At 71.3% G+C, this 47,347-nt stretch carries 44 protein-coding genes and 1 pseudogene; 20 read left to right on the forward strand and 25 right to left on the reverse strand.

Going from position 1 to position 47,347, the window contains the following annotated elements; genetic code table 11:
- Positions 1–94 precede the first annotated feature (94 nt).
- Positions 95–733 carry an SMI1/KNR4 family protein gene (locus ABZX30_RS26225; protein WP_355937607.1) on the reverse strand — a complete coding sequence of 213 codons (639 nt, stop codon included), beginning with the start codon at positions 731–733 and terminating at the stop codon, positions 95–97.
- Between the two features lie 420 nt (positions 734–1,153).
- The gene (locus ABZX30_RS26230; RefSeq protein WP_355937609.1) at positions 1,154–1,660 is read right to left on the reverse strand and encodes a cupin domain-containing protein; all 507 of its coding nucleotides are present in this window, start codon (positions 1,658–1,660) and stop codon (positions 1,154–1,156) included.
- Positions 1,661–1,799: 139 nt separating this feature from the next.
- On the opposite strand from ABZX30_RS26230, the gene ABZX30_RS26235 reads away from it, so the two are divergent.
- From ABZX30_RS26235 to ssuE, 11 genes are all read left to right on the forward strand, one after another.
- The gene (locus ABZX30_RS26235) at positions 1,800–2,249 is read left to right on the forward strand and encodes an Rrf2 family transcriptional regulator (protein ID WP_355937611.1); all 450 of its coding nucleotides are present in this window, start codon (positions 1,800–1,802) and stop codon (positions 2,247–2,249) included.
- Complete coding sequence (locus tag ABZX30_RS26240; RefSeq protein ID WP_355937613.1) at positions 2,246–3,196, forward strand: DsbA family protein; 951 nt, start codon at positions 2,246–2,248, stop codon at positions 3,194–3,196. Before ABZX30_RS26235 ends, ABZX30_RS26240 begins: the two co-directional genes overlap by 4 nt.
- Before the next feature lie 483 nt (positions 3,197–3,679).
- Positions 3,680–5,242 carry an ABC transporter substrate-binding protein gene (locus tag ABZX30_RS26245; protein ID WP_355937615.1) on the forward strand — a complete coding sequence of 521 codons (1,563 nt, stop codon included), beginning with the start codon at positions 3,680–3,682 and terminating at the stop codon, positions 5,240–5,242.
- A gap of 46 nt (positions 5,243–5,288) precedes the next feature.
- The gene (locus ABZX30_RS26250) at positions 5,289–6,320 is read left to right on the forward strand and encodes an ABC transporter permease (RefSeq protein ID WP_355937616.1); all 1,032 of its coding nucleotides are present in this window, start codon (positions 5,289–5,291) and stop codon (positions 6,318–6,320) included.
- 2 nt (positions 6,321–6,322) lie between these two features.
- Entirely contained in the window at positions 6,323–7,234 is a 912-nt protein-coding gene (locus ABZX30_RS26255) for an ABC transporter permease (protein WP_355937618.1), read from the forward strand.
- The gene (locus ABZX30_RS26260; protein WP_355937620.1) at positions 7,234–8,139 is read left to right on the forward strand and encodes an ABC transporter ATP-binding protein; all 906 of its coding nucleotides are present in this window, start codon (positions 7,234–7,236) and stop codon (positions 8,137–8,139) included. The genes ABZX30_RS26255 and ABZX30_RS26260 overlap by 1 nt, the downstream gene beginning before the upstream one ends.
- Positions 8,136–8,984 (forward strand): ABC transporter ATP-binding protein, encoded by an 849-nt coding sequence (locus ABZX30_RS26265; RefSeq protein ID WP_355937622.1) that lies wholly within the window; start codon positions 8,136–8,138, stop codon positions 8,982–8,984. Before ABZX30_RS26260 ends, ABZX30_RS26265 begins: the two co-directional genes overlap by 4 nt.
- A gap of 47 nt (positions 8,985–9,031) precedes the next feature.
- The gene (locus ABZX30_RS26270; RefSeq protein ID WP_355937624.1) at positions 9,032–10,372 is read left to right on the forward strand and encodes an LLM class flavin-dependent oxidoreductase; all 1,341 of its coding nucleotides are present in this window, start codon (positions 9,032–9,034) and stop codon (positions 10,370–10,372) included.
- A 10-nt stretch (positions 10,373–10,382) separates the two neighbouring features.
- Entirely contained in the window at positions 10,383–10,970 is a 588-nt protein-coding gene (locus tag ABZX30_RS26275) for a hypothetical protein (RefSeq protein WP_355937625.1), read from the forward strand.
- Between the two features lies 1 nt (position 10,971).
- Positions 10,972–11,727 carry an alpha/beta hydrolase gene (locus tag ABZX30_RS26280; RefSeq protein ID WP_355937627.1) on the forward strand — a complete coding sequence of 252 codons (756 nt, stop codon included), beginning with the start codon at positions 10,972–10,974 and terminating at the stop codon, positions 11,725–11,727.
- A 56-nt stretch (positions 11,728–11,783) separates the two neighbouring features.
- On the forward strand, positions 11,784–12,341 hold the full coding sequence (gene ssuE / locus ABZX30_RS26285) for an NADPH-dependent FMN reductase (protein ID WP_355937629.1): 558 nt from the start codon (positions 11,784–11,786) through the stop codon (positions 12,339–12,341).
- A 70-nt stretch (positions 12,342–12,411) separates the two neighbouring features.
- Here ssuE and ABZX30_RS26290 read toward each other — a convergent pair whose 3' ends face one another.
- The 7 genes from ABZX30_RS26290 to ABZX30_RS26320 are packed head-to-tail and all read right to left on the reverse strand — an operon-like array spanning position 12,412 to position 18,913.
- The gene (locus tag ABZX30_RS26290; protein ID WP_355937631.1) at positions 12,412–12,891 is read right to left on the reverse strand and encodes an LLM class flavin-dependent oxidoreductase; all 480 of its coding nucleotides are present in this window, start codon (positions 12,889–12,891) and stop codon (positions 12,412–12,414) included.
- A 17-nt stretch (positions 12,892–12,908) separates the two neighbouring features.
- On the reverse strand, positions 12,909–13,910 hold the full coding sequence (locus ABZX30_RS26295) for an LLM class F420-dependent oxidoreductase (RefSeq protein WP_355937633.1): 1,002 nt from the start codon (positions 13,908–13,910) through the stop codon (positions 12,909–12,911).
- Between the two features lie 41 nt (positions 13,911–13,951).
- Entirely contained in the window at positions 13,952–15,553 is a 1,602-nt protein-coding gene (locus tag ABZX30_RS26300) for an ABC transporter substrate-binding protein (RefSeq protein WP_355937635.1), read from the reverse strand.
- Positions 15,554–15,568: 15 nt separating this feature from the next.
- Complete coding sequence (locus ABZX30_RS26305; RefSeq protein WP_355937637.1) at positions 15,569–16,348, reverse strand: ATP-binding cassette domain-containing protein; 780 nt, start codon at positions 16,346–16,348, stop codon at positions 15,569–15,571.
- Positions 16,345–17,127, reverse strand: a complete 783-nt coding sequence (locus ABZX30_RS26310) for an ABC transporter ATP-binding protein (RefSeq protein WP_355937639.1) — start codon at positions 17,125–17,127, stop codon at positions 16,345–16,347. The genes ABZX30_RS26305 and ABZX30_RS26310 overlap by 4 nt, the downstream gene beginning before the upstream one ends.
- Positions 17,124–17,966 carry an ABC transporter permease gene (locus ABZX30_RS26315; RefSeq protein ID WP_355937641.1) on the reverse strand — a complete coding sequence of 281 codons (843 nt, stop codon included), beginning with the start codon at positions 17,964–17,966 and terminating at the stop codon, positions 17,124–17,126. The genes ABZX30_RS26310 and ABZX30_RS26315 overlap by 4 nt, the downstream gene beginning before the upstream one ends.
- Positions 17,963–18,913: an ABC transporter permease gene (locus ABZX30_RS26320; RefSeq protein ID WP_355937643.1), complete on the reverse strand. Its 951-nt coding sequence runs from the start codon at positions 18,911–18,913 to the stop codon at positions 17,963–17,965. The genes ABZX30_RS26315 and ABZX30_RS26320 overlap by 4 nt, the downstream gene beginning before the upstream one ends.
- A 427-nt stretch (positions 18,914–19,340) precedes the next feature.
- On the opposite strand from ABZX30_RS26320, the gene ABZX30_RS26325 reads away from it, so the two are divergent.
- The 7 genes from ABZX30_RS26325 to ABZX30_RS26355 all read left to right on the forward strand — a co-directional run bounded on the left by ABZX30_RS26325 (position 19,341) and on the right by ABZX30_RS26355 (position 26,830).
- Positions 19,341–20,264 carry a response regulator transcription factor gene (locus ABZX30_RS26325; protein WP_355937645.1) on the forward strand — a complete coding sequence of 308 codons (924 nt, stop codon included), beginning with the start codon at positions 19,341–19,343 and terminating at the stop codon, positions 20,262–20,264.
- Between the two features lie 246 nt (positions 20,265–20,510).
- The gene (locus ABZX30_RS26330; protein WP_355937647.1) at positions 20,511–21,245 is read left to right on the forward strand and encodes a hypothetical protein; all 735 of its coding nucleotides are present in this window, start codon (positions 20,511–20,513) and stop codon (positions 21,243–21,245) included.
- Positions 21,245–23,071, forward strand: coding sequence for an asparagine synthase (glutamine-hydrolyzing) (gene asnB / locus ABZX30_RS26335; RefSeq protein WP_355937649.1), 1,827 nt, complete (start codon positions 21,245–21,247; stop codon positions 23,069–23,071). The genes ABZX30_RS26330 and asnB overlap by 1 nt, the downstream gene beginning before the upstream one ends.
- Complete coding sequence (locus tag ABZX30_RS26340; protein ID WP_355937651.1) at positions 23,068–23,592, forward strand: flavin reductase family protein; 525 nt, start codon at positions 23,068–23,070, stop codon at positions 23,590–23,592. Before asnB ends, ABZX30_RS26340 begins: the two co-directional genes overlap by 4 nt.
- Positions 23,589–25,109 carry a 4-hydroxyphenylacetate 3-hydroxylase N-terminal domain-containing protein gene (locus ABZX30_RS26345; RefSeq protein WP_355937653.1) on the forward strand — a complete coding sequence of 507 codons (1,521 nt, stop codon included), beginning with the start codon at positions 23,589–23,591 and terminating at the stop codon, positions 25,107–25,109. Before ABZX30_RS26340 ends, ABZX30_RS26345 begins: the two co-directional genes overlap by 4 nt.
- Positions 25,106–25,939, forward strand: a complete 834-nt coding sequence (locus ABZX30_RS26350) for a class I SAM-dependent methyltransferase (RefSeq protein ID WP_355937655.1) — start codon at positions 25,106–25,108, stop codon at positions 25,937–25,939. The genes ABZX30_RS26345 and ABZX30_RS26350 overlap by 4 nt, the downstream gene beginning before the upstream one ends.
- A 36-nt stretch (positions 25,940–25,975) precedes the next feature.
- Positions 25,976–26,830 carry a helix-turn-helix transcriptional regulator gene (locus ABZX30_RS26355; RefSeq protein WP_355937657.1) on the forward strand — a complete coding sequence of 285 codons (855 nt, stop codon included), beginning with the start codon at positions 25,976–25,978 and terminating at the stop codon, positions 26,828–26,830.
- On the opposite strand, the gene ABZX30_RS26360 is transcribed toward ABZX30_RS26355, so the two are convergent.
- Positions 26,790–28,022, reverse strand: a complete 1,233-nt coding sequence (locus tag ABZX30_RS26360; RefSeq protein WP_355937659.1) for an MFS transporter — start codon at positions 28,020–28,022, stop codon at positions 26,790–26,792. The genes ABZX30_RS26355 and ABZX30_RS26360 overlap by 41 nt on opposite strands.
- Positions 28,023–28,376: 354 nt before the next feature.
- Here ABZX30_RS26360 and ABZX30_RS26365 point away from each other — a divergent pair, with 354 nt between their 5' ends.
- Together ABZX30_RS26365 and ABZX30_RS26370 are read left to right on the forward strand one after the other, a co-directional pair.
- Positions 28,377–29,657: an MFS transporter gene (locus ABZX30_RS26365; RefSeq protein ID WP_355937661.1), complete on the forward strand. Its 1,281-nt coding sequence runs from the start codon at positions 28,377–28,379 to the stop codon at positions 29,655–29,657.
- Between the two features lie 22 nt (positions 29,658–29,679).
- A complete protein-coding gene (locus ABZX30_RS26370; RefSeq protein ID WP_355937663.1) occupies positions 29,680–30,495 on the forward strand; it encodes an ATP-binding cassette domain-containing protein in 816 nt (271 codons plus the stop codon).
- Between the two features lie 13 nt (positions 30,496–30,508).
- On the opposite strand, the gene ABZX30_RS26375 is transcribed toward ABZX30_RS26370, so the two are convergent.
- The 15 genes and pseudogenes from ABZX30_RS26375 to ABZX30_RS26445 all read right to left on the reverse strand — a co-directional run.
- Complete coding sequence (locus tag ABZX30_RS26375; RefSeq protein WP_355937665.1) at positions 30,509–31,435, reverse strand: LysR family transcriptional regulator; 927 nt, start codon at positions 31,433–31,435, stop codon at positions 30,509–30,511.
- Between the two features lie 43 nt (positions 31,436–31,478).
- Positions 31,479–32,495: a TIGR03842 family LLM class F420-dependent oxidoreductase gene (locus ABZX30_RS26380; protein ID WP_355937667.1), complete on the reverse strand. Its 1,017-nt coding sequence runs from the start codon at positions 32,493–32,495 to the stop codon at positions 31,479–31,481.
- 86 nt (positions 32,496–32,581) lie between these two features.
- A complete protein-coding gene (gene hydA / locus ABZX30_RS26385) occupies positions 32,582–33,985 on the reverse strand; it encodes a dihydropyrimidinase (RefSeq protein WP_355937669.1) in 1,404 nt (467 codons plus the stop codon).
- A gap of 2 nt (positions 33,986–33,987) precedes the next feature.
- Positions 33,988–34,833 carry a nitrilase-related carbon-nitrogen hydrolase gene (locus ABZX30_RS26390; RefSeq protein WP_355937671.1) on the reverse strand — a complete coding sequence of 282 codons (846 nt, stop codon included), beginning with the start codon at positions 34,831–34,833 and terminating at the stop codon, positions 33,988–33,990.
- 90 nt (positions 34,834–34,923) lie between these two features.
- A complete protein-coding gene (locus tag ABZX30_RS26395; protein ID WP_355937673.1) occupies positions 34,924–36,306 on the reverse strand; it encodes a solute carrier family 23 protein in 1,383 nt (460 codons plus the stop codon).
- A gap of 126 nt (positions 36,307–36,432) precedes the next feature.
- On the reverse strand, positions 36,433–37,662 hold the full coding sequence (locus ABZX30_RS26400; RefSeq protein WP_355937675.1) for an FAD/NAD(P)-binding oxidoreductase: 1,230 nt from the start codon (positions 37,660–37,662) through the stop codon (positions 36,433–36,435).
- 3 nt (positions 37,663–37,665) lie between these two features.
- Complete coding sequence (locus ABZX30_RS26405) at positions 37,666–37,863, reverse strand: ferredoxin (RefSeq protein ID WP_355937676.1); 198 nt, start codon at positions 37,861–37,863, stop codon at positions 37,666–37,668.
- A 43-nt stretch (positions 37,864–37,906) separates the two neighbouring features.
- Positions 37,907–38,596: an MOSC domain-containing protein gene (locus tag ABZX30_RS26410; protein WP_355937678.1), complete on the reverse strand. Its 690-nt coding sequence runs from the start codon at positions 38,594–38,596 to the stop codon at positions 37,907–37,909.
- Between the two features lie 113 nt (positions 38,597–38,709).
- The gene (npdG, locus tag ABZX30_RS26415; RefSeq protein ID WP_355937680.1) at positions 38,710–39,399 is read right to left on the reverse strand and encodes an NADPH-dependent F420 reductase; all 690 of its coding nucleotides are present in this window, start codon (positions 39,397–39,399) and stop codon (positions 38,710–38,712) included.
- Positions 39,400–39,424: 25 nt separating this feature from the next.
- Complete coding sequence (locus ABZX30_RS26420; protein ID WP_355937681.1) at positions 39,425–40,702, reverse strand: thymidine phosphorylase; 1,278 nt, start codon at positions 40,700–40,702, stop codon at positions 39,425–39,427.
- A 75-nt stretch (positions 40,703–40,777) separates the two neighbouring features.
- Positions 40,778–42,064 carry an ABC transporter permease gene (locus tag ABZX30_RS26425; protein WP_355937683.1) on the reverse strand — a complete coding sequence of 429 codons (1,287 nt, stop codon included), beginning with the start codon at positions 42,062–42,064 and terminating at the stop codon, positions 40,778–40,780.
- Positions 42,061–43,359, reverse strand: a complete 1,299-nt coding sequence (locus ABZX30_RS26430) for an ABC transporter permease (protein WP_355937685.1) — start codon at positions 43,357–43,359, stop codon at positions 42,061–42,063. Before ABZX30_RS26430 ends, ABZX30_RS26425 begins: the two co-directional genes overlap by 4 nt.
- Positions 43,356–44,870: an ABC transporter ATP-binding protein gene (locus ABZX30_RS26435; protein WP_355937686.1), complete on the reverse strand. Its 1,515-nt coding sequence runs from the start codon at positions 44,868–44,870 to the stop codon at positions 43,356–43,358. The genes ABZX30_RS26430 and ABZX30_RS26435 overlap by 4 nt, the downstream gene beginning before the upstream one ends.
- Positions 44,871–44,958: 88 nt before the next feature.
- Complete coding sequence (locus ABZX30_RS26440) at positions 44,959–46,044, reverse strand: BMP family ABC transporter substrate-binding protein (protein ID WP_355937688.1); 1,086 nt, start codon at positions 46,042–46,044, stop codon at positions 44,959–44,961.
- A 540-nt stretch (positions 46,045–46,584) separates the two neighbouring features.
- Positions 46,585–46,812, reverse strand: a pseudogene (locus ABZX30_RS26445) (WhiB family transcriptional regulator); the annotation flags it as partial.
- Positions 46,813–47,347 lie beyond the last annotated feature (535 nt).

The raw sequence follows: 47,347 nt of genomic DNA on the forward strand, positions 1-47,347 counted from the left end.
GCCCCTCTGATCGGGGGTTCTCCCCCCGCTCCCCCCCCCCCCCCGGGGCGGCGGGGCGCCCCCCCGCGCCCCCCCCCCCCCCCGCCGCCCTGCCCTACTCCCAGAGGACGAAGGCACGGTCATCACTGCCGGAGAGCCGCGGTCTCACCGGGTCGGCATAGCCGGGCAGCCGAATGTCCGTACCCTCGGTCAGGGCCACGAGAAGATCTCGAAACATGTGCGACAGGCTGTCCCATACTTTCACCGGACCCTCGGTGTCCCCGGCTTGCAGACCGTAGAGCACGTTCCCGAACCGGTCTCCCTCACGGTGGTCGACGATGAGCTTGCCTCCGGTGAGGTCGGTGGCGATCGGAACCCATCGAACATGGAACGCGTACCCGTACACCCCGTCATAGATGTCCCGGAACTCCGGTTCCTCCGACTCGTTTTCGTCGACCCATTCGGCGATCGCCTCCTCCAGGGCTCGTTGACCGGCACGCATTCCCGCGGCGGTGTGCAAGATGAAGCCCTCGGGGAGAATGACGCCGGGGCCGTTGTGCCCCTTCGTGGCGGTGACCCCGTCGTGCCGTTCCAACCACGCCACCAGATCGGGATGCAGGAGGAACCGGCGCTCGGCGACGGCATCGATGTCCTCCCGCGTCGCCGGCGGGTTCAGAGCGGCGTGGTCGGCGGGCGCGTTGGCCTCCAGCCACGCGTCGAGTCGGTCGAGGACAACGCTCAGGTCGTCAGTCATGTGGCAACTCTACGAGTGACAGGCGCGGATCGTCGGCCGCTGTCGGGGGCCACATCGCGCCTGCGCGGCGTCCTCTCCCCCCAACGCCACCTCCCTGACATGGTGGTCACCACAGCTTGCACGGTGTCACTGCCCTGAGGCGCCGACCGAACGCCGCCCTCGTCGGTACGTCCTCGGTCTCCCGCGCCACCACCCACCGGACCCTGATGTGTCTCGCCGACCACGGTCTCGTCCAGCGCGCCGGAGGGGCCTGGACCCTCGCGCCACGTGCGGTCGAGGAATGTCATGCCACCCCGGCAGCCGGCCGTGGTCCGCTTCCGTCCTGGGACGGCGTCCTGTCAACTGAGCAGCCGCCCAGCTCAGTTCACCATCGTCGCCTACACGACGGAACGGGTGGCGGAGCGAGCCGCGAGCCGGTCCTCAGGTCTCCACTGCCCCCAGCGCATACAGCCCCGGAAGGTTCACCACGATCGCCTCCTGTGTGCTGCGTGCGATCACCACCACGGCCTCCTCGGCCGGGTCCGGGTTCTCCTCGCGGTGCGGCACGAACGGGGGGACGAAGATGTAGTCCCCTGGGGAGGTGCGCAGGCGTACCTCCTCCGGCTCCGGGCCCGCGTCGTCGAGGAAGACGAACTCGGGGTGTCCGCTCACCACGTAGATGGCGGTCTCGGACTCGCCGTGGTGGTGGTCGGAGGAGGAGGTGGAGGGGGCTACGTGGGTCTGGCCCATCCACAGTTTCTCGGAGCCGACCGTCTTGCCGCTCACCGCGGCGAATCTGCGCATGCCGCCGCTCTGCGCCGTGTCGCCGTCGAGGGCGCCGGCGCGGATGTGGTGCAGGCGGGTGCGCAGGGGGGCTGCCGGCTGTCCTGCGGCGTCGTGGAGATGGGGGTGGAAACCTTCGCCGGGGGTTGTCAACGGCTCGCTCATGGTGGGGGACGCTAGAGCCGTCCCGAAAAGGATGTCAAGAGGTATCCATTGCCCTTCACCTGCGGCAATGTTTCCGCAATGTATGAGGGGAACCGATGGAGGTCCTCGTGGCGGGGCCTGCGTCGGGCATGATGTGCGCATGCATATCTCCGCGAAGGCGGACTACGCCACGCGGGCTCTGCTGGAGCTCGCCTGCGAACCTGCCCGTCCGCTCACGTGCGAGGCGATCGCCTCCTCGCAGCAGATCCCGTTCCGGTTCCTGAAGTCCGTGGTGGGCGAGCTGCGCAGAGCCGGTCTGGTGCGCAGCCAGCGCGGCTGCGAGGGCGGGTACTGGCTCGGCCGGCCCGCCGACGAGATCACGCTCCTGGACGTCTCCCGCGCTGTGGACGGTGAGTTGATCACCCTGCGCGGTGAACCCCTGGCCGGACTCGACTATCCCGAACCCGCTTCCGGCCTGCCCGGGATGTGGCGTCGTATCGAGGCCGAAGCCGCCGCCGTCCTGGGCGGTACGACCATCGCCACCCTGTTGCCCGCCACGACCGACGCGCGGGCGCCGAGCAAGCAGCTGAGCCGCCGGGGAGCCGCATGACGGCCGATGGGCACCGCCTCGCCGCCGAGGCCGCGGAAGTCGCCGAAGTCCTCGAAGTCGTCGAGTTCACCGATCCGCTGTGTCCCTGGGCCTGGGGTTCGGAACCGGTGTTCCGCCGGCTTCGCGCTGCGCTCGCGGGGCGGGTCCGTTGGCGCCGGGCGTACTGCATCCTCTTCGACCACGACGACGACCCCGCGCCCGACCCCGCCGCGGAAACCGCCTGGTACGCGCGCTACGTCGAGGACGTCAGCGCCCACACCCATGCCCCGCGGGCCGTTCGCCTGCGGCGCCTGGCCGCGAGTTCGTGGCCGGCCTCGCTGGTCGCCAAGGCAGCCGAGGCGCAGGGCGCCGAGGTGGCGGACCGGGTGCTGCGGCGGCTGCGGGAGAGCGTGTTCGTGCTCGGGGATCCTGCGGACACCCCCGCGTCGGCACTGTCCGCGGCGTCGGGTGTACCCGGCCTGGATGCCGGCCGGCTCGCGACCGACGCGGCGTCGGCGGACGTGCTGGAACGGGTGCGCGCCGACCGGGCCGAGGCGCGGCGCCCGGTCGACGAGGTGCTGTCGGTGCACGGCCACCCGTCGCCTCATCCCGGCGCCGCCAAGGAGACCTCCGACGGTCAACGCCGGTACACGCTGCCGACGTTGCTGGTGCGCGGCGCCGCCGGACACCGTGCGGTGCCGGGCTGGCGGCCGTACGAGGAGTACGTCTCGGCCGTGTCCGAACTCGGCCCGGGGCTGCTGCGCGCGCCCGCGGCGCTCGACCCGGCGGAGGCGCTCGCGCGCTATCGGACCCTGACCGAACCGGAGCGCGCCCTGCTGACCGGCGGCGGCTCGTGGCCGCCGGCCGGTGCCGTCCGTGTCGACACCGGCAACGGCCCGCTGTGGCTGCACCCGGAGGAGGCCGCGGTGCACCCCGCGGTCGGCCGCGGCGCTCCCTCCGTGCCCTGACAGGCCTCTGACCAGCGGTCAGACCGTCCCGCCCAATGAGACACCAATTGGTGTCCATTGACAGCCGCCGACGATCACCTCCAGGATGTGGAACATGCTCACGACGCACCCCGGTGTGGTGTGCCGCTACGTGGACCTGCGGCGCACCTGTAGCGCTCTCTGTCGCTGATACGCCGTTCCCGGACCACAGGCGCCTGACTCCGCTCCCGTAGGTACCGGCGCCCCACCGCCTCGCCGGTCGGCACCCGTCCGTTCGCGCCGCGCCCTTCGCGCTTCGTCGCCCCCTCCCTGCCTCGTATCCCGGTCTTCCCCGCGATCCGCCCGCGCCTCCCGTCCTGGACGTGCCGTCCCCTCGTGCGCCTCGAAGCCGCACCGGCATGTCCGTCACCCCGGTACGCGTGGTGCCCGGTCCCCGGGTGCACCTCCCTCGCTCCCTCTCCGCTGCCCCGGCGCGGCCGGGAGCCCTCGAAGAAAGAAGCAAAGATGTCCGGACGACTCACGCCACGCAGAAACCGGGCGGCCTTCCGGCCTTCCCGACTGCGTGCCGCCGCCCTGGGGACCGCCCTCGCCACCGTGCTCGTCCCCGCGCTCAGTGCCTGCGGCGGGGAGACCTCCACAGCCGGCGGGACCGCCACGCTGAAGTGGGCCTCCTCGTACTTCCCCACCCACTGGGACCCGGTGGTCAGCGGCAGTGGCGCCCAGTTCCGTGAACTCGCCCTGGTGTACGCCTCGTTGACCCGCACGGACGCGACCGGCAAGGCCGTGCCCGACCTGGCCAAGAGCTGGGAGTACAACGCCAAGGGCGACCAGATCACCTTCCATCTGCGGCCCGACCTGAAGTTCAGCGACGGTGAGCCGGTCGACGCGGCAGCGGTGAAGGCCGCCATCGAACGGGCCCAGAAGCAGAAGAACTCCGCACTCTTCGGTGACCTCACCTCGATCAAGTCGGTGGACGCCGACGGACTGGACGCGGTCCTCCATCTCACCCAGGTCGACCACCAGATCCCCCAGCTCCTCGGCGAGCGCGTCCTGCAGATCGCCAGTCCCAAGGCGGCCAAGTCACCCACCGAGCTGGACCAGAACCCGGTCGGCGCCGGCCCGTTCATCGTCACCCGGCTCGTGCCGGGCACCAAGGTCCTCCTGAAGAAGAACCCGGACTACTGGGACGCCAAGAACATCCACATCGACAACGTCGAGCTGACCTCGGCCCCGGACGCGGCCACGGTCGTCTCCGGGCTCCAGACCGGTGTCTACAACTTCGCCGACATCGAGCCCAGCCAGGCCGAGGCCGCCAAGAAGGCGGGGCTCGACGTCTTCGTCCAGCCAGGCTTCAACGCCAACAACATCAGCCTCAACGTCAACAAGGCGCCGTTCGACAACGACAAGGTCGTCGACGCCGTCCGCTACGCGATCAACCGCCAGGAGTTCGTCGACAAACTCACCTTCGGCTACGGCGCGGTGACCAACCAGCCGTTCCCCAAGGGCTATGTGGCCTATGACCCGCAGTCCGCGAACGACTACGCCTACGACCCGGCGAAGTCCAAGCAGCTGCTCTCCAATGCCGGTTACAAGGCGGGGCAGATCAAGCTGAACCTCGTCATCCCAGCGGAGGACCCCCAGGCGGAGATCGTCCAGTCGCAGTTGGCGAAGGTCGGCATCACCGTCACCATCAAGATCGACAAGAACTGGGCGACCCCGTTCTTCGCCAAGGACCTGACGTTCTCGCTGTACGGGACGACCGGACGTGACTCGGCCGCGCAGACCCTGACCGCGCACTTCGGTCCGAACGGCCCGCTCAACCTCAGCTCGCCGTACGAGCCGGCCGGCTTCGAGGCCGCCATCGCGAAGGTGCGGGAGACCCCGCTGGACTCGCCCGACTACGCGAAGGTCCTCCGGGCGGCGACCCGGGCCGGACTGCAGAGCAAGGCGCTGGTCTTCACCTACTCCTCGCCCAACCTCATCGCCAAGAGCAAGTCCGTCTCCGCCCTGCCCAAGAACCCGGCCCACATCGACTGGACCGGCGTGACCATCTCCGGCAACAACTGACACTCCGTCGAATCACAGGCAGTCCATTACAGAGAGGGGGCAGGCCATGACGACGACGGAGGCACCGGTCACACCGGCCGACGTACGTCACCGGGGTGCCACGACCGGGGTGCGGCACACGCTGGGCCGCGTCCTGGTCACCCTCGCCCGGTCGATCGCGATCTTCGTGCCCGTGTTCCTGGTCGCGACGTTCGTGACGTTCGCGTTGCGGTCGCTGAGCGGGCTCAGCCCGGCGCGGATCCAGCTGGGCGAGGAGGCGACTCCCGACGCGGTGGCGAGAGTCGAAGCGCAGTGGGGCCTCAACCGGCCCTTCCTCGTCCAGTACGTGGACTGGCTGGGCGGCGTCCTGCACGGACAACTCGGCACCAGCTGGACCAACGGTGCCGACATCTCGACGCTCATCGGCCTCGGCCTGGACGTGAGCTTGTCGGTGGCGTTCCTCGCACTGGTCATCGGAGTGGTCGCGGGCTTCGTGCTCGGCACGGTGGCCGCGCTGCGCCGCACCACGTGGATCGACCGCGCGATCACGGGCTTCGTCACGGTGATCTCGGTGATGCCCGCCTTCGTCGTCGGCATCGTGCTGGTCGCGGTGTTCGCGGTCGGGCTCCATGTGTTCCCGTCCGCCGGATACATCCCGGCGGCGCAGGGCTTCGGTCCCTGGCTCGCCCACATCACCCTGCCCGCGGTCGCGTTGAGCTTCGACGTCGTCGCGGACGTCGCCCGCCAGTTGCGCAGCAGCCTGGTCGCCGCCTATCGCGAGAACTACGTGACCGGCGCGGTCGTCCGGGGGCTCGGCCCACGCCGGATCTTCTTCGGGCATGTGCTGCGCAACGGGCTCGGCCCGGCGCTCGCCACGCTCGGCCTGAAGTTCCCCACGCTGGTCGGCGCCTCCGTCGTCACCGAGTGGATCTTCGGGCTCCAGGGCTTCGGCCGGTTCGCCAACGACTCAGCCCAGGCCGGTGACGTACCCGCCGTCCAGGGGGTCCTGGTGGTGTCGATCGTCCTGGTCGTCGTCTTCAACCTGATCGTCAACCTGGTGCTGGCGCGTGTGACGCCGGCGTCCCAGCGGGGGGTGTGACCATGGTGCGCCGCGTGCTCTCCCTCACGTCAGGCCGGATCGCCCTGGTGATCCTGACCGTGATCGCCCTGCTCGCCGTCCTCGGGCCGGTCATCGCGCCCCACGATCCGCTGGCCGCCGGCCCCGACACCCTCGCCGACGCCTCCGGTTCCCACTGGCTGGGAACGGACTACCTCGGCCGCGATGTCCTCAGCCGGCTCCTCGACGGCTCCCGGGTCAGCGTCCTCGGCTCCCTCGAAGTCGCCCTCACCGCACTGGGCGTCGGCGCGGTCCCCGGCATCCTGTCGGTGTACCTCGGCCGGGCCTTCGAATGGATCACCCTCCGGCTGACCGACACGCTCGTCGCGCTGCCCTTCCTGCTGTTCGCGGTCGCCGTGGTCGCGCTGCTCGGCAACGGCATCACCCAGGCGATGCTGGTCACGGGTGTGCTGGTGTCCCCCTTGTTCTACCGGGTGGCACGAGCCGCCACGCTGGCCGTGGCCCGCTCGCCGTACGTGGAGGCGGCGCTCATCTCCGGCGCCTCCATCGGGTGGGTCGTCCGCCGGCACGTCTGGGTCAAGGTGCTGCCGCCGGTCGCGGTCGCGCTCGCCCAGACCATCGGCGTCGGCTTCGTCATCGTCTCGTCCCTGACCTTCCTGGGCATCGGCGTCCAGCCGCCCGCGCCCACCTGGGGCGGGCTGCTCGACTCGGACCTCGGCTACCTCTCGCAGAAGCCGTGGGCGCCGCTGGCCCCCGCCCTGCTCATCATGGTCACCGTCTGGGCCTGCAACCTCCTCGCCGACGCCATCCGCGACGTCTCCGGCGAGGCGGGGCGCGCCCTCGTCAACAACCGCAGGGCGCGGACCCGGCGCCGCGCGGGCACCGACGCCGGCTCCGCTGCCGATCCCGCTCATGTGCACGCCGGAGGTGCGTGATGGCCACCCTCTCCACGAAAGTCCTGACCTGCCCCGCGAAGCCAGGTACGGCGCAACCCGCCGGCCCCTCGCGCGATCCCTCCGCGCCCGTCCTGTCCGTACGCGACGTACGCATCAGCGACCAGGCCGCCGGCCAGGAGATCGTCCACGGCGTCAGCTTCACGCTCGAGCCCGGCACGTCCGTCGGCGTCGTCGGCGAGTCCGGCAGCGGCAAGACCCTCACCTGCCGGGCCGCGCTGGGCATCCTGCCCACGCACTTCGAGGTCACCGGCGGCTCGATCGAGATCGACGGTCAGGACATCTCCGCACTGTCGTCGGCGCAGTGGACGGCCCTGCGCGGGACCACCATCAGCGCGGTCTTCCAGGACCCGGCGTCCTACCTCAACCCCTCGATCCGCGTGGGCGCGCAGATCACCGAGGTCCTGCGGGTCAAGAAGGGACTCAAGCGGCGCGAGGCACGCCGACAGGCCATCGAGCTGCTCCACGCGGTGCGGCTGCGCGACCCCGAGCTGGTCTACGGCCAGTACGCCTTCGAACTCTCCGGCGGCATGCTCCAGCGGGTCCTCATCGCGGCCGCGATCGCCGCCGGCCCGCGCGTCCTCATCGCGGACGAGGCCACGACCGCGCTCGACGTCACCGTCCAGGCCGAGATCCTCGACCTGCTGGCCGACCTGCGCGAGCGCACCGGGCTGGCTCTCGTCCTGGTCTCCCACGACCTGGCCGTCGTCGCCCAGCTCTGCGACGAGGTCCTCGTCCTGCGGCAGGGCGAGGTCGTCGAGCAAGGCCCGACCCACGAGGTGCTCCATCGCCCGCGGCACGAGTACACGCGGCTGCTGATCGCCGAGCACGAACAGTACGGCCTGGACAAGTTCCTCGGCGCAGAGGCCGTAGAGGAGGACACGTGAGCACCCGCACGGCACAGCAGGCCACCGGTCCCGTCCTCGAGGTGTCCGGCCTCGAAGTGCACTACGGAGCGCGTCGACGCCGACGTCGTGCCCTGCACGGTGTCTCGCTGAGCATCGCACCGGGCGAGACGGTGGGGATCATCGGTGAGACCGGTTCGGGAAAGTCGACGCTCGCGCGGGCCGCGCTCGGGCTGGTGCGTGCGTCGGGCGGGTCGATCGTGATCGACGGCGAGGAGGTCGCCGCGTACGGGCACCGCCAGTGGCGCGCGCTGCGGCGCCGGGGAGTCATCCAGTACGTCTTCCAGGACCCGCTGCGCAGTCTCGACCCGGACATCACCATCGAGGCGTCCCTGGCCGAACCGCTTTTGATCCAGGGCGTGTCCCGGCAGGAGGCCGCGACGCGGGTGCGCACCTTCCTGGACCGGGTGCGGCTGTCCGAGGATCTGCTCGACCGGCTGCCCGGCGAGCTGTCCGGCGGCCAGCGCCAACGGGTCTCGGTGGCACGGGCGTTGGTGACCGAGCCGCGTCTCGTCATTCTCGACGAGCCGGTCAGCGCCCTCGACTCGGCCAACCGCGTCCAGATCCTGCAGATCCTCAAGGAACTGCGAACCGACGGGGTCGCCCTCGTCTTCATCTCCCACGACCTCGGTTCCGTCGCCGGGGTCGCCGACCGGATCGCCGTGCTCTACCAGGGCGAGCTGGTCGAGACCGGCGCCGCCGCCGACGTCATCAACCAGCCGCAGCACGTCTACACGCGCCTGCTCGTACGGTCCGCGCCGACCCTGCACGGCGCGGCCGCCGGCCGGGCCGAACGGGAGGCCCTGCGCGCCCTCCTGCACGCCTGACGCTCCCGCGACCTTCCTCGACCTCCCTCGACAGAACAGGAACAGCTATGTCCCGTACGCTCCACCTCGCCCTCCACCCCTACGGCGTGGGCGGTCCCGGCCAGCACGGCCTGTGGAAGGACCCACGGATCGCGAAGAACGCCAGCATCGACATCAACTACTACATCCGCTTGGCGCAGGCGGCCGAACACGCCCTCTTCGACGCCCTGTTCATCGTCGACAGCCAGTTCATCAACGCCACCTACCCGGCGCACTACCTCAACCGGCTGGAGCCGCTGACCCTGTTGTCGGCCGTCGCCACCCACACCAAGCACCTCGGACTGGTGGGCACGGCGAGTTCGACGTACAACTCGCCTTTCAACCTGGCCCGCCGGTTCGCCTCGCTCGACCACATCAGCGGCGGGCGGGCCGGCTGGAACGTCGTCACCAGCTTCGACACCGGCACCGCACGGAACTTCGGGCTCGACGAACACCTCGACTACGCCACCCGCTACGGCCGCGCCCTGGAGTTCGTACAGGTCGCCCGGGGGCTGTGGGACTCCTACGAGGACGACGCCTTCCCGGCCGACGTCGAGCGGGGTGTGTTCCTCGACCCGACCAAGCTCCACGAACTCGGCCACGCGGGCGAGCACTTCAAGGTCGCGGGCCCGCTCAACCTCTCCCGCTCCCCGCAGGGCCAACCGGTCATCTTCCAGGCCGGCGTGTCCGAGGAGGGCCGTGATCTCGCCGCGCAGGTCGCCGAGGGCATCTTCGCGCCCGGGGGCAGCCTGGAGCAGGCGCGGGACTACTACGCCGACATCAAGAAGCGCACCGCCGCCCACGGCCGCGACCCCGACCACGTCAAGATCCTCATCCACGGCGGCCCGGTCGTCGCCGCGACCGACGAGGCGGCCCGCCGTCGCGAACGGGAGATCTTCGAGGAGGACGACGACTTCGACCGCAACCTGGCCCTGCTGGGCCGCTCCTTCGGGGCGTACGACTTCAGCGTGCACGATCTGGACGCGCCCTTCCCCGATGTCGCCCACCTCGCCGAGAAGGGCGGGCGCACCGGTGCGGCGCAGCTCATCGAGCGGGCCAGGACGGAGAACCTGACCTTGCGGCAAGTGGCGCAGTCCGTGAACCAGTTCCGCCGGTCGCCGTTCGTCGGGGACCCGCGGACCGTGGCCGACACGATCCAGCAGTGGTTCGACGCCGGCGCCTTCGACGGCATCAACCTCGCCTTCCGCACCGAGGACGAACTCGACTACTTCGTCGACGGCGTCGTCCCGATCCTCCAGAAGCGCGGCCTGTTCCGCACCGAGTACGCGGCCGACACCCTGCGCGGCAACCTCGGCCTGCCGATCCCGGCCAACCGGCACACCCGCGAGCGCCGGCTCCTGAACGGCTGAAGGCCGCGCCATGACCGAACTGCCGGCGACGGGGGGCCGCGACGTCCACACGGTCCGCCTCCCCGCCGCAACTCCCCCGGCGACGGTGGACGTCCTCGTCGTCGGCGCGGGCCCGGTGGGCCTCGGGGCGGCCGTCGAGCTGACCCCGCGCGGCGTCCGGATCGCGGGTCGGGTGACGGCGGCACGCACACCGGCTCCGGTCACCACCGCGGTCCGACAGCGACATCACCCGCGCATCGGCTCGTCCCGGTTCGTGTTCCCGGCCAAGGACCGGCGCACCGCGCTCGCGGCGATCGGCGACGCCGTCCACCGGGCCGCGCTGCGCGTGGCGGAGCACGGAGCGTTCCCCAGGGACCTGGACGCGAACAAGGCGTTGCGCCGCTCCCACTCCCTCTACGGCCATCCCGAGGAGATCGTCGCGGCGCTCGGGCAGGAGAAGGTGCTGCCCGTCGCGACGGACCTGATCACCCCGTTCAACCCCGCCGTCCCCGACCACGACGCCGCGATCCGTGCCCTTGAGCTCATCACGACCGAGGTGGCACCCGCGTCGGGCTGGAAGCCCGCGCAGGCGGCCGAACCCGCATCCGCAGGAGTGTGACATGCCCCAGTACAGCGACTACTTCGGCCCCGAGGGCCTCCTCGTCCGCGGCACGATCGTCGTCGTGCCCGGCCGTGGCGAGACCCGGGCGACCTACGCCCGCTTCGGCAGGCGGCTCGCCGCCGACGCCTACCGGGTCCGCGTGATCGACTCCCCCGACCTCGCCACCGAGGACCTGACCGCTCTCGCCGCCCGCCTCGCCGAGGCCGCCGGGAGCACCACGGCCGAGGACGGTGTCGCAGGGCCCCTCGTCCTGGTCGGAGCCGACTCGGGCGCCGCCGCGATCGCCGCGCTGCTCGACCGGGAAGCGGCCCGTCAGCCCGATGCCGTGATCCTCGCGGGACTCCCCGGCCGTGCCCCCGCGACCACCCCCAATGCCGGCACCTGGGACGAGGAACTCGACGTCCGCACCTCCTGCCCCACCCACCGGGGCGCCCTCACCCAGGACCCCGAGGTGCGGCGCGGCTCTCTCGACGACGCGATCCCGGACGACGTGCTCGCCGCCGCCTACGACAGCGAAGCCGGTCTCCCGACCCTGTTCCTGGTCGGCGACGCCGATCCCCTCGCGGACCAGGAGGCGCTCGCCCGTACCGCCAAGGCCCGTGTACGGGCTCGTCTTTCGGTCGTCCACGGAGCCCACCACGACGTCCTCAACGACCTCCAGCACCGCTCGGTGGCCGCCGAGGTCATCGCCTTCCTGGAGACCCTGCGCAACGACCTGCGGCCCCTCGTCACGGTGCGGTCGAGTGCCTGGTGAGCGTCCCGCCGCCCACGTATCACGCCATCTGAACCCCGACCCCGGAAGGTCCCGTCATGGCCTCGATCCTGTCCGTCTCCGGAAGCCCCTCCCCCACCTCACGCACCGCCCGACTCCTGCGTCACCTCGACGACCGGCTGCGCCTCCAGGGCCACGACGTCACGCCGCTGGAAGTGCGCACCCTGCCCGCGCAGGCGCTGCTCGGCGCCGACTTCGGGCATCCGGCGATCGTCGCCGCGCAGGCCCTGTTCGAGCAGGCGGACGGGGTGGTGATCGGCACGCCGGTCTACAAGGCCGCCTACTCCGGCCTGTTGAAGTCGCTCCTCGACCTGCTCCCGCAGTACGCGCTGACCGGCAAGACGGTCCTGCCACTGGCCACCGGCGGCAGCACGGCCCATGTCCTGGCCCTCGACTACGCGTTGCGGCCGGTGCTGAGTTCCATGGGACCGTCGCACATCGTGCCGGGCTGGTTCACCCTCGACACAGATCTCACGGTCGGCGACGACGGCTCCCTGGCCGTGGCACCCGCCGCCGCCACGGCGCTGGAACAGGTCACCGACCACTTCTCCACCGTCTTGGGAGGTCGTACGGCGGTGCTCGCATCCGCGGGGTGACCCGCGCCGGGCTCCGGCCTACCAACCACGGCGCCCATGAGTCCGGCCCGTCCGCAACAGGGTCACCACCTCACGTCGCAGGCGACGGTCTTCCTCCGTCTCCACCGCTGTGTCCAGTTGCACGATGTCGATGCCGGCCGTGCGCAGCCAGTCGATGCGGTCCGCCACCGTGGGGGGCGTCGGCGTCGCTGGAGCCGACGATCATGTGCGCGGCGGCCCGGCCGCCCGACAGCCGGTCAAGGGTGGCGAGGGACCGGGCCGCCGCGGTGGGCGCGGTGACGCCGATCCGGTGGGCCACGGCGATCCGCAGCCGGCTGGTGGCCGCGAGGGCCCAGGTCGCGACGATCCGCGGGTCCGGCCAGGAACTCGACTGGGTCACCAGTGCGCTGTCGAGTCCGTCCTCCTCGTTCTCCCGGGCGCTGCGGGCGACGTGGCCGGGGTCCGCGTCCCGCGCGCGGGGGTCGGGGGCGAAGCGCAGCGCCTGCCGTTCCCGTGGCGTGTCGCCGGGCACCGGGGCGGCGCGGACGCCGCCGCGCAGGTCGAGTTCCATGCCGGAACCTCCACAGGTCAGCCGCCGGTGGGTCCCAGGCGGGCCAGGGTGTCGATCAGCCTGCCCCGGCTGACGAACACCTCGGGGGGCAGGGAGACGTAGAGCTGGAGCGTGGTCACACCGGGGCGGTGGTAGCGCAGGATGCGTTCGCGGCACTCCTCGGGCGAACCGCTGATGAACAGTCCGTCCACGACCTCGTCCGGCAGCGCCTTCTGGGCCGCCTCGATGTCTCCCGCGGCCCAGCGCTCGTGCGATTCACGCAGCAGTTCGCCGTGGCCGAGCCACTCGTGGAACTTGCGGTACGGCTCCCGGTTGAGGATCCAGGCGAGGAAGGGCCGGGTGGCGCGGTGGGCGTAGTCGGTGTCCTCGGTGGGACAGACGAAGACCTTGACGACGAGTTCCTTGCCGGGCGGTTGCGGGCCCACCGCGTCGAGGATCTTCGGTACGTCCTCGGGGAAGAGCAGGTTGGTGATGGCGCCGTCCCCTTCGGTGAAGCCGAGCCGCAGCATGCCGGGCCGCAGTGCGCCGAGGATGACCTTGACCGGGGCGGCCGGCGGATGCGGCAGCCGGTAGCCGGTGATCGAGAAGGTGTCGAAGTCGCCCGCGATGTGCTCGCCGCGCAGTGCCCGCGTCACGAAGCGCAGCACGTCACGCGTCCGCTTGAAGGGTTCGTCGAAGGGGATGCCGTTGATGTCGGTGACGTGCGCGGGCACCGACGCACCGAGCCCCAACAGCAGTCTTCCAGGTGCCAGTTGGGCCAGTGTGGCGGCGGTCTGGGCGAGGACGGCCGGTCCGCGGGTGTGCACGGGGACGATACCGGTGGCGATCCGCAGCGTGTCCGACCAGGCGGCGGTGACGGCGAGCGGGGTGAAGGCGTCGGTGCCGCCGCCCTCCGCGCTCCACACGTCGGTGTAGCCGAGGTCGGGCAGCCGCTCCACGAGGAAGCGGTGCCGGTCGATGGTCAGGCCCGGCAGGGGCAGGGTGATGCCCCACTTGGGCGGTTGCCGGTCGTCGCTCATACGGACGGCCCTCCTTTCGTACGTCGTCGGGGGCAGGTCGGTCACTTGCCGACCCACACGGTGGTGAGGTCCAGGAACCAGGACTGCGGTTGGACGAGACCGTGGACCGTGGGGGCGAGGGCGCGCGGGTTGCGGTCGTTGACCACGAACAGCCAGGGCGCGTCCTGGGTGACCCGGGTGAGTGCCTGCCGGTAGTCGCTCTGCCGGGTGGCCTTGTCGGGCGAGGCCGCGGCCGCCGCGAGGAGCTTGTCGACACTCGGGTTGCTGTAGTGGCCGGTCCAGAAGGGGCTGTTGCCGCCGATGAACAGCGGCAGCAACGCCTCGGACTGGAAGAGGGTGGTGGACTGGGCGATGGCGTCCGATCCCAGGGCGACCTCGCCCTTGGCCTCGGCGCCGATCAGCGTCGTCCAGTCGGAGGTGCGGATGGTCACCTTGATGCCGACGGCGGCCAGATCGCGTTGCAGCGCCTCGGTGATCGGCACGGGCAGCAGATTGCCCGAGCCGCCGGTCGGCACGGTGACGGAGGTGCTGAAGCCGTTCGGGTAGCCGGCCTCGGCCAGCAGCTTTCTGGCCTTGGCGGGATCGTAGGAGTAGGTGTTCCCCTTGGGGTCGTAGGCGAAGGTGGCGCGCGGGGCGGCCTGGTAGGCGGGGTCCGCGGTGCCGTGCAGGAGGTCGTCGGCGATGGCCTTGCGGTTGATGGCGTAGTTGGCGGCCCGGCGTACCCCGACGTTCTTCCAGGGGCCCTTGGTGGTGTCGAGGATCCAGTACCAGAGGTGGTCGTAGCTGTTGGTGACGATCTGCGCGCCGTCGGCCTTGAGGCTCGCGAGGTCGTCCGGGTTGGGGTACTCGATCCAGTTGACGGAGCCTGACCGCAGGGCGGCGGTGCGGGCCGCGGGGTCGGGGAGCGCCTTGACGACCAGTCGGTCGAGCTTGGGCGCGCCGCGCCAGTAGTGCTTGTTGGCGACGAGTTCGATCTGTTCGCCGGGGGTCTGGGACTTGAAGCTGAACGGCCCGGTCCCGACGGGGTGTCGGGAGAAGTCCGCCGACCCCGACTTGCGTACGGCGGTGGGGCTGGCGATCAGGACGTGGGCGAGGTCCTCGGGGAAGTGCCCGTTGGGGGACTTCGTCACCAACTGGAGGTGGTCGGCGTCGAGTTTGCGGTAGCGGGTGATGTCTCCGGCGTACTCGCCCGCGGCGGCTCCCAGGGCGGCGGTGTGGTAGGCGTTCTTCTTGTCGAGGTAGCGGTCGAGGTTGAAGATCACCGAGTCGGCGTCGAAGCGGGTGCCGTCCTGGAAGGTGACGCCCTTGCGCAGGGTGAAGGTCCACGTCCTGTGGTCGGCGGCGACCTTCCAGGAGGTGGCGAGGGCCCCCGTGATCTCGGACGGGGCGTCGGCCCTGGACAGGTCGTAGCGGGTGAGGCCCTCGTACAGCTGGAAGGAGACCAGTCGCTTGCCCTCGAAGCCGGCGCCGCCGATGACGGTGTCGGGGTTGGGGAGCTTGCCGGTCGTGCCGATGACGAGGGCGCCGCCGCGCCCGGCGGACCGGCCGGCGGCCTGCCCGGCGGAGGACGAGCCGCAGCCCGCGACGGCGAGCAGGAGAAGGGCGGCCGGGAGAGCGGTGCTGATGCGGGGGCGGTGCTTCATGGGGTTCCCGTCGGTTCAGTGGAGCAGTGAGGTTTCGCCGGTGGCCGCCGCCAGCAGGGCCCTGGTGTAGGGGTGTCGGGGTGCCGTCCAGACGGTGTCGGCGCGGCCTTCCTCGACGATCCGGCCGTGCCGCAGCACGGTCACCCGGTGGGCAAGGCGCCGTACGACGGCCAGGTCGTGCGAGATGAAGAGGTAGGCCAGGCCCAGGCGGTCCTGGAGGTCGGTGAGCAGGTCGAGGACCTGGGCCTGCGCCTCGGGGTCGAGGGCGGAGGTCGGCTCGTCGCAGACGACGAGCCGGGGCCGGGTGGCGAGCGCGCGGGCGACGGCGACGCGTTGCAGCTGGCCTCCCGACAGTTCGCCGGGGTGGCGGCGGGCGAGCAGGGGGTCGAGGCCGACCTGCCGGAACAACTCCGCCACCAGGGTCGAGCGTTCGCGGCGCGGCGTGCCCTGAGCGCGCAGGGCGAAGTTCACGGCCTCCCCGGCCCGCAGGCTCGGATTGAGCGAACCCCGGGGGTGCTGGGGCACGAACTGGAGGTGGGCCCGGATCGCCCGTCCGGCCCGGCCGTGCAGCCGTGCCGGGTCGTGCCCGGCGAAGCGGACCGTCCCTTCTGTGGGTGCGACCAGGCCGAGGGCGAGCCGGGCGAGGGTGGACTTGCCGGAGCCGGACTCGCCCACCAGAGCCAGGGTTTCACCGGCGGCGACGCTCAGGGTGACGTCCTCCACGGCGACCGGGCCGCGCGGGTAGCACTTGGTGACGTGGGCGACGGTGAGCAGCACGTCCTGGGAGTCGGTCACGGGCGGTCTCCGAGCGGGGCGGCGAACGGTTCACCGGCGGGGAGGGCGGCGCGGGTGAGCACCTTGTCGGCCGGGCCTGTCTCGACGATCCGGCCCTCGCGCATGACGGCCACCCGGCCGCCGATCCGGCGCGCCACGCCCAGGTCGTGGGTGATGAGCAGCAGGGCGAGGCCGTGCTGGGTGCGGAGGTTGTCGAACAGGTCGAGGATCCGGCCCCGGACGAGGGCGTCGAGGGCGGTGGTGGGTTCGTCGGCGATCAGCAGTTCGGGGCCGCAGGAGACGGCCAGGGCGATCGCCGCGCGCTGTCTCAGCCCGCCGGACAGTTCGTGGGGGTACGCGCGGGCCACCTGCTCCGGGTCCGTGATGCCTGCGGTGGTCAGCAGTCCGGGGACGGCGGAGCGGGCCGTGCGCCGGCTGTCGGCGACGCGGTGGCGCAGCAGGACCTCGGTGATCTGCGGGCCGATCCGGCGCAGCGGGTCGAGGGCACCGGTGGGGTCCTGCGGGACGTAGCCGATACGGCGTCCGCGGATGCGGGACAGGGCGGCCTCGCCCAGGGTCCGCAGGTCGGTGCCGCCGAGCCGGATCCGGCCGGTGACGTGCGCCTCACGGCCGGGCAGGCCCAGGACCGTCCGGGCGACCGTGGTCTTGCCGCTGCCGGACTGCCCCAGGAGCACCAGGGCGGCGCCCTCCTCCAGGGTGAGCGAGACGTCGTCCACCGCCTGGACCGGGCCGTCGCGGCGGTCGTGGCGCACCGACAGGTTCTCCACGCAGAGGGTCATCGCGCCCCCTGCGGGAGTCGGGCCGCGCGGTCGCCGACGCGGTGGCGCAGGGCGTCGCCGAGGGTGTTGAAGACGACCGACACGACGAGGATGGTGAGCGCGGGCAGGATCGCGACGAAGGGATGCGTGAACAGGCTGGGGCGCAACTCGTCGAGCATGGCGCCCCATTCGGCGGCCGGCGGAGCGACGCCGAGGCCGAGGAAGGACAGTCCGGCGGCGTACACGACGCAGAGGCCGACGAGTGAGGACGCGTAGACGAGGACGACCGGGGCGACGACCGGGGCCACCTGGCGCAGCGCGATCGCCGTACGCCCGGCGCCGCTGACCCGTGCGGCCTCCAGGTACTCGGCGGTGCGGATGCGCTGCACCTCCGTGAAGACCACTCGGGCCACAGCCGGGGTGAGGACGACGGACAGGGCGAGGACGGTCGCGGTCAGGCCGGGTCGCAGGAGCGTGGCCACGGCGATGGCCAGCAGGACGCCGGGGAAGGCGTACAGCACGTCGAGGGCGCGCAGCAGGGACTGTTCGGTGATCTTGCCGCCGAGTCCGGCGGTGATGCCGACGGCGGTGCCGGCCGTCGTGGCGACCGCCACCGGCAGCAGGCCGCCGATGAGCGAGGGCCTGGTGCCGAGGATCAGTCGGCTGAGCAGGTCGCGGCCCTGGGAGTCGGTGCCGAGCGGATGCCCCGGGCTGCCGGGATCCAGCAGCCGGTGCTGGAGCGACCCGGCGGTCGCCGTGCAGGGGGCGAGCAGCGGTCCGGCCAGGGCGAGCAGGAGCAGCAGCGCGGCACAGCCGGCCGGGATCAGCAGGCCCGGGTCGCGGTACGGGGCGCGGCTCATGCCGTGCTCCGCACGCGCGGGTCGACGAGCGCGTGGGCCGCGTCGACGAAGATGTTGACGCCGACGAAGGCCACGGCGACGACCAGTACTCCCCCTTGGACCAGGGGCAGGTCGCGTGCGGTCAGCGCGTCGTACAGGAGCCGCCCGATTCCGGGCCAGGCGAACAGGGTCTCCACGAAGACCACCCCCTCCAGCAGATAGGCGAGTTGCAGGCCGCCGATGGTGAGCAGCGCGGGTGAGGCGTTGTGCGCGCAGTGGCGCAGGACGGCCGTCCGGCTCAGGCCCCGGGCCCGCAGCCCGTCGGCGAGGTCGGAGGCGAGCGCGGCGCCGAGCGCGGTCCGGAACACCCGGGCGGTGAGGCCGAGCGGCACGAGAGCGGCCGCGGTGGCGGGCAGCACGAGATGGCGCAGCAGGTCGGGTGTGCCGCCGGCGCCGAACACGTCGTGCGTGCCACCGGCCGGGAACCACCGCAGCCGCACCGCGAAGACCGCCAGGAGCAGCAGGGCCACCGAGTACTGCGGGGCGGACACGGCCAGGGTGCTCAGCGCTCCCGACAGCCTGCCGCCCGCGCCGCCGGGTCGTACGGCGCCGAGCGCGCCCAGCAGCACGCCGCCGGTGACAACCAGCAGGAACGCGGCGCCCGCCAGGATCAGGGTCTGGCCGAGCGCGGGCAACAGCAGCTCCCCGACCGGGCGTTGGGCGGAGATCGAGGTGCCCAGGTCGCCGTGTGCGGCGTGCCAGAGCCAGCCGGCGTAGCGCGCGGGCAGCGGCCGCCCGGTGCCGAGGCGTGCGGCGAGTTCCCGGCGGGCCGCGGCCGGGGCGCCGGGGCCCAGCAGGGCGGCGACCGGGTCGCCGGGGATCAGGGCGACGGTGGCGTAGACGACGGCGCTCACGCCGAGCAGCGTCGGCACGGCGAGCAGCAGCCGGCGCAGCAGGAACCGGGTCATCCCGGGGCAGGGTGGGACGGGGGTCCTGACATGGGGGTGATCCCTTCCTCGGCGGGCGAGTCGGTGCGTGGGCGAGTCGGTGCGTGGGCGAGTCGGTGCGTGAGGAAGGGTGCGGGGCGGGCCGGGGCGGCAACCAGCCAGGCGTTCATGCTGATACCGGAGGTCATAGGATCGCCGGGACCCGGCAGACCGACCTTGACCCGGCACAAAATGGCCAATTACCCTTCCTGTATGGCCCCTTGGCGAACCGACTTCACGCTGGTCGGTATCGGCGGCTCGTGGCACCGCAGGTGCTTCGACGAGACCTGTCCCCGCGCACCACGCTGACCGCCCGGCCTGTTCGCCGTCCCGGCAGCGTCCTCCTCCGTCATCCCGCCGGGCCCGGTCCAGGGCACGGCGCCGCCGTACCCGAGGGGACCGCGACACGATGCGACGCACCGTCGAAGCACCGATCGAGCCGCTGGAGCCGATCACGGCGCCGGGCCTTGCACCGGCCGTCCGCAGGGGCCCTGGCACGCTGCGCAGGCCGTCCGGCACAGCCGCTCTGCACGCCGAGATAGACAACCCACTGGATCTGATCGCCGGTCACCAGCTGCTGGCCGAGACCGACCACCGGCGCGCGCAGGCGCCGACGCGCGGCAGGGCCGCCTGCGAGTGCGGCCATCCCGTGTGCGGGGCGTCGTCGAGCGGACCCGCCGCCGGCACGAGAGTGTTCCTCGTCGAACGGCATCCGGTGGCCCGCGCGGGGCTGCGCAGCGTGCTGTCGACGGTGCCCGGTCTGACGGTCGTGGGCACCACGGGGGACCAGGAGCACGCCCTGGGCAGCGTGCGGCGGGTACGGCCGGACGTGATCCTCCTCGGACAGGGGGACTCCCTGGAGGACGATCTGGCCGCGGTGGTGCGGATGCGCGGCGCCGACGGCGCCCCGGACGCGCGGGTCCTGCTGCTGCGCCGGGCCGAGACCACGGCCGAGGCCAACCGGATGCTCCTGGCCGGTGCGAGCGGATGCTTCCCACTGGAGCTGGCGGAGGACCGGATCATCGGCGCGGTGACGCTGGCCGCGGCGGGCGGCTCGGTGTTCCTGCCGGCACCGCCCGCCGCCCGGCTGCCGGTGGCGAGCGCGGCCGGACACGCCGCCGAGCCGCTCCCGCAGCACTGCGGGCTCACCGACCGCGAACGCGATGTCCTCGCGAAGCTCGCCCAGGGGCTGAGCAACGCGGAGATCGGCCGCGAACTGGCCCTGGCCGAGGCCACGGTGAAGAAACACCTCACGCAGGCCATGCGCAAGACCGGCCAACCGGACCGGCTGCGGGCGGCGTTGTACGCGCACCGGCACGGCTTGGCGGGTTGAACTCCGTACGGCAGCGGTCCCCGCAGCGGCAATCCGCACGGCGGTAATCGGGGCGGGCACTCCATCGGGTGCCCGCCCCGTGGTGTGCCGTGCGCCTGGCGGGGAGCGACGTTCGGAGCAGTGCGGGTGAGCCGATGGTCGCCCGCGCCGCATCCCTTCGGGGCTTCTGAGTGATCATGCCGACGCATAGCGTTGCCGACGACCTGAACCCCGAGGCCAGCACCCCCTCTGCCGAAGGAGATCCTGATGAGCGATGCGCCCGACGCAGGCATCGCCCCCGCGGTCGCCGACGTACTGCACGATCCGTACGCCGGCGCACGCCCCGAACCCGACCCGCCCCACCCTCCGTACCGGGGCATGTCCGACGCCGACCGGTCCGCGCTCTGGCAACAGCGTCTCCACGAGACCGAGGCGGGACTGACCCGGCTGCTCGCGGCCCGCGGCGACCAGGTCCACCTCACCGACTGGTTCGCGCTCCAGGCCGAGATCTTCGCCGACCTGCCCGACCCCGGCACCGCCCTGCCGTCCGCCTGGCAACGGGTGTTCTTCCGCGGCCAGGCCCTGATGGAGCGGTTCCTGGTGGCCCGTTACGGCGAGGAGGTGCTGGCCGACTGGGCCCGTGCCAACGCCGAGATATACCGGCAGGTCGAACCCGACCACGGCCGCGGCGCCGCCGACCCGATCCACCGGATCGCCCGGCAGGCCGAACTGTACGGCTCCGCCTACGAGTTCGACGAGGAGACACCGCCCACCGCCGCACGGGCCGCGCTGACGATCACCCACTGCTCGATCTGGGACTACCGCGAGCAGGCGCGGCGCACCGGCGTCCGCCTCACCCTCGCCTCCCCCTGCACCTACTGCACCGAAGCCCTCTCCGCCAACATCCGTGCGAAGGGCTTCCGGCCTTCGCACCAGTTGCGCAGCGGCCCCACCGGCCACGGCTGCCACTGGGAGGCCACCGACGAACGACAGGAGCCGTGATGTGCGGCGTCTCCGGCTGGATCGACTGGGAGACCGATCTGCGCACCCGGGAGCGGACGGTACGTGCCATGGCCGAGACCCTGGCCTGCCGCGGCCCCGACGCCGGCGGCGTCTGGCTGTCCCGGCACGCCGCCCTCGGCCACCGCAGGCTCTCGGTGATCGACCTCGAGGGCGGCGGCCAGCCGCTGCCCGACCAGGACACCGACACCGTGCTCAGCTACAACGGCGAGCTGTACAACTACCGGGAACTGCGCCGTGAGTTGCGGTCCCTGGGCCACTCCTTCCGCACGCGCTCCGACACCGAGGTCGTCCTGCGGGCCCACCTCCAGTGGGGGGATGCCGCGCCCCGGCGCTTCAACGGCATCTTCGCCTACGCGTTGTGGGACGGCCGGCGCCAGAGGCTTCTCCTGGTCCGGGACCACCTGGGCGTCAAGCCGCTGTACTGGCACGCCCGCCGCGCCGGAGTGCTGTTCGGCTCCGAACCCAAGGCCGTCCTCGCCAACCCGCTGTTCCGGCCCGAGCTGGACGCCGAGGGCGTCGCGGAGCTCTTCGCGCTGCCGGCCGCCCCGACCGCCGGGCACGGCATCTTCCGCGGACTGCGCGAGCTGCGCCCCGGCCACCTGCTGACCGTCAGCCGCGGCGCGACGCGGGAACTGCGCTACTGGCAGCTGACCTCGGCACCCCACACCGACGACGCGGCCACCACCCGTGCACGGGTCCGCGACCTGCTCGCCGACACCGTCGAACGCCAGATGCTCAGCGATGTCCCGCTGTGCACCCTGCTGTCCGGCGGCGTCGACTCCAGCGCGATCACCGCGCTCGCCGCCGCGGCCCGCGAGCGCACCGGGCACTCCAAGGTGACCAGCTTCTCGGTGGACTTCCCCGGCAGCGCCGAGCGCGCCCCGGACGCCTGGCGCACCGGCGCCGACGCGCCGTTCGTCCAGGCGGCCGTGGAGCACATCGGCACCCTGCACACCTCGGTCGTGGTCCCCGACGACGACCTGCTGGACGCCCGGGACGCCGTACTGCGTGCCCGCGACCGGCCCGGCTGGGGGGAGATGGACGCCTCGCTGCACCTGCTGTTCCGCGAGGTGCGGCGGCGCTCCACGGTCGCCCTCTCCGGGGAGGCGGCCGACGAGATCTTCGGCGGATACCCCTACTTCCACGATCCCGCGGCGCGGGCCGCCGACACCTTCCCCTGGCTGCACGGGCGCGGCACGCCTGCCGAGCTGCTGCGGCCCGACGTGCGCGCACAGGTGCGCCCGCACGAGTACACGGCCGAGCAGTACCGGCGCTCGCTGGCCGAAGTGCCGTCGCTGCCCGGGGAGCCGGCCGCCGACCGGCGGATCCGGGAGATCTTCCACCTGGCCCTGACCCGCTGGCTGCCCCCGCTCCTGGAGCGCGCCGACCGGGTCAGCATGTCGGTGGGCCTGGAGTTGCGGGTGCCTTTCTGCGACCACCGGCTCGTGGAGTACCTGTGGAACGTCCCCTGGGCGCTCAAGGCGCCGGGCAAACGCCCCAAGGGGCTGCTGCGCGACGCCGTACGGGATCTGCTGCCGCCGCAGGTCACCGACCGCCCCAAGAGCGGCTACCCCTCCACGCCCGCCGTGCGCTACACCGAGGTGCTCACGGCCCGCGCGCACGAACTGCTCGCCGACCCGAACGCCCCCGTCTTCGACCTGGTGGACCGGGCCGCCGTCCGCGCCGCCCTCGCCGAGGGTCGGCCGCTGCCCAGCCCGCGCACCGCGCCCAACCCCGTCGGCGGGCTCGATCACCTGGTCCAGGTGGACGAATGGCTGCGGGCCTACCGCGTGAGCCTGCGATGAGCGCACCGGCCCTCGACGCCTTCCGCGAGGCCGCCCGGCTCTGGACGACCGGGGTGGCGGTGCTCACCGCGCGGCACGGCGAGGAGGTGTTCGCGAAGACGGTGTCCTCGCTGTGCCCGCTCTCCCTGGACCCGCTGCTGCTCAGCGTCGCCGTGGACCGGCGCAGTCCGCTCGCGGACGCGGTGCGCGCCGACGCGCGGTTCGCCGTCGGGGTGCTCGGCGCCCGCCAGGAGGCCCTGGCCCGGCGGTTCGCCACGCCCGGCGCGGGACGCGCACTGGGCCTGTTCACCGGGGCGCCCATGCGGACCGCGGCGACCGGGACGCCCGTTCTGGAGGAGTGCCTCGCCTGGTTCGACTGCCGACTGCACGCCGTCCTGCCGGGCGGCGACCACGCCCTGCTGGTCGGGCGGGTCGTCGCCGCCGGCGACAGCGGACCGGGTGAACCCCTCCTGTACCACGACCGCGCGTTCCGTTCCCTCGCCCCTCTGCCCGTACCCACCCCCACAGGAGTCAGCGCATGACCCTGCCCGACGCCACCGCCACCGCCCGGGGCCTGCTCACCGGCGACCGGTACCGCGAGGAGCTGACCGACGGCCGCGAGCTCTATCTCGACGGCAAGCGCGTCAGCGATCCCGTCACGCATCCCGCCTTCCGGCCCGCCGTGGACGAACTCGCCCGGCTGCTGGACCTCCAGCACGACCCCGCCCATCACGAACTGCTCACCTACAAGGACCCCGACAGCGGTCGCCGGATCGCCCGCGGCTACCAACCGCCGCGCACCATTGAGGAGTTGCGCCTCCAGCGGCGCAGCGCCGAGTTCTGGCACGCCGAGTCGCTGGGCCAGCACGGGCGTTCCCCGGCCTTCATGTCCTCCATCGCGCTCGGCGTGTACGACTTCCGTCACCAACTCGAGCGCGCACACGCCGGGTTCGGCGCCAACGCGGAAAGCTGGTACCGGCACTGCGCGGACAACGACCTGGTCCTCTCGCACGCCCTGGGCGATCCGCAGATCGACCGCTCGACCGACCCGGTCGACGATCCCGACCTGGCGCTGCGGGTCCTCGCCGAGAACGACGACGGCATCGTCGTGCGCGGAGCCAAACAGCTGACGACCCTCGCGCCGCTCGCGCACGAGGTACTGGTGTACCTGTCGGCGTCCTTCACCCAGCGGCGCGGCGAGCAGTTCGTGGTGTGGTTCGCGCTGCCGCTCAACACGCCGGGCCTGATCACCCTGTGCCGCGAGCCGCTCGGCGACGCTCCGTGGGGGCACGCGCATCCGCTCGGCGCCCGCTTCGACGAGCAGGACGCCATGCTGTTCTTCGACGACGTGACCGTGCCGTGGGACCGCGTCTTCCTGCTGCGCAACGGCGCGTTGGCGCGCACCGGGCTGGCCCGGATCAACGCCTGGAGCGCGTACATCGGGCACGTGCGCTACCGGGAGCGGCTGCGCACGCTGCTGGCCACCGCCACCCTGGTGGCCGAGAGCATCGGCGTCGACCAGTTCCGCAACATCCAGGAGGACCTGGGCCGCCTGGCCGGGTACGCGGAGCTGACCGAGCTGTTCCTCGACGCCGCCGAGGCCCGCGCCCAGGTCACCGACAGCGGGCTGCTCGCCCCCGGCGACACCGCCGCCGGCCGCGTCTGGTCGGCCGAGGTGGCGGGCAGCGCGGTGGAGATCCTGCGCACGATCGGCGCCTCGGGCCTGCTGATGCAGCCCACCGCGGGCGACCTCGCCAACCCCCGGCTGCGCCCGCACCTCGACCGGTACATGCGCGGCCGGGGCATCGACGCCGAGCGCAAGTCCCGGCTGTTCAGGCTCGCCTGGGAACTCACCGGGGACGGCTTCGGCCAGCGCCAGCACCTGTACGAGTACGTCCACCGGGGCGACCTCGCCCGCAACCGGATCAACCTGTTCAGGCGCTACGACCAGAGCGGCACCCGGGAGCGGCTGCTGCGCCTGCTCGAACCGACCGGCGCCACCGCATCCGAACCCGGCTCCGACTCCGACTCCGACTCCGCCCGGGAGGCCCGTCCATGACCGCGTCCGCCGCCGAGATCCAGGCCCGCACGCTGGCCGGCTACGCCGATGCCAGCAGGCTGCGCCAGGTGCACGACCGCGACTGGGTCCTCGACCAGGTCACCGGCGAACCCCGCGTGCTGCTCGACCTGGGCAGCGGTATCGGCCAGCTGCTCGGGGCCGCCCTCGACCGCTTCCCCTCGCTGGAGCAGGCCGTGGGTCTTGAACGCTCCCCGCACCGGATAGCCGAGGCCGCCGGGCGGCTGCGCGGGTACGGGCCGCGGGTCGCCCTGCACGAGTCCGACCTCACCGCACCGGAACCGCTCCCCCACCGCCCGGACGTCGTCACCATGACGTCGGTCCTGCACTGGCTGTACCCGCACGAGCAACGGGTCCTGAAGTGGACCCACGACCACCTCGCGCCGGACGGGGTCTTCCTGCTGACGACCTACCACCCGACGCGCGACGCGCACGGTCTGGGCGGTGAGGACGACATCGTACGCACCGTCCTCGCATCCCGGCACGCCGATGTTCCGGGCCTGTTCACGGCCGCCGGGATCCTGCCGATCGCGACCCGCACCCGGACGTTCGACGAGCTGGAGCCGCTGCTGGAGCGGTACTTCCGGATCGAGGCGGTCCGCGACCGGGACGCGGTGGTGACCGTGGAGAGCGCCGCACAGTACGAGCACTTCCACGCGGCGACGTTCGGCGACTACTACAGCCGGCTCGTGGAGTCCGCGGAACGCGCCGGGTTCTTCCGGGCGGTCGGCGAGGCGGCGTGGCGGCGGCAGGCGGAGACCGGACATGTCAGTCACATGACGGTACGGCTGTGGCGGCTCGCGCCCGCGTAACCTGAGACGACCCGCACGGCCGAGGAGCCACCCACCATGTCATCTCCCGTTCCCAGCCCGGAACTCGGCGCCTTCCTCCGGGCTCACCGCGAACTGCTCAAGCCCGCCGACGTCGGACTCGGCTCGACCGCGCGCCGACGGACTCCCGGGTTGCGCCGCGAGGAGGTCGCGTCGCTGTCGGGGGTGGGCCTGGCCTGGTACACCTGGCTGGAGCAGGGCCGGGTGACCGCCTCGCGCCAGGTCCTCGGCGCGGTCGCGCGGGCGCTCAGGCTGGACGCGTCCGGGGTGCGGCACGCGATGCGGCTCGCCGGGTACCACGAGCCGGTGGCGGCGGCCGACGAGGAACGGGACCGGCTGGCCACGGCCGTACAGCCGGTCCTCGACTCCTGGCCGGCGAGTCCGGCCGTGCTGCTGGACCGGTACTTCGATCTGCTCGGCTGGAACGCCGCCTGGAGCGCGCTGTGGGGTTCGCCGGAGACCGTGCCGGCGGACCGGCGCAACCTGATGTGGCTGATGGTGGCGGACGCCCGGCTGCGGTCCGTCCTCACCGACTGGGAACCCCTGGCCATGAACGTCTTCCAGCACTTCCGGGCCCAGGCCGGAGTGGCGCTGGCCGACGCCCGCACCAGTGAGGTGTACCGCCGGCTGGAGGAGGACGCGCCGGAGCTCCGCCACTGGTGGGGGTGCCACTCGGTGGCGGAGCTCACCGCGCGCAAGGTGACCGTGGAGCCCGCGGGTACCGGCAGGATCGAGCTCACGCTGTCGTCGTTCCACCCGGTGGACGACCCGTCCACGCTGGTCCTGCTGTTCACCCCGGCCACGGAGACGGACCGGTCCCTGATGACCGGGCTCAGCCGGCGTCCGCTGCGCTCCGTCGCGGCTTCGCGCTGACCAGCAGGGCGCCGAGGGCCGACAGCAGGGCCAGGCCGGTACCGATGACGAGCGCGCCGGCCGTCACGTCCGCGAAGGCGCCGACGGCCCAGGCGCCCAGGCCCGTACCGGCGTACATCGTCGAGGTGAGCCAGGCGCTGGACGTGGCGCGCAGGGCGGGTGCCACGGTGCCGGCCAGGGTCTGCTGATCGGTGACGAAGGCGCCGCTGGCCACGAACCACAGCGCCACGCCGATCACCGCCACCACCAGCCCCGGGCCCGCGACGGCGAGCCCGATGCCGGCCGCGAGCAGCACACCCCACACCGGCAGCGGGGGCACGGGGGCCGCGCCGGCCGCGCGCGCCCGGTCACCGAGCCGCCCGCCGAGCATCGACCCCACCACGCTGCCCGCCCCCACGACGACGCCGATCAGGCCGAGTTCGAAGACGGTGAGGCCGAACCGGTCGACGAGTACGGCTCCGAGGAAGGTGTAGGCGCCCAGGTTGGCCGCGTTGAAGACCGTGTTGACCAGCAGGGCGTTGCGCAGGAACGGATCAGCCCAGCCGGAGAGCACGGCCCTGACGGCCCCGACGGTGGCGGGCTGCGGTGCGGTGGGCCGGATCTGGCGCAGCAGCAGCGGTACGGCCGCCGCCGTGCCGATCGCCAGGGCCAGGAACGCCGAGCGCCAGCCCGCGACCCCCGCGAGCAGTCCGCCCAGTGGCACGCCGACGACCTGACCGCACGAGAACAGGGCCATGCCGAGGCCCAGGGCCCGGCCTCGCACCCGGTCGGGCGCGGTCTCGGCGATGTGTGCCCAGATCGCCGGACCGGCCGCGGCGGCCGCCAGCCCGGCGACCGCGCGGGACAGCACGAGCAGCACGATGCCGGTGGACAGCGCGGCACCCACGTTGGAGACCACGAACAGCACGGACCCGGCGAGCAGTGCCCGGCGGCGCCCGAACCGGTCGCTCAGCACGCCGAGGAAGGGCGCGCAGACCGCGTACACCAGCACGTACGCGGTGACGCTGGACGCCGCGGCCGCCTCGCTGACGTCGATGTCCTTGGAGATCGTCGGCAGCAGCGGGGAGACCAGGAACGTCTCGGTGCCGAAGAGGAACAGCAGCACGAACACGCCCGCGTAGCGCAGCCGGTCGAATCGGTCGGGGCCGGCGGTGTGCACCGCGTCGGACGACGTGTCGGAGAGACTGCTCAAGCGGACCACAACCGTTCGGTCGGCGAGGAGAGGTGACCGGGTCATCGTCGGCCCGCGCCCTGCGGTCAGCCAGACAGGGGATGCTGCTGTGACCACAGGTCACAGGCTGAGCGCGAGGTCCCCTCGGTGGTGCCCCGGCGCCGCCGACGAGCCCGTGACCTCTGACGTCGACGACGGCGTGCCACGGGCGGATTCGCCGGCGCTTCTCCTGTCCTGTACCCTGCAAATGTCAGACATTTACAGGACGTGGTGTACGGCAGGCGGAGGAGCCCGCATGCGGCGTCACCCGGGCCGTCGGGCGAGCCGTCCGTGCGGCGGACCCAGCCGATACACCAGTGACCGGAGACCAGCCAAGTGAGTACGCGCCTTCCTCAGCCCCCCGCCCCGCCGGGCACGGCCCGCGACGGGTCCGCGGCCTTTCCGGCGGCGGGGCGGTCCCTGGCCGGTGCCCTGGGCATCCTGCTCGTCGCGAGCAGTCTGAGGCCGGCCATCACCTCCGTGGGGCCCGTCCTCGACGCCGTCGGCAGGGACAACGGCCTCGACAACACGACGCTGGGGCTGCTGGGAACACTGCCGCTGCTCGCCTTCGCGGTCGTGTCGCCCCTGGTGCACGGCGTCAGCCGCCGGCTGGGCGCCGAGCGCGTGGTGCTGCTGGCGCTGGCGGGCCTGCTCGCCGGCCTGGTGGTCCGCTCGCTTCCGGGTGCCGGATGGCTGTGGCTGGGCACGGTGGCGGTGGGCACGGCGATCGCCGTGTGCAACGTTCTGGTGCCCTCCATCGTCAAACGCGACCACGCGAGCCGGGTCGCGGTGATGACCGGCACCTACTCTGCCGTGATGAGCGGATGCGCCGCACTCGCCTCGGGCCTCGCCGTTCCGCTGGCCGCCGTTCTGCCCGGGGGATGGCGTACGTCGCTCGCGGTGTGGGCGCTGCCGACGCTGGTGGCGGCACTGGTCTGGAGACGGGAACGCTCCTGCGCCGCGCCGGCCGCGCAGCCGCGGCTCCGCGGCGCCTCGCAACTCCGCGGCGCCTCGCAACTCCGCGACGCCCGCGAGACCGCCGTTTCGCCGTCGGTCTGGCGCTCGGCCGTGGCCTGGCAGGTGAGCGTGTTCATGGGCTGCCAGGCCACCACCTTCTACCTGCTGATCACCTGGCTGCCGTCGATGGAGACCGATCACGGTGTCGGCTCCGGTGCCGCCGGCTGGCACCTGTTCCTCCTCCAGGCGGCGGGCATCGCCGCCGGCCTCGCCGTCCCGAGGGTGATGGGCCGGGGCGCGGACCAGCGGCCGGCCGGCGTGGTGATCACGCTGCCCCTGCTGGTGGCGGTGACCGGGATGATGCTGGCGCCCGGCCTGGCCGTGCTCTGGGTGGTCCTGGCCGGTGTGAGCGGCGGCGGCGCGATGGTGGTCGCGCTGTCCCTGATCGGGCTCCGCACCCGCACCCCGGCGCAGACGGCCCAGCTGTCCGGGATGGCACAGTGTGTCGGTTATCTGATGGCCGCTGTGGGCCCTGTGGCGGCGGGTCTGCTGCGCGACGCGGCCGGGAGCTGGACCCCGGTCTACGCCATCATGGCCGCCATCGCGCTGGCACAGACCGTCGTCGCGCTGTACGCAGGCCGGCAGCGCTACACCCACTGAGCAGTCGGAAGGAAACGGACCCGTGAACGTGCAGGACCTCGGCACCACGCAGGTACTGGCCCTCAGTGAGGTGTCGTTCGTACGGGAGGGACGGACCATCCTGTCGGACATCTCCTTCACCGCACGACGGCGCGAGCACTGGGCGGTCATCGGCCCGAACGGGGCGGGCAAGACCTGCCTGATGAACATGTGCGCGGCCGTCACCCACCCGAGTTCGGGGAGCGTCGAGGTCCTGGGCCACCGGCTGGGGCGGGTCGATCTGCGCGAACTGCGGCGGCTGGTGGGGTTCGTGCAGCCGCGCCATCCGCTGCGGTCACGGCTCACCGTCCGATCGGTCGTGCTGACCGGTGTCACCGGGACGATCGAGATCGTCCCGCGGTGGGAGCCGCCGGCCGAGGACGCGGAACGCGCCGAGGACCTGGTGCGCCTTCTCGGCATCGGGCATGTCATCGACGACCCCTGGACCACCCTGTCGCAGGGCGAGCGCGGGCGCACCCTCATCGCCCGGGCCCTGATGGCCCGGCCGCCCCTGCTCCTGCTCGACGAACCCTCCACAGGCCTGGACATGGCCGCCCGTGAGCAGCTCCTGGAGCGGCTCGCGGGGCTGTCCGACCAGATCCCGGGCCTGACGACGGTCACCATCACCCACCACCTCGAAGAGCTTCCGACCACCACCACGCACGCGATCCTGCTGCGGCGCGGCCGCATCGTGGCCGCGGGGCCCGTGCGGGAAGTCCTGTCGACCGGGTCGGTCAGCGAGACGTTCGAACACCCTGTCGAGGTCCACGCCGTCAACGGCCGGTGGATGGCTCAGGCCCGCGGTGCGGCACGAACCTGACTCCCCGGCAGCGTCAGTCCCGCGCGCCCTGCGCCCTGCGCACGGCTGTCACGTCCCGGGCGACCGTCCAGAACGCCTCGACGAGAGGCGACGTGTCCGCCCGGCGGCGGGCCAGCCACAAGCTGTACCGCAGTCCTGGATCACCCGTGGTGGGGCGCGCGGTGAGACCGGACAGAGCGTCCGGGTGAAGCAGGTCGACCTCCCAGGGGACAGCGGGGAACACGGTGTCCCCTGAGCGCCGCACCTCTTCGAGGACGGCGGGCAGAGTGGTTTCCCGCACTCCTTCGACCAGGGCTCCCGCCGCGGACAGGGGCGGCGCCATGGTTTCGAACATCCAGGCGTTCAGTCCGTGCGGGTACAGCAGTACGCGGACGTCCGCGAGGTCACCGGGTCTGATCACGGGCAGTGCCGCGAGCGGATGGCCTTCCGGTACCACCAGCCGTGCCGGGCTGTCCTGCACACAGAACATCTCCAGGTCCGGATCGGCCGCCCCCAGCATGGCGAACGTGACGTCGAGTTCGCCCTTCTTGAGACGCTGGAACAGCTGGGGGCTCCAGGCGTTCTCGAAGCGGATCTCCACACCGGGCAGCTGCTCCGCCACGGCCCGCATGATCCCTTTACGGCCCTCGCTGAGGACCGCGTAGGTCGGGGACCCCGCCCGGAGGAAGCCCCGGTGGCCTCTGGCCAGGGAACGTGCCTCCCCTCTCAGCCGCCCGACCTCGCCGAGGACCGAGCGCACCTGGGGAAGAAGCACCGCGCCGGCTTCCGTCAGGCGCGTTCCGCGCGAGGTGCGTTCGAACAGCACGAGACCCAGCTCGCGTTCCAGCCGGGAGATCTGCTGGCTGAGCGCGGACTGGGTGATGTGCTCCCGCTCAGCGGCGCGGGCGAAGTTGCCCGTGTCGCTGAGCGCCAGGAAGTACTTGAGCTGCCGTAGTTCCACTAGGTCGTCCTCCGGTCGGCCCGGCCGGCCGGCGCACTGCGGGTCACGTGTTGACGGCGGGGATGACGTCGGTGCCGTAGGCGTCGATGGTGGCGTCCACGGCGTCGTGCATGTTGTAGAGGGCGAACTGGTCGACGCCCAGCTCGCGCAGCTGCCGGAGCTTGGCGATGTGCCGGTCCGCCGGTCCGATCAGGCAGAACCGGTCGACGATCTCGTCGGGAACGAACGTGGTGTCGGGGTTCCCGGAACGGCCGTGGTGGGCGTAGTCGTAGCTCTGCCGCTCCTTGATGTACGCCGTCAGCTCCTCGGGAACCAGGTCGGAGTGCTCTCCGTACTTGGCCACGAGGTCGGCGACGTGGTTGCCGACCATGCCGCCGAACCAGCGGCACTGTTCCCGGGCGTGTGCCAGGGCCTCGGGCGAGTCGTCCTCGGTGACGTAGGCGGGAGCCGCCACACAGATCGTGACGTCGGCCGGGTCACGTCCTGCCGCGACCGCCGCGTCCTTGACGGCCTTGACCATCCACTCGGTGAGATAGGGGTCGGCCAGCTGCAGGATGAAGCCGTCCGCCTGCCGGCCGGTCATCTCCAGCGCCTTGGGCCCGTACGCGCCCATCCACACCGGGAGCGATCCGTCCGTGATCCAGGGGATCCGTAGGGACGTGCCGTCGACTTCGGCCTCGCGGCCTTCCGCGAGGTCCTTGATGACCCGCATGGCTTCCCCGATACGGGCCAGCGTGGCGGGCTTGCGGCCGGCCACCCGCATCGCGGAGTCGCCGCGGCCGATGCCGCACACCGTGCGGTTGCCGTACATCGAGTTGAGGGTGGCGAAGAGGGAGGCGGTGACCTCCCAGGTGCGGGTGGAGGGGTTCGTGACCATGGTGCCGACCGTGAGGCGTTCGGTCTGGGCCAGGATCTGGCTGTAGATGACGAACGGCTCCTGCCACAGCACCACGGAGTCGAAGGTCCAGCCGTGGGTGAAACCGCTGCGCTCGGCGCGCTTCATGCGCTCGACGAGCCGCTGGGCCGGCGGGTCGGTCTGAAGTACGAGACCGAAGTCCATGGGAATTCTCCTGAGGTGATCGGGGCGCCTGCCGAAGTGGGGCGGGCCGCCGGGGAGGTCGCGTCCCGCCCCACGGCCGGCAGGCGTCAGGTGAGGTACTGACAGGTGGAGCGCGGGGTGTAGACGCCGTGACCGGCGCGTCCGGTGTACTCCCGCTCGGTGATGACGAGTTCGCCGCGCGAGAGGACGGTCTCGACCCGGCCGGTGAGCCGTCTGCCCTCGTACGCCGAGTAGTCGGCGTTCATGTGATGGGTGGCCGCGGAGATCGTCTGTTCGGCGTGCGGGTCGTAGATGACCACGTCGGCGTCGGCGCCCGGGGCGATGGTGCCCTTCTTCGGGTACATGCCGAACATCCGGGCCGGGGTGGCACAGGCGATCTCGATCCAGCGGCGGCGCGAGATGTGCCCGTCGACGACGCCCTGGTGCAGCAGGTCCATCCGGTTCTCGACGCCCGGCATCCCGTTGGGGATCTTCGAGAAGTCCCCGCGGCCCAGCTCCTTCTGGCCGACGAAGCAGAAGGGGCAGTGGTCGGTGGAGACGACCTGGAGGTCGTTGGTCCGCAGGCCCTGCCAGAGCCTGGCCTGGTGCTCCTTGGGGCGCAACGGCGTGCTGCACACGTACTTGGCGCCCTCGAAGCCGGGTTCGGCGAGGTTGTCGGTCGACAGGAACAGGTACTGCGGGCACGTCTCGCCGAAGACGTCGAGTCCCTCGTCCCGGGCGCGCGCCAGTTCGGCGACCGCCTCCATCGCCGAGACGTGCACGACGTAGAGCGGGGCGCCGGCGACCTGCGCGAGCTTGATGGCGCGGTGGGTGGCCTCGGCCTCCAGCAGCGCCTTGCGGACCTCGCCGTGGTAGCGCGGGTCGGTCTCCCCCCGGGCGAGTGCCTGCTCCACCAGCACGTCGATGGCGATGCCGTTCTCGGCGTGCATCATGATCAGGCCGCCGTTGCCGGCGGCGCGCTGCATGGCGCGCAGGATCTGCCCGTCGTCGGAGTAGAAGACGCCGGGGTAGGCCATGAACTGCTTGAAGGAGGTCACGCCCTCGTCGACGAGCAGGTCCATCTCCTTGAGCGTCTCCTGGTGGACGTCGGAGACGATCATGTGGAAGCCGTAGTCGATGGCGCAGTTGCCCTCGGCCTTGGCGTGCCAGGCGTCCAGGCCCTCGCGCAGGCTGCGTCCGGGGCTCTGGATGGCGAAGTCGACGATCGTGGTCGTGCCGCCCCAGGCGGCGGCCCGGGTGCCGGTCTCGAAGGTGTCGGAGGCGAAGGTGCCGCCGAACGGCATCTCCATGTGGGTGTGGGCGTCGACGCCGCCCGGGATGACGTACTTCCCGGTGGCGTCGATGACCTGCCCGGCGGTCCACGCCTCGGCGGCGGGGGTGCCGGAGGCGGCGAGGGCGGCGATGCGGCCGTCCTCGATCAGGACGTCGGCGTGCAGTTCGTCGGCCGCGGTGACGACCAGGCCACCGCGGATGACGGTACGGCTGCTCACGGTCACGCCTCGGCGAGGGAGCCGTAGGCGTCGGGGCGGCGGTCCCGGTAGAACGCCCACTGCTGGCGTACCTGCTCGATCAGGCCGAGGTCGAGGTCGCGTACGACGAGTTCCTCCTTGGTGTCGGAGGCGACCTCGCCGACGTAGTTGCCGAGCGGGTCCACGAAGTAGCTGCTGCCGTAGAAGTCGTTGTCGCCGTACTCCGGTTCCTGGCCGACCCGGTTGATGGCGGCGACGAAGTACTCGTTGGCGACGGCCGCGGCGGGCTGCTCGATGGTCCACAGGTACTTGGACAGGCCGCGGTGGGTGGCGGAGGGGTTGTAGACGATCTCGGCGCCGGCCAGGCCCAGGGCCCGCCAGCCCTCGGGGAAGTGGCGGTCGTAGCAGATGTAGACACCGACCTTGCCGACGGCCGTGTCGAAGACCGGCCAGCCGAGGTTGCCCGGCTTGAAGTAGTACTTCTCCCAGAAGCCCTTGACCTGCGGGATGTGGTGCTTGCGGTACTTGCCGAGGTAGGAGCCGTCCGCGTCGATCACGGCGGCGGTGTTGTAGTAGAAGCCGGCCTGCTCGACCTCGTACACGGGAACGACGATGACCATGCCCAGTTCCTTGGCCAGCGCCTGCATCCGACGGACCGTCGGTCCGTCCGGAACGGGCTCCGCCCAGGCGTAGTGCTCGGGCTCCTGCACCTGGCAGAAGTAGGGGGCGTTGAACACCTCCTGGAACCCGATGATCTTCGCGCCCTGGCGTGCGGCCTCTCGGGCGTGTTCCTCGTGCTTGGCGAGCATGGATTCGGCGTCTCCTGTCCAGCTGGCCTGGACGAGGGCGGCGCGGACGATGCGTGACATGACGCGTCCTTCCTGGGGAGGTGGTGGTGCCGCGGCCCGGCAGAGGGGCAGCGGGGTCCGGTGGTCTGCGGCCGTGCGGGGCGCGGGGGGTCAGGACTGCTGTTCCGCGGCGGCCGTGAGCGGGGGCTCGGGGGCGGTCCGCGCCGGGTTCGCGCCTGCGGTGGCGAGGGCCAGGCGGCGCAGCGCGTGGTAGCCGACGATGCAGGTCAGCGCGCCGAGTGCGATTCCGCCGATGGAGTAGTTGTCCGTGATCTCGAGTGTGACGTCGCCGATGGCGATGATGACGCCGGCGGCGATGGGGACGAGGTTGAGGGGGTTGGAGAAGTCGACCTTGTTCTCCGCCCAGATCTTGGCGCCGAGCAGGCCGATCATGCCGTAGAGGACGACGGTGATGCCGCCGAGCACACCGCCCGGGACGGCGGCCACCAGTGCTCCGAACTTGGGACACAGTCCGAACAGGACGGCGACGAGTGCGGCGACGTAGTAGGCGGCCGTGGAGTAGACGCGGGTGGCGGCCATCACGCCGATGTTCTCGGCGTAGGTGGTGGTCGGTGAGCCGCCGACGGAGCCGGCCAGGATGGTGCCGACCCCGTCGCCGATGATCGCCCGGCCCAGGACCGGGTCGAGGTCGTCGCCGGTCATCTGGGCGACGGCCTTGACGTGGCCGGTGTTCTCGGCGACCAGGGCGATGACGGCGGGGAGGACGAGCAGGGAGAAGGAGAACGAGAAGCTGGGGGCGTGCAGGGTGGGAAGGCCGAACCAGTCCGCGCTCGCGACGGCGTCGAAGTCGACGCGCGGGTGTGTGGTGACCTTGCCGGTGGCGGCGTCCACGGCGGTGATCGGTCCGGCGGTGCGGTCCAGGAGCCAGGACAGCAGGTAGCCGAAGACCAGGCCGAGGAAGATCGCGACGCGCCCCCAGATCCCGGGCAGCAGGACGGCCATCGCGACCACGGCGCACATCGTCGCCAGCGCCACCCACTGGTCCTGCGGCCAGTAGACGGTGGCGGCGACCGGGGCCAGGTTGAAGCCGACGAGCATCACCACGGCTCCGGTCACCACGGGTGGGAACAGGCGGTTGACGATGCCCGCTCCGGCGAAGTGGATGGCCGCTCCGGCGATCACCAGGGCCACGCCGGCCACGACGAAGGCACCGGTCACGGAAGCCGAGTCGCCGCCCGCCGCGTGGATGGCGGCGACGGCGCCGACGAAGGAGGCGCTCGTGCCCAGGTAGCTGGGTACTCTGCCCCGCACGATGAGCAGGAACAGGATGGTGGCGATGCCCGACATCATCACGGCGAGGTTGGGATCGAGTCCCATCACGACCGGGAAGACGAACGTCGCGCCGAACATGGCGACCACGTGCTGGGCGCCGAGTGCGGTGGTGCGGCCCCAGGAAAGCCGTTCCTGGGGGCGTACTGCTTCACCGGGCGCCGGAGCCTGCCCGTTTCCGTAGAGTTTCCATCCGAAAGCCATGCCGGTTCTCCCTCTGGGTGGTGGACCGGCACCGGTGGAATCCGGTGCCGTCTGTGGTTCGTCCCGTGGAATGGAGGCTTGGTATGCGCGGCTCTGGCAGGGGTGGGCGTGCGGGCCCGGCCCCGGTCAGGAAGGTGACCCGACCAGTTCTGCGGCCTCCTGCAAGGAGGCGCGGGCTGCGACGAGGCGTCGGCAGCGGGCTATCTGGCTGGGCTGGTTGAAGGCGAGTGCACCGGTGAGGACACCGCCCCGGGAGTACAGGGCGATCATGCGGTCAGGGTCGCCGGCACTGCGCCGGACGGTCACGTCGTTGTCGGGTGAGATGCGGCCCGTGATCTGGATCTTCACCCCGTACTGGTCGGACCAGACGTAGGGCACCGAGGTCAGTTCCCGGCGGTCGGAGGGTGGCGCGAGAAGGTTGTGCGCGACCGTGTGCGCCTGCTCGGCCGCGTGTGTCCAGTGCTCGACCCGGAGCGACTCGCCCAGCAGCGGGTGCCACCAGCGCGAGACGTCGCCCACCGCGTAGACCGAGCCGGTCGGATCGGCCATGCCGTAGGCGTTGCAGACCACACCGTCGTCGACGGTGAGGGAAGTCCCCTGCAGCCAACCGGTGGTGGGGGTGACGCCGATGCCGATGACCACCAGGTCCGCGGGGATGTGCAGGCCGCTGGTGAGTTCGACTGCCGAGATCTTGGTGTCCGCCTGCAGTGCGGTGACGCCTTCCCCGCAGATCAGCCGCACACCGTGGGCGCGGTGCAGCCGGGCGCACTCTTCTCCGACCTCGGCCCCGACCACCCGGGCCAGCGGGGCGGGCAGGGCTTCGACGACGGTGACGTCCAGGCCGTAGGAACGTGCGGAGGAGGCGACTTCCGAGCCGATGAACCCCGCTCCGACGACGACCACTCGCTTGGAGTGCGCGAACGCCTCGCGGATGGCCAGTGCGTCGTCGATGGTGCGCAGGGTGTGCACACCCTCCAGGTCGGTCCCCGGCAGCTGTCTCGGGCTCGCGCCGGTGGCGATGACGAGTCTGTCGTAGCGCACCGTGCTGCCGTCGTCGAGGAGCACGGCGCGGCGGCCCGGATCGTGCTCGTCGCGCAGGCCCACCGCGGTGCGGCCCAAAAGGGTCTTGACGTTGAGTTCGGCGAGCCCGGCGTGGTCGCGCAGCGTGTTCTGCGCGGCGTCCCAGCGGCCGAGGAGCACCTGCTTGGACAGCGGCGGCCGGTCGTAGGGGGCGTGGGTCTCGGATCCGATGAGGGTCAGCGAGCCGGTGTAGCCGCCCGCGCGCAGACCTTCCACCGTCCGCAGGCCGGCCAGTGAGGCTCCGACGACGACGATGCTCTCGATTGCCTGTCTCATGCTCTAGCCCGCTTCGACCCAGAGCGCGGAGACAGGGCAGGCCCGGACGGCTTCCTCGACGTCCTCGCGCAGTTCTTCGGGGGCTTCGGCCTGGAGGATCGCGACCTGGCCCGCGTCGTCGATGTCGAAGACATCGGGCGCGGCCATGACGCAGTTCGCGAACCCCTCGCACTTGGCCATGTCGACTCTGATCTTGAGCATCTTCTTCCCTTGGTCTCGTGGTGTCCCGCACGGTGCGGCGTGTTCAGTCCCCGTAGAGGCGTTCCGTGTCCTCGCCCAGCCCCGGCCCGCCGATCCGTTCCAGCAGTCCGGGCCGCACCGCGTCGGCCAGGGCCGGCACCGCGAGGAGGCGGCGGGCGCCTTCCTTGTCCCGGCGGTCGACGTTCAGTACGCGATTGGCTTCGGCCACGGTCACGCCATGGTCCTGACGGTCCATCAGCCGCAGTTCCTGACCGGCCTCCACGTCGCCCTCCCGGAGAACTCTGAAGAGGTAGCCGGTGTAACCCTCCTTCTGCACGAAAAGGGCCATCTTCGGCTGCCCGTACCGGGCCGCGATCTTGTAGCAGGGGGCGCGGGGAACCGTCACCTGGACCACGGCCTCACCGATCTCGAAAACATCCCCGATCCAGACCTCCCGCTCGGTGAGGCCGCTGACGGTGAAGTTCTCGCCGAACGCGGCACTTTCCGGCATATCGAGGCCCAGACGCTCGGCCCAGTAGCCGTAGTGGGCGTGCGGATAGACACACACCGCCTTGTCCGGACCGCCGTGGTGTTCGTACACGTGCTCGTCGCCGGGGAATCCGAGTTTCCCCAGCCGCAGGGGTCCGACGACCGGTTTCTTGAGGTACGCGGTCTCGATCTCGCGGGCTCCCTGACGCAGCACTCCGACCTTACCGACATTCAACGCCAGCAACGATCCCGTCAGTTCACCCATCTCGATCCCCACCCTCGAATCCCGGTTCCTTGTGTTCCCTACATTGAGCCAGCCCCGCCCGTCCGGAGCCAGAACCAATTTCCCCACCACGCCATTAGCCGAACTGATGGCTCTCACAGGTCGGTTATGCGCAGGCCGGCATGCGCCTTGTAGCGGCGGTTGACGGATATGAGATTGGCGACCAGGGACTCCACCTGGTGGGCGTTGCGCAGCCGTCCCGCGTAAATTCCCCGCATACCGGTGATGCGCGCCGCGAGGGCCTGGACGACGTCGGTGGCGGCCCGCTCGTCGCCCAGGACCATCACGTCGATGTCGATGCCGTCGACCTCCGGGTCCTGCAACAGCACGGCGGAGAGGTGGTGGAAGGCCGCGGTGACCCGTGCCTCGGGCAGCAGTGCGGCGGCCTGCTGGGCCGCGCTTCCCTCGGCCGGTCTGAGCGCGTAGGCGCCCTGTTTGTCGAAGCCGAGCGGGTTGACGCAGTCCACCACGATCTTGCCGGCCAGTTCGGTCCTGAGCGGGCTCAGGACGTCGGCATGGCTCTCCCAGGGCACGGCGACGATCACGACGTCGCTGTCGCGTGCGGTGGCGGCGTTGTCGAGGCCGCGGATTCCCAGACCGAGGCCGGCCGCGGCCGCGGCGGCGCGCTCGGCGGTGCGGGAGCCGATGACGACCTGCTGCCCGGCTCTGGCGAACCGGTAGGCCAGGCCTCTGCCTTGGGGGCCGGTGCCACCGAGGATGCCCACCACCAGGGAGGAGACATCGGGCAGGCCGTCTGCGGCGGGCTGGGACGGAGGGGGCGTCATGGTGGTCCTTGTCGGTGAGGAGACGTCAGGCGATGCGGTCGAGCACGATCGGCGGGGCCTGGTGGGCGGTTCCGGGCGGGGAGATCTCGATGGCGCCGTCCAGTGCGGCCAGGGCGTAGCCGAACTTCTCCGGGGTGTCGGTGTGGAGGGTCAGAAGCGGCTGTCCGGCGGTGACCTGCTCGCCGGGCTTGGCGTGGATCTCGATGCCGGCACCGGCCTGGACCGGGTCCTCCTTGCGGGCACGGCCCGCGCCCAGGCGCCACGCGGACACTCCGACGCCGTAGGCGTCCAGGCCGGTCAGCACGCCGGAGGCGGAGGCGGTCAGGACGTGCTGTTCGCGCGCGACGGGCAGGGCCGCGTCGGGATCGCCGCCCTGTGCGGCGATCAGGCGGCGCCAGACGTCCATGGCCGAGCCGTCGGCGAGGGCCTTGGCCGGGTCGGTGTCGGGCAGTCCCGCCGCGTCCAGCATCTCCCGGGCCAGAGCGACGGTGAGCTCGACGACGTCGGCGGGTCCGCCGCCGGCCAGGACCTCGACGGATTCGCGTACTTCCAGGGCGTTGCCGACGGTCAGTCCCAGCGGCGTGGACATGTCGGTCAGCAGGGCGACCGTCCTCACGCCGTGGTCGGTGCCGAGCCCGACCATGGTGGAGGCCAGTTCGCGGGCCTGCGCCAGGTCCTTCATGAAGGCGCCGGAGCCGACCTTGACGTCCAGCACGAGGGAACCCGTGCCTTCGGCGATCTTCTTGGACATGATGGAGGAGGCGATGAGCGGGATGGCCTCGACCGTGCCGGTCACATCCCGCAGCGCGTACAGCTTCCGGTCGGCGGGGGCGAGGCCGTCGCCGGCCGCGCAGATGACCGCGCCGGTGTCCGTCAGGACCTGCCGCATCTCCTCGGCGGACAGCAGCGCCCGCCAGCCGGCCACGGATTCCAGCTTGTCCAGGGTGCCCCCGGTGTGGCCCAGGCCGCGGCCGGACAACTGCGGGACGGCTGCGCCGCAGGCGGCCACGAGCGGGGCCAGCGGCAGGGTGATCTTGTCGCCGACACCGCCGGTGGAGTGCTTGTCGGCGGTGCGGCGCGGCAGGAACGAGAAGTCCATGCGCTCACCGGAGGCGATCATGGCGGCGGTCCAGCGGGCGATCTCGCCGCGGTCCATGCCGTTGAGGAGGATCGCCATGGCCAGGGCCGACATCTGCTCGTCGGCGACCTCCCCACGGGTGTAGGCGTCGACGACCCAGTCGATCTGCTCGTCCGTGAGCCGACCGTGGTCGCGCTTGGTGCGGATGACGGAGATGACGTCCATACCGAATTCCTTGCTGCAGGTGATGTGTGTGGCTCGTGCGGGCCCCGGCGGGTGTGCGCGGGCCGCCCGGGACGGTCAGCTCTTGGTGTACGGGCGGCCGGCCGCCGCGGGGCCGCGGCCCCGTCCCACGAGCCCGGCGACCGCGAAGATCGTCACCACGTAGGGGAGCATCAGGAGGAAGTCGCTCGGGACCGGCGAGCCGAGGATCCCCAGGACGTTCTGGAGGTTGCTGGAGAATCCGAAGAGGAGGGCCGCGAGCGTGGCCCGCACGGGGTGCCACCGGCCGAAGATGACGGCGGCGAGCGCGATGAACCCGGCCCCGCTGGTCACGTCCTTGGTGAAGGACGGCACCGCGGCGAGCGTGAAGTAGGCGCCGCCCAGTCCGGCGATGCCGCCCGCGAGGGCCACGTTCCAGAACCGGGTGGGCCCCACCCGGATTCCCACGGTGTCGGATGCCTGGGGGTGTTCGCCGACCGCGCGCAGCCGCAGGCCCCAGCGGGTCTTGAAGAGCCCGAAGGTCACCAGCGCGACCGCCGCGTACATGACGTAGACGATCGCGGTCTGCTGGAACAGGACGGGCCCGAGGACCGGTATCCGCGACAGCAGGGGAACGCTGATGACCGACAGCTGCGGCGCGGTGTTCAGCGCCTCGGTGTGGTTCACCAGGACGGCGGTGTAGAGGAAGCTCGTCAGTCCGAGGACCAGCACGTTCAGTACGACACCGACGATCACCTGGTCGACGACGTACTTGATCGCGAAGACCGACAGGACGAACGAGATGAGCATGCCGGCGACCGTCGCGGCCAGCATGCCGGCGACCACCGAACCGGTCACGGAGGCGATCACGGCGGCCGCGAACGCACCGCCCAGGAGCTGGCCTTCGATGGCCACGTTCACGATGCCGACCCGTTCGGAGATCACACCGCCCAGCGCGCCGAAGATCAGCGGGACGCTCAGGGCGAGCGAGCCGCTCAGCAGGGTGGGAAGAGGCAGTGTGTGACCACTGGCCGCCCAGCACAGGAATCCGGTCAGCAGGTCCAGGGCGAACAGGGAGGTGAGCCAGACCGGAACGCTCGCGCCTCGCGCGACCAGGACGAAGGCGGTGGCGCATCCCGCCGCCGCGAGTGCGACCACGACGATCGATGTCGTCCGGACGCCGAGGGTCAGCAGGGGCAGGCCCAGGGCCCCGGTGGACCCCGCGTTGAAGTTGAACGTCGTCGTTCCGCGATGTCCGAACAGCAGCAGCACGACGAACGCGACGAGGGTGAACACCCCATAGGCGATCGGTGTCTTCCACACCCGGCGTACCACCGGCGCGTTCGTGTTCTGGGGGGTCGTCATGGTGGCTTCGACGGTTGTCATGCCGATGCCTCCTTCCTGCGGCGGCGCCTGTCCGCCGTACCGGGGGCCGGGGTGCGGAAGATGGCCCGGACCAGTGGTGGTGCCGCGATGAAGAGCACGATGACCGACTGGACGACCTGCACGACGTCGATCGGTACGCTCTGCGAGGCCTGCATGGCGTACCCGCCGGCCTGGAAGATGCCGAACAGGATCCCGGCGGCCAGCACGCCCCACGGCCGTGATCTGCCGAGCAGGGCGACGGTGATCGCGTTGAACCCGATGCCGGCGTCGAGCGAGTTGGTGAAACCGGATGTGGTCTGGCCCAGTACCTGGTAGGCGCCGGCCAGGCCGATGAACAGGCCGGAGACGAGCATGGCCAGCACGGTGATCCGCGGTACGTCGATACCGGCGGTGCGCGCGGCATGCGGGTTCTCTCCCACCGCCCGGAACCGGAAGCCCAGAGCGGAGCGGTTCAGCAGCCACCAGGCCACCACGACGGCGGCCACGGCGAACAGGAAGCCGAGGTTGAGGGCGGATCCGAACAGGGCCGGGAAGACCGCGCTGTGCCGCTCGGCGGGAGAGACCGGGTTGCTCGAACCCGGAGTCTGCAGCAACGGGGTGTGCAGGAAGTAGTCCAGCAGGTAGAGGGCTACGTAGTTGAGCATGATCGTGAGGATCACTTCGTGCGCGCCGGTCCGCGCTTTGATCACTCCGGCGACGCCGGCCCAGAGCGCACCGGCCGCGACACCGCCGGCCACGGCGACGAGCAGGTGCAGGCCCGTGGGCAGGGACACCGCGAAGCCGATCCAGCCGGCGACCGCGCCGGACACCAGGATCTGGCCCTGGCCGCCGATGTTGAACAGGCCGGCCCGGAACGCGATGGCGCTGCCCAGGCCCGCCGCGATGAGCGGGGTGGCGAGACCCAGACTCGTCAGCAGCGGGTGGATGCCCTCCGCGAAACCGCTGCCGTGCACGTTGTAGACGCCGCCCTGGAAGAGGGCGCCGTAGGAACCGCCGACGGCGTGCACGATCGCCGACACGGTGTCGCCGGGCCGGGCGAAGAAGTAGGGGAAGGTGGCCTGCACACCGCTGTCCGTGGCGACGATCAGGACCGCGCCCACCAGGAGCGCGACCACCACGGCCAGTACGGACAGGACCACGTTGCCCTCGAGCAGCTGCTGTGCGGCTCTGTCCCAGCGGATCCGGGCCGGGGCCACCGTCACGGCGGGGGCCTCCGGCGTCACGGGGGACCCTTCCGCGGGCGACGCCGGGGACGCCGGGGCTTCGACGACGTCCGGGCTGTGACGCTCGTTCATGCGGCGGCCTCCGCGGGCCGCTCCCCGGCCATCATCAGGCCGAGTGTCTGCCTGGGCGTGTCTGCCGGCACGATTCCCACGATCCTTCCGCGGTAGACGACCGCTATGCGGTCTGCGAGTGCGCACACCTCGTCCAGTTCGGTGGACACCACGATCACGGGGATCCCCGAGTCCCGGGCGGCGATGATCTGCTGGTGCACGAACTCGATGGAGCCGACGTCGAGGCCGCGTGTCGGCTGTGAGGCGATGAAGAGCCGGAGATCCCGGGCGAGTTCCCGCGCCAGCACGACCTTCTGCTGGTTTCCTCCGGACAGCCGTCCGACCGCGGTGTGAATGCCCTGGGCGCGCACGTCGAACTCGGCGGTCTTGCGCTGCGCGAACGCCCGGATGTCCGCGAGCCGAAGGCTGCCGAAGCGGACGAACGGGGACCTGCGGGACCGGTTGAGGATGAGGTTCTCCGCGATGGTGAACTCGGCCACGAGGCCGTCGTGCTGACGGTCCTCCGGCACGAACCCGACCCCCATCTCCACGACGTGGGCAACCGACTTGCCGCACAGCGGAGCGCCGTCCAGCGTCACGTCGCCGGCCAGGCGGTCCTGGAGCCCGAAGAGCGCCTCGGTGAGTTCGGTCTGTCCGTTGCCCTGCACACCGGCGATGGCCAGGACCTCACCCTTGTGAACGGTGAAACTCACGTCGTCCACGACCGGGCTGCCCTTGTCGTCGAACACGCTCAGTCCGCTGACCACCAGCGCGGCGTCCCCCGGCTCGCACTGCTCCTTGTCGACGGTCAGGACGACCGCGCGGCCGACCATCAGCGAAGCCAACTCGGCGTTGGAGGCGGCCGGATCGGCTTCCCCGACCACCTTGCCGAGCCGCATGACGGTGATCCGGTCGGCGACCTCACGGACCTCACGGAGCTTGTGCGTGATGAAGACGATCGCGGTGCCGCCGGCCTTCAGCTGCCGCATGATCGCCATGAGCTCGTCGGTCTCCTGCGGCGTGAGGACGGCGGTGGGCTCGTCGAACACCAGCACCCGCGCGTTGCGCGAGAGCGCCTTGATGATCTCCACACGCTGCTGGACGCCTACCGGCAGGTCCTCGATCCGCGCGTCCGGATCGATGTCGAACCCGAAGCGGGCCGAGATCTCACGCACCTTCGCCCGCGCGGCCGCCAGATCCAGCCGGCCGCCGAACCGGGTGGCCTCATGTCCGAGCATCACGTTCTCCGCGACGGTGAAGACCGGGACCAGCATGAAATGCTGGTGGACCATGCCGATCCCGGCACGCATCGCGTCGCCCGGCCCCGCGAAGTGCTGCTCCTGGTCGTCCAGCAAGATCTTTCCCTCGTCGGCGCGGTAAAGGCCGTAGAGGACGTTCATCAGGGTTGACTTCCCCGCCCCGTTCTCGCCGAGGAGGCAGTGGATTTCACCCGGTTCGACCACGAGGTCGATGTGGTCGTTCGCCGTCAGGGCGCCGAATCTCTTGGTGATGCCGCGGAGTTCGAGTTTCATCAGATCCTCAGCCTGCTGCTGTCTACTGCGGGAGAGTTCACTGCCGCCGCCGGGCCGGAACAGCGCGCACCGGCCCGGCGCGGCCCGGCTACCGGGTGATGGCCGACGGTGAGGTGACCTTGATGGTTCCGTCGACGATGCCCTGCTTGACCTCGTCGAGTTCCTTCGTCAGACCGGCCGGGACCTTCGAGGCGAAGGAGTGGAACGGGGAGAGGCCGACTCCGCCGTTCTTCAGCGTCCCGACGTACTGCGTGTTGTCGAACGTCTTGCTCCGCGCCGACGCGAGGACCGCGTCCTCGGTCACCGTCTGGATCTCCTTGAGGATGGAGGTCAGGAAGAGGTCCTTGTATCCGCTCGTGTCGGTCTCGTGGATGTCCGCGTCCACACCCACCAGGACCTGGTCCCCGCCGTCGCTCTTGATCGCGGCGGCGGCACCCTGGTACAGCGAGCCGGCGACCGGGATGACCACGTCGGCGTTCTGGCTCAGGAAGTTCGATGTGATCGTCTTGGCCTTGTTCTGGTCGGTGAAGTCACCGGAGAACGTGCCGCGCTGCTTCTTCACGTTCCAGCCGAGCAGTTTCACATGGGCCTTGTGCTGCTTGTTGTAGTAGGCGATACCGTCGGCGACGCCGTCCATGTAGAGGGTGACCGGCGGAATCTGCACGCCGCCCCACGTGGCCACGACCTTGGTCTTCGAGTAGGCGGCAGCCGCGTACCCGCCCAGGAAGGCGGCCTCGTTCGTCGCGAAGACGACGGACTTGACGTTCTTCGCCTTGATCGAGTCGTCATCGATCATGAGGAAGTCCGTGGCCGGGTTCTTGGCCGCGGCGGTCTTCACGGTCGCCACGAGGTCGAAGCCGGCCGCCGCGATGATGTCGCACTTCTGGGCGACCAGGTTCTCGGCGTTCGTCGCGTAGTCGTTCGGGGTGGCGGACTCGACGGCCTTGTAGGAGCCGCCCAGCTTCTTCGCGACGGCCTTCACACCTTCCAGACCGAGCTGGTTGAAGGAATGGTCGTTGAAGCCTCCGTTCCCGGAGACGATGCAGGGAAGGTAGGCCGAAGCGGCGGTGGCGGCGGTTTTGTCCGATGCCTTCGGGGGCGCCGAACATCCTGCGACAAGTGCGACGAGTGCGGTTCCCGCACCCATGACGAGGGTTCTCTTGGAGAGAGCCATGATTCCTCCGGAGCTGACGAGAAGGGCGAAGTGTCCGGACAGCGGCAGAGCTTTTCGAAGCGGTCGGGCACCAGCACTGATGTGTCCAGGGCGACGGGGATCGCCTGGCGGCGGGGAACACCACTCGATCAGGCTGGGAATTCGGGATCCTGGCCCCGCACATCCTCTGGCCTGCTTCGATGCCCACAGTCAGCCAGGCCCGCCCCGATCCGGCCAGATCGGATCAGGGATAGGGCGATAAGCAGAACTAATAGCAGAGCACCGGTGAACACAGCGTGACGCCGCTGACCGGGAGAAAAACGCAACCGCGCGGTCAGGCACCGGCGCGATGCGGGGAGTAACGGTCTGGTTTCGGCCACCCGCGGCACGCTGGGCACCAGCCGGCGCCCGGCTGCCCGGGCGCGCCCCGGGCAGGCCCCCGCGGAAGGATCACGCCGGCCGACGGCGAGCGGAGACACCGGCGGGCCCGGCCCCTGCGCTCCCCTCCCGGGCCGCGTTGCGAACGGCTTCGCGTGTGGCCCGGGCGCGGGACTGGTAGATCTTCCGCTTGAGGACGCCGCGCTCGTCCCGGTTCAGTCCGCCCCACACCCCGGACTGCTGGTTGTGCTCCAAAGCCCAGTCCAGACAGGCGGTTCGCACCGGGCAACGGGCACAGAGCGCCTTCGCCTCCCCCTCCAAGCGGGTTCGCGACTCCTCCGTCCGGGCGGTTTCGGCAGCGAAGAACAACTCCGCGTCATCCGTGCAGACGGCTCCGTACCTCCAGTCCATTCCTTCACTCCCAGAGAGAAATGCGCGGGACGGCCACGCGATCACGCGGGACGTGCCCGAAGCCGAGGCGCGGGCCACGGGCGGTCCGGGCAAGCCGGCCCTTCCCTGGCCGCGATCGATGCAGTACCTTTCACCACTCCGGCCGGCACGGCCCATCGCCGTCCCGCCGATCCGGTATCCCCCGTCGCGTCGGGCAGGTACTCCGCGCGGTCACCGGCGTCCGCCTCCGGGCCGTCCAGGACTGCGATGTGGGGAGGTTCACCCACCGGGCATCACACCCGTACATGTAAATGTCCTACAAATATAGGCAGCTGTCTTCGGTGCCGCAACAGCGTCAGATCCTCCCTATTCGGTGGCGGGACAGCATGCGGTGGTGGGACACCATGCGGCGGCGGGACACCATCGCACGCGAGACACGATCGAGAGAGAACGAATTCCATGACCTCGGTAACCGGCCCGACCGAGAACTCCATGCGTCGCGCCCTGAAACGGGCCCGTGAGGGCGTCGCCCTCGACGTCGCCGAGGCGGCCGTGC

The sequence above is a fragment of the Streptomyces sp. NPDC004542 genome (genome assembly GCF_040610035.1).
Classification (GTDB): Bacteria; Actinomycetota; Actinomycetes; order Streptomycetales; family Streptomycetaceae; genus Streptomyces.

Bases quoted from the DNA above. Each gene is read 5' to 3' on its own strand.
- ABZX30_RS26350 (WP_355937655.1), top strand. From the start codon at position 25,106: ATGACCGCGTCCGCCGCCGAGATCCAGGCCCGCACGCTGGCCGGCTAC.
- ABZX30_RS26400 (WP_355937675.1), bottom strand. From the start codon at position 37,662: ATGAGACAGGCAATCGAGAGCATCGTCGTCGTCGGAGCCTCACTGGCC.
- ABZX30_RS26405 (WP_355937676.1), bottom strand. From the start codon at position 37,863: ATGCTCAAGATCAGAGTCGACATGGCCAAGTGCGAGGGGTTCGCGAAC.
- ABZX30_RS26250 (WP_355937616.1), top strand. From the start codon at position 5,289: ATGACGACGACGGAGGCACCGGTCACACCGGCCGACGTACGTCACCGG.
- ABZX30_RS26290 (WP_355937631.1), bottom strand. From the start codon at position 12,891: ATGGAACTCGACCTGCGCGGCGGCGTCCGCGCCGCCCCGGTGCCCGGC.
- ABZX30_RS26395 (WP_355937673.1), bottom strand. From the start codon at position 36,306: ATGGCTTTCGGATGGAAACTCTACGGAAACGGGCAGGCTCCGGCGCCC.
- ABZX30_RS26300 (WP_355937635.1), bottom strand. From the start codon at position 15,553: ATGAAGCACCGCCCCCGCATCAGCACCGCTCTCCCGGCCGCCCTTCTC.
- ABZX30_RS26275 (WP_355937625.1), top strand. From the start codon at position 10,383: ATGACCGAACTGCCGGCGACGGGGGGCCGCGACGTCCACACGGTCCGC.
- ABZX30_RS26420 (WP_355937681.1), bottom strand. From the start codon at position 40,702: ATGGACGTCATCTCCGTCATCCGCACCAAGCGCGACCACGGTCGGCTC.
- ssuE (WP_355937629.1), top strand. From the start codon at position 11,784: ATGGCCTCGATCCTGTCCGTCTCCGGAAGCCCCTCCCCCACCTCACGC.
- ABZX30_RS26255 (WP_355937618.1), top strand. From the start codon at position 6,323: ATGGTGCGCCGCGTGCTCTCCCTCACGTCAGGCCGGATCGCCCTGGTG.
- ABZX30_RS26235 (WP_355937611.1), top strand. From the start codon at position 1,800: ATGCATATCTCCGCGAAGGCGGACTACGCCACGCGGGCTCTGCTGGAG.
- ABZX30_RS26340 (WP_355937651.1), top strand. From the start codon at position 23,068: ATGAGCGCACCGGCCCTCGACGCCTTCCGCGAGGCCGCCCGGCTCTGG.
- ABZX30_RS26330 (WP_355937647.1), top strand. From the start codon at position 20,511: ATGAGCGATGCGCCCGACGCAGGCATCGCCCCCGCGGTCGCCGACGTA.
- ABZX30_RS26425 (WP_355937683.1), bottom strand. From the start codon at position 42,064: ATGACAACCGTCGAAGCCACCATGACGACCCCCCAGAACACGAACGCG.
- ABZX30_RS26240 (WP_355937613.1), top strand. From the start codon at position 2,246: ATGACGGCCGATGGGCACCGCCTCGCCGCCGAGGCCGCGGAAGTCGCC.
- ABZX30_RS26225 (WP_355937607.1), bottom strand. From the start codon at position 733: ATGACTGACGACCTGAGCGTTGTCCTCGACCGACTCGACGCGTGGCTG.
- ABZX30_RS26280 (WP_355937627.1), top strand. From the start codon at position 10,972: ATGCCCCAGTACAGCGACTACTTCGGCCCCGAGGGCCTCCTCGTCCGC.
- ABZX30_RS26320 (WP_355937643.1), bottom strand. From the start codon at position 18,913: ATGACCCGGTTCCTGCTGCGCCGGCTGCTGCTCGCCGTGCCGACGCTG.
- ABZX30_RS26310 (WP_355937639.1), bottom strand. From the start codon at position 17,127: ATGACCCTCTGCGTGGAGAACCTGTCGGTGCGCCACGACCGCCGCGAC.
- ABZX30_RS26430 (WP_355937685.1), bottom strand. From the start codon at position 43,359: ATGAACGAGCGTCACAGCCCGGACGTCGTCGAAGCCCCGGCGTCCCCG.
- ABZX30_RS26295 (WP_355937633.1), bottom strand. From the start codon at position 13,910: ATGAGCGACGACCGGCAACCGCCCAAGTGGGGCATCACCCTGCCCCTG.
- ABZX30_RS26315 (WP_355937641.1), bottom strand. From the start codon at position 17,966: ATGAGCCGCGCCCCGTACCGCGACCCGGGCCTGCTGATCCCGGCCGGC.
- ABZX30_RS26390 (WP_355937671.1), bottom strand. From the start codon at position 34,833: ATGTCACGCATCGTCCGCGCCGCCCTCGTCCAGGCCAGCTGGACAGGA.
- ABZX30_RS26245 (WP_355937615.1), top strand. From the start codon at position 3,680: ATGTCCGGACGACTCACGCCACGCAGAAACCGGGCGGCCTTCCGGCCT.
- npdG (WP_355937680.1), bottom strand. From the start codon at position 39,399: ATGACGCCCCCTCCGTCCCAGCCCGCCGCAGACGGCCTGCCCGATGTC.
- ABZX30_RS26435 (WP_355937686.1), bottom strand. From the start codon at position 44,870: ATGAAACTCGAACTCCGCGGCATCACCAAGAGATTCGGCGCCCTGACG.
- ABZX30_RS26270 (WP_355937624.1), top strand. From the start codon at position 9,032: ATGTCCCGTACGCTCCACCTCGCCCTCCACCCCTACGGCGTGGGCGGT.
- ABZX30_RS26325 (WP_355937645.1), top strand. From the start codon at position 19,341: ATGCGACGCACCGTCGAAGCACCGATCGAGCCGCTGGAGCCGATCACG.
- ABZX30_RS26260 (WP_355937620.1), top strand. From the start codon at position 7,234: ATGGCCACCCTCTCCACGAAAGTCCTGACCTGCCCCGCGAAGCCAGGT.
- ABZX30_RS26345 (WP_355937653.1), top strand. From the start codon at position 23,589: ATGACCCTGCCCGACGCCACCGCCACCGCCCGGGGCCTGCTCACCGGC.
- ABZX30_RS26440 (WP_355937688.1), bottom strand. From the start codon at position 46,044: ATGGCTCTCTCCAAGAGAACCCTCGTCATGGGTGCGGGAACCGCACTC.
- ABZX30_RS26230 (WP_355937609.1), bottom strand. From the start codon at position 1,660: ATGAGCGAGCCGTTGACAACCCCCGGCGAAGGTTTCCACCCCCATCTC.
- ABZX30_RS26380 (WP_355937667.1), bottom strand. From the start codon at position 32,495: ATGGACTTCGGTCTCGTACTTCAGACCGACCCGCCGGCCCAGCGGCTC.
- ABZX30_RS26410 (WP_355937678.1), bottom strand. From the start codon at position 38,596: ATGGGTGAACTGACGGGATCGTTGCTGGCGTTGAATGTCGGTAAGGTC.
- asnB (WP_355937649.1), top strand. From the start codon at position 21,245: ATGTGCGGCGTCTCCGGCTGGATCGACTGGGAGACCGATCTGCGCACC.
- ABZX30_RS26355 (WP_355937657.1), top strand. From the start codon at position 25,976: ATGTCATCTCCCGTTCCCAGCCCGGAACTCGGCGCCTTCCTCCGGGCT.